This window comes from Streptococcus parasanguinis (genome assembly GCF_015556095.1).
Taxonomy (GTDB): Bacteria; Bacillota; Bacilli; order Lactobacillales; family Streptococcaceae; genus Streptococcus; species Streptococcus parasanguinis_Q.
In genome coordinates this window covers 1-57,671 of the sequence record NZ_JADNLT010000008.1, presented here as the reverse complement: position 1 = coordinate 57,671, position 57,671 = coordinate 1, and the positions used below count along the sequence as shown (strand labels likewise).

The window sequence follows — 57,671 nt, the reverse complement described above, 5'->3', positions numbered from 1 at the left end:
TAATCCGTCCTTTATCCAAAAATAAGACCTTATCTGCTACTTGCGCTACAAAAGACATATCATGGCTGACCAGTACCATGGTTTGTCCTGATTTTGCCGCATTGGCAATGGATTTTTCAACTTCTCCAACCAATTCTGGATCCAAGGCTGAAGTCGGTTCATCCAGCAAAAGAACCTCTGGTTTCATGGCCAAGGCACGTGCCAAAGCCACCCGTTGTTTTTGTCCACCTGAGAGGTGACGAGGATAGTGATTTTCACGATCCGATAAACCTACTTTTGCCAGTTCTTCTCGAGCAATTTTCGTTGCTTCTTGATCGGATAGGCCCTTCACAACAATGAGCCCTTCTTTCACATTTTCAAGGGCTGTTTTTCTACCAAACAAATTAAACTGTTGGAACACCATGGCCAATTTTCTTCTTAAGGTCAAGATTTGATCTTGGGTAATGTGCTCAAAATCAACCTCGAAATCATCAATCTTAATTCTACCACTATCTGGTGCTTCCAAATAGTTTAAACTGCGTAAGAAGGTTGATTTACCAGCTCCCGAAGACCCGATTAGGGCCACGACTTCCCCTTTTTGAATTTCCAAACTTAGATTATTTAAAACCTTTTGACCTGAAAATGTCTTTGATAATTCTGAAATATAAATCATTAGATCCGGACCTCCTGATCTGGTAAATCAATTGCTACGGGAGTCTCAATATCCAGTCGACGTTCAATGTGACGGCCTAGTATTTCAATGAGAATGTTCACAATCCAGTAAACAATCGATACCGTGATAAAGCGTTCAAAGTACTTCAAATCGCTCCCCCCAATAATCCGTGCTTGAGCAAAAATTTCAACCACACTGGCACTAAAGGCGAGCGAGGTCCCCTTGGTCAAGCCAATGAGAGAGTTGATTAAAGTAGGAGTTGCAACGACTGCTGCATTGGGAATAATAATCCGGCGATAAACTTGACGGTTGGTCATCCCAAGACTACGTGCTGCCTCAATTTCACCAGGATCCACTGATAAAATGGCTGCTCGGATGGTCTCACTCGCATAAGCCGCCTCATTAAAGGCAAGAGCCACAATTGCAAATAACTCAGCTGGAATGGCATTAATATTAAAAGCTGTTCCATAAGACTGATTTATCGCTTTTAAAATAAGAGGAATCCCATAATAGGTCAACATCAACTGAACCAACAAAGGAGTCCCCCGTAAAAAACTGACAAAAACAGCTTGAATCGGGTAAAGAATTCGTACACGATTAATTTTGACCAGAGCAAAAATCATGGCAAAAATAATCCCAAAAAATGCGCCTCCTAGGGCTAGTAAAATCGTCACAGGCAATTTTCCTATGACAGACGGAAATGCATCCAATACGGCTCTCAAACTAAACAGCTTGCTATCTGGAACGTGTTTTAAAAAGTCAGCATACCAGTTGGCAGCTAAAAGATTAGTTGTAAACATTTTTGTTACTTCCTTTCTCGAACATAAACATTCTATCACATTCACTATCGGAATTCCAAAAATTGCTACAGAAATAGAAAAATGATAGACTACTCAAATTTAGTCTATCATAATTTTAGACAAGTTCCTAATAGTTTTTCTTTATGGAGTTCATAAAGAAAATCTATGTTTTCTTCTGAACATGTGAAAGAAGGGGTTAGAAAGTTTGGCGTTTGGCCTTTCGTTCCGCCCGACCACGCGCACGGTTTTCAGCTCGCTTAGCTTTTCTCCGCTTTTCATCAACTGCCCATTTGATTTTTTTCTTGTAGCCTGGTTTGATTTTTTTCTTTTTCTTCTTCACCAGACCAATCATTTCGATGTCGAGTTTCTCTTGCTTTTTCTCACGATTGGCCCGTCTATCCCGATCATAAGTATCTTCAATAACCCCATTTTTCAACACTTTCGGAACGAAACGAATGCCCATTTTTTCTAGTTCACGGATATCTGAATCATCACTCGGTTGATAAAGAGTAATAGCGACACCCGGTAGACCATTGCGTCCTGTCCGGCCTACACGGTGAACAAAGAAGGAAAGATCTTGTGGAATAGCATCGTTGATGACATGACTCACCCCTTCGATATCAATTCCACGAGCCGCCAAATCGGTGGCCACAATATACTCAAAATCAAGATTTTTAACCTGATTCATGATCCGTTTCCGTTCACGTGGTGGGATATCTCCGTGAATCTTCGCCACTTTCAATCCCTGAGCCACCAGATAGGCATGAAGGTCATCTGCTCTCGTTTTGGTATTGACGAAAATCATGGCCAAATAAGGTTGCAAGGTCTTGGTCAATTGGTAAATTTGCTCATTTTTATCCCGACCCTTGGTCGAAACCAGCCAATTATCGATGGTATCTGAAATCACCGTCTTGGTTTTAATCTGCTCCATGACTGGGTTTGAGAGATATTTTTTCAAGAAAGGCTGTAATTTCTGCGGAATGGTGGCTGAAAAAACTAAAAATTGCAGTTGTTGCGGAAGCCTTGAAGCAATCTTATCCACGGTTGACAAGAATCCCATGTCCAGCGTCATATCTGCCTCATCTACCACAAAGGTATGGGCCTTATGAATAGCCAAATCTCCAGATGCAACCAGATCATAGATCCGACCTGGAGTTCCAATCACGATATGTGGTTGCTTGACCTGGAGTTTTTCAATCTGACGGCTTTTATCCGTTCCTCCAACATAATTCACAATCCGAATCTCTTTGTCAGAATGACTAGCGATTTGACGAGCAGCTTGGTAAATTTGCGTCGCCAACTCCCGACTAGGAGCCGTGATGACAGCTTCAACTTGTTGGCTGTCTTCATTTAATGTTTGAAAAATCGGCAAGAGGAAAGTATGAGTTTTCCCAGAACCTGTCTTTGACTCTCCCACCAAATCATTTCCAGCTAGGACAATCGGAATTAGTTTTTCCTGTACTTCGGTTGCTTCTCTAAAATTGATTTCTTTCAGTGCCTCTTGAATATAGGGCTTAAAATTAAACTCTGTAAATTTCATTTTCTCAGTTCCTTTCATGATCTCTATTATTATATCAGAAAAGCTGTCTTCTTGCCTCTCTTATGAGTCATTTTTCCTAACCAGCGAAGTCTCTCTGAGTCAGTAAAAAAACGATGGGCAAGCCCACCGTCGTTTTATAGGTAGAGAAGGACTAGAGTCACGACACTTGTTACCAAGGCAATGGTCCACATAAAGGCATCCACTTTCCATTCTGACCAGTTTCGGCCATTGCCAGAAAGGCCACCCAGTTCTAAATGATGGTGGAAAGGAGTCATTCGGAAAATCCGACGTCCTTCTCCATAACGTTTCTTGGTCCATTTGAAATAGGTCACTTGTAGCATCACTGAACCTGTTTCAATGACATAGACCAGACCAATCAAGAGTAGCGTCCACTCAACATGCAAAGCCATTGACAAGGCTGCAAGCATCCCTCCAAGAGCTAGACTACCGACATCGCCCATAAAGATTTTAGCCGGCTTGTGGTTGAAGACAAAGAATCCTAGCAAGGACCCAATCATACTCAAGGTGACAAAGAGAATGTCCCATTTTCCTTGCATATAGGCAATAAAGGAATAGGCACTCAGGCTAATAGCAACGGAGATGCTGGCTAATCCATCAATCCCATCTGTCAAATTGACCGCGTTTGAAAAACCAACCAACCAAAACAAAGCAAAGAGAATGTAGAAATGGCCCAAGTAAAGATCGTAACCAAAGACATTTAAAAGGCTTCCTGCACCGTGGCGTTCAGAAAAAATATAGAAGATGATTCCACCAACAAGTTGAAGGGCCAATTTTTGTTTTGGATTGAGACCTTCATTAATCTTACGAAAAACTTTTAAAAAGTCATCCAAAAATCCAACAATTCCATATAGAATCAAGATAAATAGAATCAGTTGAACAGGGCGCGTGAAATTTCCAGTCAATACGGTAACGACAAAACTAACTAGAACGGCTGTAATGAGAAATACAACTCCACCCATTGTCGGAGTGCCAGCTTTCGCTTTGTGTTGTTTCACATCTTCGTGCATTTGTTGCCCGGAAATATGAGCACGATGGTAAAATCGAATAAAGGCTGGAATAGCAGCCACTGTTAATAGAAACGATACAAGGATCGTAGCAATATACATCTTAGTCTCCTAATGTTAACGTAATCTTTTTAGTTTTATTGAGTGAGGTGTTCATTTTGACACTTTGTTTGGTTACTTTCTTTCCACTACCTTTATAGGTAATCTCAATTCCAGTCCATTCTCCAAAGATGTCCGCATTTTTCTTTGTCCAACCATACATATCCGGAACCGCATCAAAGTCTTCTGTCAATAACAATACTTGCTGATTGGCTTTGACTTTAGAGCCTACATCCACAGACATCTTGCGGATATTTTTCCCGGTTCCTAGGACAATTGGCTGCACCAAATTGCGACGCAATTCCTCTGAATAAGCACCTGGGCTCAGATTTTGTTTCAGATTCAACTCCTTAGAGAGAGTTTCTACTGAAGGGATTTTGTAGGTCGTTTCTTTGGTCACATCATCCAAAGTTGGTGCCTCTGATGTTAGATGCAATTCGTCTTTTAAAGCAACTGCATCTTCCAAAATAGGATTGACCAGCTCTTCCCAGCTGGTGAATGAGAATTTCACTTCTGGTTGTTGGACCGTCACATACATGATGAATTCAGGATCTTCTGCAGGTGTCATGGCTACAACCGAGTAGATATAATCATTTTCTCCTTGCAAGTATCCTTGATCTGTCGCCATTTGGGCAGTCCCTGATTTCACCGCAACGTTTTGACCGGGTACCTGAATGATGGGTCCATCACTGTACAAGGTTCCATACTCTGGATCTGTTCCGACGGTGATCATATAGTTCCGTGTCTGTTGTGCAGCTGATCCTGAAACTGGTTTTCCAACAACTTCTTTTTTTGATTTGCGGGCTGTGTCTGATTTTTTATCGTAAATAGCACTAATAAACTTCGGCTCCAACATTTGTCCATCATTAGCAATGGCACTAAAGGCCCGTAACATTTGAGTTTGACTGACGGAAATCCCTTGACCAAAAGAAGACATGGCTTGACTGACATAGTTATCCCCTGGAAGACCCCCGTAAGCTTCATTTCCCATTCCAAAACGAGTTGGTAGACCGAATTTAAAGCGGGTTAAGTAGTCCATCCAGACAGCATTTCCCATCTTTTGCTCCAAGCGGGTCATCCCCACGTTACTTGAGTAAGCAAAGCCTTGTGCGATATTCATATAGCGACCTTCAGACAGTCCCATATTGACATCCCAGTCACGGATCGTCGCATCTTTTACTTGTAGTTCGTTACTGTAGTATACTTCATTATAGGCTGGGAAGGTTCCATGATCAATCGCCGAAGCTAATAACATGACCTTCATGGTTGAACCTGGTTCATATTGATCTTGATACAGGATGGTATTCCAGGTTTTCAAGTTTTTCAGATCCAGCCCTTGTTTGGTATCCGCATTATAGGAAGGACGTTGCGTTGTCGCAAGGATTTCTCCTGTTTTTGCACTCACAAGAGTCGCACTAACATACTTTCCTTTTACTTTTTCTTGGAAAACATCCATTCGCGTCTCAAGGTAGGTTTGTAATTCTGCTGAAATGGTCGTATAGACATCTTTTCCATCTTCTGTTTTGACAGAAACCTTATCTGAACCAGGAACGATATTGCCGTTTCGGTCTTTATCATAGGTGATAACCCCATTTTGTCCAGCGAGAATACGATCGAGGGATTTCTCCATCCCTGATTGTCCCTTCAGGGTTTTATTCCCCTCTTTATCTTCTTGAAGAGAGGCCTGACCTATAAATTGAGAAGCAAAAACTCCATTTTTATAGCTTCGATTTGGACTGGTTGTAAAGGCAACCCCTTCAATCTTCGCCGCTTCCATGGCCTCACGGATGGCTGTCATATTACTATAAGTTATGCCGTTTCCGTTCGAGCCAAAAGAAACCTGTTTCAATTTCTTTTGCGACAACTGTTGAATGACGTAATCCTCATCCATCCCTAAGTACTGCTTAAAGATTTCTGCTACTTTTTTAAATTGGCTCTCTTCTACATAGAGGATTTTCCCAGTTGCTGATTTGTACTTTTTATCAATAATAGCATAAACGTTATAGGTCGTCGCATCTTCAGCAATTACTGCTCCATTTCGGTCGTAGATCGTTCCACGTTTTGCAGGAACAATGACCGTCTGCTCATGGACTTTTTTGGCTTGATCCGATAAGGTCACACCAAATTTTTTGTCAGTCCCAATGATCATTGCAAAATTAATCAGAAAGAGAAAAAAGAGGAAAATCGCCAGTACACTGAGATTTTTCCCAACTTGTTTTCGATTCTGATCCGGCAAGCGACGTTTCTTTATCGAATACCCGATCAAAAATTTTTTGAATTTATTCATCACTACTTGCACTCACTGTTTTTCGATTTTCTTTTTGCAGCTTCATTCCTTGGGAGCTAGCCAACTGTGATAAGCGGTCATAACGTGTTAATTCATTGACCTCTTGACGAACATCTGCTAATTCCGTCTTCTTGGCTTCTAGTTCCGTATTCAAATCAGTCAATTCACTTTGAACTTGTAAAATCCGTGTCTGCATAAAGACGATACTAATGGCTAAAATAACAGCTGTTAGGACAATCGACCCATAAAAAGCCTTTTCTACTCTAGAGAAACGGCGAAAGCGGTCTTGTAGTACCTGTGTTCTTGTTCTCTCATTTCTTGCTGCCATATCAATTCCTCTTACTTGTGTATTTTTCGAGCAACCCGTAATTTTGCTGAATGAGATCGATTATTTTCCTCAAGCTCTTCTTCACTTGGCAAAATAGGTTTCCGGTTGACTAACTCCATCTTTGGTTTCAAATCATCTGGAATAAAGGGAAGCCCCTTTGGAACCTCAACCGTCGAAGCTTCTTTAAACAATTGTTTGGTCAATCGATCCTCTAACGAATGAAAGGTAATCACAGAAATACGACCATCGAGGGCCAACAAATCCATGGCTTGCTGAATCGATTCATCCGCCGCTCCCAGTTCATCATTGACTTCGATACGAATGGCTTGGAAGATCTGTTTAGCAGGATGACCCTTTTTCTTGAGCTCCTTAGCTGGTTTAGCAGATTTAATAATCTCTGCTAATTCAGTCGTCGTTTCAATCGGTTTAATTGCTCGTGCTTGCTCAATTTTCCGCGCAATTTGCTTGGAAAATTTGTCCTCTCCATATTTGAAAAAAATACGGACTAGATCATGGTAATCGTAGCTATTTACGACCTCATAGGCTGTCAAGGAAGCTTCTTGATTCATCCGCATGTCTAACGGCGCATCTTTCTTGTAAGAAAATCCGCGTTCCCGTTCGTCTAACTGAGGACTAGAGACACCTAGATCATAACAGATTCCATCAATTTCAGTCACACCCAATTCGTTTAGACGTTCCTTCAAATGACGAAAGTTATCCTTAATGAAGGTCACCATGCCTTTCTCGATGAATGGAGCTAAACGAATCTTAGCATTCTCAATCGCATGCTGATCTTGGTCAAAGGCATAAAGATGGCCCGATTCATTTAATTTTGTTAACAAATATTCGCTGTGGCCTGCTCCACCCAATGTGGCGTCTACATAGATCCCATCTGGCTTAACATCCAGCATATCGATCGTTTCATGAAGCAAAACCGTTACATGATGAAATTCTTTACTCATATCTTTACTATTTTACCACAAATGGGACCAAGATGCACTCCTGAAAGAAAATTCACTAACTAACCCTATCGGACCTTTTCAGATTCTATAAAATACCTAGAAAGGCTTGATTTTATTTGTTTCCTCTAGGATTTATGATACAATACTCTTATGAAAATAAGAAAACAGATTCTCATCCCACTTTTATTGGTCGATGCTATCGCTCTCTACTTTTTTCTAACCACTATTGAGGCTTGGATTTTTTGGCTTGCTGCCCTGATCCTAGTCGGCTCACTTTGGTGGCTCAAAAAAGCCATTCAAGGACAAAAAACAGAGATGGAAGAAAAATAATTTCTTCCATCTCTGTTTTTCTTTTGTTCCCTCCAAGTAATTCCTTAAAAGAAGTAACCGAGCTCTGAAATAGTAAAAACTCACCTAAGAGTGAGTTTTTCTATTTATTTATTATGTTTCCAATTGCTGTATATCCCAAAAAGAATGATCCAGATGGTTGCTCCAACCGCTCCAATGTATGTTGATTCTTGCAAGAAGAGACAAACGAATACAAAGAGGAAGAAAACAATGGTCAATGGATTCAACACTTTATAGGCCGGCATGACAAAACCATCTGGCATAAATTCTTTTGATTTACGGTACTTAAGATGGGATAACATGGTCAAAATATAAATAGCAATGTAGACACCAGAAGAAGATGCCGTAATCAAGGCAAAGGCATCTGATACACCTGGCAAGACATTGATAAAGGCTGAAACAGCAACTACAATCGCAGAAAAAATAATCGCGCGACTTGGAATTCCCATACGAGATAAGCTATTCAACTTCAAACGATTCATCACTTTACTGTTTGGCGTTTCTTTTGCAATCTGGTACAAGTGACGCCCTGTTGAATAGAGGGTGGAATTCAAGGAAGATGCAGCAGCTGTCAGTACAACAAAATTAATCAATCCTGCTGCCCACTTGATTCCTACCATCTGAAAGACCGTTACAAACGGTGATTTATTGACGGGAAGCTGTTGCCAAGGGAAAATAGCCATGATCGCCAACAAAGCCCCTACATAAAAGATTACAATCCGAATCGGAATTTCTTTAATGGCTTTCGGTAAGACCTGACGGGGATTGGCTGTCTCTGATGTGGTAATTCCAACAAACTCAATCGCTTGATAAGCAAAGAAGACCATTTGAAAGGCCATCACAAACTTGACCCAACCATTTGGAAACATTTGAAAACCATTGGTAATATTGCTTAAGCTAGCATGTCCAGCTGGTGTTTCAAAATTCGTCGTCACCATAAAGATCCCTGTAGCGATCAGGGCTAAAATCGTGACGATCTTGATCATTCCAAACCAGAATTCAACCTCTCCAAAAACTTTCACAGCGATCAAGTTTACACAACTTAAAAGCGCTAAAAAGATAATTTGAATCTGCCAGGCTGGCCAATTTGGAAACCAAAGCTGAACATAGTTGGAAACGGCTGTAATTTCTGCCATCCCAAGAAATACCAAGGAAACCCAATAGGACCATCCTGAAAAATAGCCCCAACCCTTTCCTAAGTACTTGGTAATAAAGTTGATAAAGGTATGTTGATCTGGATCCATATAGAGCATCTCGCCAATCGCCCTCATCATGAAGTACATGAAAGCTCCAGTCAGCATATAGACTAAAATAATAGACGGACCTGTCAAAGAAAGGGAACGACCAGCTCCAAGAAAGAGCCCTGTTCCGATGGTTCCTGCAATAGCAATCAACTGAACATGGCGATTTTGCAGACCACGAACCATCCCATTTTCAGTTTCTTGACTAGGATGATGTTTTTTTGACATATGATTACTCCAATTCTTTTTTCTGTACTTTTTCAGAAAAGTATACTTCCAATTTTCACTCAATCTACTATACCACGTTTTAAAAAATTGGTCAATCTAGTCCAGAATGTTCTGAATTTTGAAGATACAAAAGAGTGCTGGAGTTTCTTCCAGCACTCTTTTGATTATGAATTGGGGTCATCGAGACTACGGCCATGCAAACCTTTTTCCCGTTGCACTTGGCGTAGTTTCTCAGGTGTCACATCATTTCCTTCTTCATCCACAATTTTGATTCCTTCGATGTGGTGACGAACGGAACGACGATAACCCTCAATGTATTCTTCACGAAGTTTTGCTTGTTCCACTGCTTCTTCTGGCGTCAAACCTTCTGTTTTTTTCTTTTTAGCAAGCTCATTGATCCGAGCAATTTTTTCAGGTGTCATAATAAGACCTACTTTCTACCTGCCATCAGGTACTTATTTTGTGTTCAATTGGTTAAAGGCTGCAACAGCATTGGCTTTAGACACTAGACCTGCAAGAAGGGCCAAACGGTTGTTTTTTACAGCCTCATCTTCTGCCATAACCATGGTATTGTCAAAGAAGGCATCGATGACTGGACTTAGAGCAAAGAGCTGTGCCAATTTATCACTAGCTGAACCAGTCAGTTCTAATTCTTCAATCGCCTTAGCAAGGGCCTTTTCTTGATCATTTTCAAAGAGACTAGCATCGACTGCTACTGAAGTATCTGCTTTTTCTGCCAAGTTAAAGGCACGTGAGAGTGATTCAACAGCTGCCTTGTAGCCATCAGTCTTAGCAGCTTCTGAGAGAGCATCTGCTGCTTCCAGCATATCCGCAACCACGAAGTTTGAACCAGCAAGTACAGCTTCCTTGATGTCTTTAGATGTGCGTCCCATCATCTTGTCTACACGCGCCTTGATGAAGTTGAGCACTTCTGCTTGATTGTCATAAGAAAGACTATCAAATGAAAGAGCGTAAAGGCTGTCAATCAACTCATCCATAGGAATATTCCATCCAAAGGCATCCAAGATACGAACAATTCCTTGTGTTGCACGACGAAGTGCATACGGGTCGTTGGAACCAGACGGAATCAAACCAACAGAGAAGAAAGAAAGGAGGGTATCTAATTTATCTGCAAGCGCAAGGATAGCACCAACCTTAGTCTCTGGAAGGGCTCCATCTGCTGAATCAGGAAGGTAGTGCTCACGGATAGCTGTCGCTACTGCAGGATCCTCACCAGCAAGGAGGGCGTATTTTTCACCCATGATTCCTTGCAATTCATCGAACTCTCCGACCATACCCATCAAGAGGTCAAATTTGTAGATTTCAGCTGCACGAGCTACGGCTGCCCTTTCTTCAGCAGTCAAACCAGCTTGTTCAGCTAATGATGCTGCAATGACACCGGCACGAGCCATGTGTTCTGAAAGAGAACCAATTTTTTCATGGAAGGTCACGTTCGCCAATTTAGCAACGAGATCTTCAATCTTAAGTTTTTGGTCTTCACGCCAGAAGAATTCACCATCTTCAAGACGTGCCACCAAGACTTTTTCATTTCCTCGGATAACATTTTCCAAGTGCTCAGCGTTCCCATTACGAACTGAGATGAAGTTTGGTTTCAGCTTACCATCAAGGTCACGTACAACAAAGTAACGTTGGTGCGTTTCCATTGAGGTCACCAAAACTTCTTCTGGAACATCCAAATATTTAGTGTCAAAACTTCCCATAAAGGCAGTTGGGTATTCGACCAAGTTCAAGACTTCATTCAAAAGTCCTTCTTCGATTTGGACTTGAACACCTTGTTCTGCTTCGATGGCTTTGATTTGCTCACGAATCATATTTTCACGTTCTTTGCTATCCGCAATCACGTAAACGGTACGAAGGTCTTCTTCATAAGAATCCGCATTAGTAATTTCCACTTCATGTCCAAGGAAACGGTGTCCACGGCTCACACGACCTGAGTGGATATCCAAGAAATCAAGGTCGAGCGCTTCGTCGCCCAAAAGAACTGTCAAGGTGTGAACTGGGCGAATGTATTCAAATGTGTTGTTAGCCCAGTGCATGCTGACAGGGAAGGTCAATGAAGCAAGCACTTCTGGAACGCCAGCCAAGACTTCTTTAGCTGGTTTTCCAGCTTCGTGCTTCGTAACATAAACGTACTCTTCACCTTTGACTTCACGAAATTCGATATCGTCAACCGTCAAGCCTTTTCCACGGACGAATCCTTGAGCCGCTTTTGAGAAGTTTCCATCTGCATCCAAGGCGATTTTCTTAGAAGGTCCTTTAAAATCTTCAGTCAAATCCGATTGTTGGTCAGCTAAACCAATCACACGGACTGCCAAACGACGTGGTGTTGAGAAGGTTTGAATGCTTTCGTATGAAAGACGGTTGTCATCCAAGAAGGCTGCCATTTTCTCACCCAGTTGTTTTTCACTTGGTGTGACAACGTAGGCTGGCAACTCTTCAAGTCCAAGTTCTACTAATAAGTTTTTTGTCATGTTTTTTCTCCGAAAAATATCTTTTTTTCCAGTTTGCCTTATGTGATTGGCACGCAGCAACCGACTTCGTCGTTTCATTGCTAAAATTGGAGCCTAAGGTCTCCAATTTTGCCTGGTATCGTTAGTTTCTCTAACGATACCTTTATCACTGCGGCAACTGGTTCTGTAGGATTGCTCTATCAGCCAATCCCATCTAATACGCTCTCTTTATTCTTCCTCTTCTGCTAGGAGTTTGGCGCGTGTTGCTTCGTCAAGAAGTGGGTAACCAAGTTTCTTGCGTTCTGCGACGAAGGTTTTGGCTACGACACGGGCCAAGTTACGGATGCGGGCAATGTAGCCGGCACGTTCTGTAACGGATACTGCTCCACGCGCGTCAAGCAAGTTGAAGGTGTGTGAACATTTCAAAACGTAGTCATAGGCTGGGTGAACAAGGCCTAATTCCAAAGCACGCCCTGCTTCTTTTTCAAATTTTTCGAAGTTTTCAAGAAGCATATCTTGGTCAGAAACTTCAAAGCTGTATTTTGAGTGTTCATATTCTGGTTGAAGGAAGATTTCTCCGTATTTAACGCCTGGAGCCCACTCAATATCGTAAACAGAATCAACTTCTTGGATGTAAGAAGCCAAACGTTCCAATCCGTAAGTGACCTCAGAAGTTACTGGGCCAGTTGCCAATCCACCAACTTGTTGGAAGTAGGTGAACTGAGTGATTTCCATACCATCAAGCCAAACTTCCCAACCAAGACCAGCTGAACCAGTTGATGGGTTTTCCCAGTTATCTTCAACGAAACGAATATCGTGTTCCAAAGGATTGATCCCCAATTTTTCCAATGATTCAAGGTAGAGCTCTTGGATGTTTGATGGTGATGGTTTCATCACCACTTGGAATTGGTGGTGTTGGTAAAGACGGTTTGGGTTTTCCCCGTAACGTCCATCCGCTGGACGACGTGATGGTTCTACATAAGCCGCATTCCATGGCTCAGGACCAATGGCACGAAGGAAGGTATATGGACTCATGGTTCCCGCACCTTTTTCATTATCATAAGCCTGCATGAGCATACAACCCTGGTCATTCCAGTATTGTTGCAAAGTCAAAATAATTTCTTGGAAGGTTAGTTTTTTTGACATCTTCTTCTCCTTTTTATAAATTCTTGCGACATGAGTCTGCCTCGTCGATTTTACGAAGCAAGACGAGTTAGTACTGCGTCTAGCTCAGGCACCAGGGTGCCTGAGCTTGGGGCAGTCCGACTGTAAGGAGGTATCTGCCACTAACGCAGTGAAAGGTTAGTTTTTTTGACATTGAATACTCCTTATTCATAAAGTTTCTTGTGACTTAGGATACAAAAAGAACCGTGTCTCTGCTCCTAAGTCCTTTGACCTAGGGGCGTCAGAAACGCGGTTCCACCCTAATTTATTACTTCATTTTATTTTACTTTACTCAGCTTTTTACTGAGAGAAAGCGCCACTTGCTTACTTTGCTCTACTTGGCTCTCACTATCCCAAGCTCGCTAGAAAAACGCCGTAAGCCCTTCTTTCTTGACTAGTATTATAGCAGATTTTTAGTGACTTGTAAATTAAAATCCGCATGAAACAATCGTTTCATACGGATTTTAGGCTAACAAACAAGGTTGTTTTTCTTATGGACGTCTCGCAGCTTTTGGTTTTTTACCATGAAGTTTTTTCTTGGCATTCTTCAAGGCTGTCAAAGCATCTTTCACATCTTGTTGGCTTGCTCCTGGATTTGAAAGGATGGTTTGTGCATCCTTGAAGGCTGCTAGGTAAGCTTCTTTTTCTTCATTTCCAGCATAGATGAATTTAGCATTCTTTTCTTGGAACTTCAATTCTTCCTTGATGTATTTTTCAAGGCTTGAAAAATCAGTTGCTTTCCCATTTAATTTTCCTTCCGCACGGCTAAGCTCAGCAAGTGCTTGATTGATTTGTTCTTGTTTCACAGTTGGATCAACTGCAAGCAAGGCCACTGTTTGGAAAGCGCGATCGTAGTCTCGACGTACTTTTTCTTTGGCATTAGCATAACGACCCGTTTTAGTCGTAGCATCATAAGCTTGCATGGCTTCTTTCAAAGCCGCAACGTTTGAATCTTTCCCATCCAAAGCTTGGCTAGCAGCTTCAAGACTAGCTACTGCTTGGTTGACTTGCTCTTGACTGGCCTTATTGATCAAGGCTGCTTGGGCAGCTTGCAAGGCTTGATCATAGGCTTCCTTCTTATCCACACTGGCATTGAAGTATTGCGCTGTCTTTGTAACATCTGCTTGGTTGTTCAAAGCAGCTAAGAGATCCACTTTTGAGATCACTCCAATACGATAATTGTTGTTACGCCCTGCGACAACTGAGATCACTGGTGCTTCCTCAGCTAGTTCATAGCCTGTAGGAAGAGTTGCAACCAAGGTATATTGACCAGTCGCTACAGATTTACCAAAGCCATTTTTACCATATTTTTCAGCAGGCAAGACAAAGTTTTCACCATCTGCCCCTTTTAATACGATCGTAGCTGCTTTTGAAATCGGTTGATCAAAGCTGATGCTAACTGGTGCATATTCTAAAGTATTGGCAAGAAAAGCGATCGTTTGGAAACTATTATCTTCTGTCAAATCAAATTCTTGCGTCAAGCTGCTGACAAATTTCACTTCTGTACGATCATAAGTAAAGATTTCTGCAGTGTAATGACCAAAGTTCAAGAAGTTAATATCTTTTGTCTTGTCAACTGATACATATTGACCATTGCTATCTTTGATTCGGTAAACATACATAGTATCCAAAGCTTTGTTCGTTTTAGCGTCACGAACTGCGATTTGAACCCGACCACTATTTTGATCCCGAACTAAATCAGCTAGTGAAACATAATCTACGTTCCCCGCAAAGTCTTCTACATAGTAGTAGATATTCTTCTTATCGATGTTTTCAGGAAGATCGAAGCTACCATCTGTATTGGCCTTGATCACATGGTAATTTTCAAGCGCACGAGTACCATTCTTATCTTCACTGGTTTGGACCATCGTTCCTTGTTCATCAAATGGTGTGACATAAACTAGTTTTTCTGTCAAAATACCGCCTTCACCAACATCTTTGGCTTTACGTGCAACAAACTGTTGTGCTCCGTCTTTAAAGCGAATATAGCCAGATGTAATCACTGGTTTTTGAGTATCAACCCGAACCTTGAAGGTCGTTGATTGCTCCTCAGCTCCAGGAACCATTGGGGTATAATGGATGACATAATCATATAGACCATCTGCTACTGCATTCCCATTCGCATCAATACCATTCCAAGCAGTATTATCTAATGTGTAGCTGCGTGGATTCTTTTGGTCACCGTTGAAGAAGTTCTTACGATGGTCAGATGGAGTTCCTTCCCACAATGGATTTTTATGTTCCGTATCACTTGCTGCATAAACAGTTGCACGAAGGTTTTCAATGTTTCTAAGGGCAACTGTCTTGTATTCGACGAAATCTTTATTTCCATCTTCATTTGGTGAAATGGCAATGCGAACATTTCCGTTTTCATCTAGTTGAAGGGTGTGAGTTCCTTCTGCATTTTCGTCAATACCAAGGACTGTAATCCGACGACCGTCTCGTTTTCCTTGAGTGAGAAGGAAGTCATTTTGCTGGGTGACGAGTGCAGAAACATTCGCACTAGAAGAGATATTCAAATCTTTTGGAATATGGTAGTAGAATCCATCTTTTCCTTCACGAACCAAATCATAGACTGGCTTTTCAACAGCGGGAAGATTTTGGAATTCTCCCTTGAATCCCATAAATGGCAAGCTGACCACATCTCCATCATCAGCCGGATCAACAAAGCGAACAAATCCTTCAAGGAAATAGCCGTTTGGCATTTCTTTGCTCAATTCTTCTGTGAATTTACTTGTATCGACTTTCACCGTAACCGTTTCAGAGCTATGAGCTTTCACAGTTACTTCAGGCCAAGCTGTTTCAGTCAATTTACGTGGACGGAGGGTAAATTTACCATCCTTCACTTCATCTGTGTCAGTATTCACCAACATTTTCAAGGTACGATCGGTATCTGAAATATTGTGAACCGTAACATCAAAGGTAAAGCTATCTCCAACATTACCAAGAGTGACGCTTGGATAGTTGTTTTCACCGGTCACATACAAGTCTGTTGAAACGGCAGCTGCTGTGTCAACAACCCCTGCTCCCTGTTGACGAGGAGAAGTATAAGCACCCGTTTCTTTATTAACGTGTGGTTTAGCCGTAGACATGATCAAGGCTTTCACTGTTTCAGAAACTTGTTCTGGAGTTAATTCTGGATGGTTCTTCACAAGGTATTCTTTAACCAAGGCTGCAACACCTGCTACGTGAGGTGAGGCCATACTAGTACCACTCATATCCCCATAGGTATTGTCATTTAAAGAAGAGAAGATGTTCCCACCAGGTGCAGTGACATCTGGTTTCAACTGACCATCTGTTGTTACACCCCAGCTTGAGAAATCAGACAATTGGTCTGCTTCTGGAGATGGACGGTTGGCCATGGTATTGTTAAAGACAACTTTGTAAGATCCAGCTTTAAGAGCTTCCCCATAGCGTTTTGAAATAAAGACAGATGGAATTTTCTTAGCATCCCCATCAATTGACATTCCAAGGTTTGATCCTTCCACATTATTGTAGACCAAAGCCCCTACTGCACCATGATGGAGGGCATTAGCAATTTTTTCTGTGAATGGAATTTCTCCACGTTGAATAAGCGCTAATTTACCAGTAAGATCTAGATCTTTGAAATCATCTTCTTTCCCAAGACCAACAGATACATACTCATATTCTTTGCCTTTTTCAAAATCAGCATCTGCAGCAGATTTACTGTAATCAAATTTTCCGTTATCCGCTTCTGCATTGCCTTCCAAACCTTTGACTTCAAAAACTTCTGTTGTAATGATGTTGTTATTGATAGAAGCAACAGAGATAGAGTCCTCTACCGTTGATGGATTTCCAACCAAACCGTAATCTGGATTTTCTGCAGCTGGTCTTGAATAACCATTCCCAAAAGTATTGCTATTTCCTGCAGAAATTAAGACAGATACGCCTTTAGCGCGCGCTCGTTTAATGGCATCTACAATATCTGAATCCGCATTGACCGTAGAACCAGTCGTAGAGCCAAGACTCATGTTGATAGTATCTGCACCAAGAGCTACAGCATCATCAATTGCTTTTACATAAAGAGCAGATCCTGTTGTTTTTTGACGATCTGAAAAGACACGCATAAACATAACTTGCGCTTCTGGTGCTACACCATAGATCTTTTCACCGTTTCCTGCTTCTTTATCAGGATTCCCTGTTGCAATCCCTGTAACGTGCATCCCGTGAGAATCTCTTTCGGCCTCTTTGATATTGTCGGTACCATCAAAGTAGTCATAAGCGTAGACAACCTTGTCGTTGTACCATTTACCATAATCAATTCCTGCCGCTTTCTTAGCAGCTTCGATTTCTCCTTGGTTTTTAAACTTAGCTTTTGAAGGATCGGTAATCCGAAGAACCTCGTGGTTCACATCCAAACCAGAGTCGATGACGGCGACAACCATCCCTTCCCCTTTATAACCTTGCTTCCAGGTTTGGGGAACAGTAATAATTTCGTCACTTTCGATGCTTTGAGGTTTTTCAGCTGCCTCATGGCGATTCGTTGTTTCTGAACTTGTCGCAGTAGCCACTGCTGTTGCTTTTTCTACAGGTTTTTCCGCTACTTCCGGTTTTGTTTCTGGAACAGTAGCTGCCTCTTTCGGAGCTTCTGTTTTTTCAACAAGAGCTGCTTCTGTTGCATTCGTTGTCTTTGCAGCAACTGTTGCTTCTTTTGCAACTTCTACTTTCTCACTAGCAACTGCTGTACTTGCTTCTGTTGCTTGTGAATGCTCTTCTTCAGCAGGTGCCTGTTGAGTAGTGGCTACAAGCTGTGTTCCAGCACTCGTTTGGCTGGCCGCTTGTTCTTCAGCACTCGCTTGTGCAGATCCAAATACCAAAACAGCCCCTAATAAAACTGAGGCTACACCAAATTTGTATTTTCTTAATGAAAAACGTTCTTGTCTATTCATAGAAACTCCCCTTTTATTTTAATAGCAACTATTATAACGCAAAATTATCTGAAAATTCATTCAAAAAACAAATTGTAACACAAATGTAACATTCACGAATGTTACTAACTATTAATTTATTTTCGTTCGGAAAAATGTAAATTAGTATGGGAAGGTATTATAGAACATCTGTTTTTATTAGAGTTTTAAAATTATTTAATCATTGAAAGGATTTTAAAAACCGAGAACGAAACTGTCCTCGGTTTTCATTAATGAATAGATATTCTTTCTTAAAAATCTTTGGTGTCTGGATCTGGTGCACCTGCTTCAACCGGAAGATGGCGAAGGAGTTCCATATCATCTGCCGTCAATTCAAAATCAAAGCAATTTAAATTACTCGCAATCCGCTCAGGTGTAACCGATTTTGGCAGTGGAAGGAAACCTTCTTGCAAACTCCAAGCCAAGGCTAGTTGAGCGACCGTCTTTCCATATTTAGTAGCCATTTCTTTTACTTGTTCATTTTGGAACAATTCTCCTTGGCCAAAAGGTCCCCAAGCCTCTAGTAAAATGCCATGCTTACGACTCGCTGCAATGGCTTCGCTTTGGTAAACCCCAGGTGCTAGACGAATTTGGTTCACAGACGGAATGACCCGAGCTGTTTCAAGGAGGGCCTCCAAATGATGAGGCAGAAAATTGCTAATACCAATAGCTCGAACCTTGCCAGCAGCTAGCATATCTTCCATTGCCCGCCAAACCTCAGCATTTCGTTGTTTCCAAGCATCATTTTCTCGAAGAGGTTTTGGATTTGGCCAATGAATCAAATAAAGATCTACATAGTCCAAGCCTAGTTTCTCAAGAGACTCTTCCAAAGCAGCTTGAGCGTCTTCATAGGTGTGATGAGTATTCCAAAGTTTGGTGGTAATAAACAGGTCTTCGCGCGCAAGACCACTGTCTTTAATGGCCCGACCCACACTCTCTTCATTCTGATAAATCGCAGCTGTATCGATATGGCGGTAACCTGCTTTTAAAGCAGCTAAGACAGCTTGATAGGCTTCTTCTCCATCCGCTGCTTTCCACGTCCCAAATCCCAATACAGGAATCTCCACCCCATTATTTAAACGATAATGATTCATTTTTTCTTTCCTTTCTTCGATTTCGGTTTCTTAGGCCCTCGAAGCTTGAGCTCTGGCTTAAAAATATTTTTCTTGGTTGGCTCTATCTTCTTGCTATAAAAACTATAGAGTAAAAATGACCCACCAACGATCACAATAAAGATATTTTTTCTTACAATCCCATAGAGCAAGAAAAAAATTCCCATCAATAAAAAACGTATATCAATTGCCTTCATAAGCTACCTCACATTTCAATTCCCATTATAGCATGAAAAGACAGCATTCACAAAATTGCACTACCATTGGTAAACAAAAACCTCTCTAGGTATGACCTAGAGAGGAAGTATTCTATCTTCGATTCTTGAATCTAATTCGTCGCCTGGTAACGTTTGACCCCATCGAGATAGGTCGCAACCAGATCCAAATTTTGATCAAGCACGATGAAGTCCGCATCATATCCTTCACGGATTTGACCACAAACATCATCAATATGAACTGATTTTGCCGGATTGAGGCTGGCCATCATCACTGCTTCGTGAGGGTTAGCAATCCCCCACTCTACAACATTTTTTAATCCATCTTTCAATTTCAAGATTGAGCCAGCTAGATTACCAGTTGATTTCAAGCGAGCAGTCCCTTCAGCGACCACAACTGGGAATTCCCCAAGCATATAATCCCCGTCTTCTAATCCCCCAGCTGTCATACAGTCAGTAATCAAGGCAACATTTTCTTTTCCTTTTTGTTTCATCAGGATATCACAAGCTAGTGGATCAACGTGATGACCATCACAGATCAACTCTGCTGTAGTATGAGGCAACTCATACATAGCTCCAACCATACCGAGTTCACGGTGCGTCAAACCACGCATACCATTATAGGCATGCACCCAGACACTCGCACCTGCATCAACTGCTTTTTTAGCTTCTTCAAAAGTTGCATTGGAGTGTCCTAGAGCGACTGTCACCCCTTCTCCTGTAATGGTCCGAACAAATTCTTCTACCCCTTCACGCTCGGGAGCAAGGGCAATCTTATTCAACAGACCATTGGCAGCTTTTTGCCAAGCCCGGAATTCTACCATACTTGGATCCTTCATATAAGCTGGGTTTTGTGCTCCCTTGTATTTTTCTGTAAAATAAGGTCCTTCAAAATAAATACCACGAATCTTAGCACCTGTTGCTTCTTTATATCGTGCACCAATATTTTCAGTTACCGCCAAAAGTTGTTCGTAAGAGGAAGTCAAAGTCGTAGGCAAAAAGCTTGTGACCCCAGTACTCAAGAGACCTTCACTCATGGTATGGAGAGTGCCTTCGATATTATTATCCATAACATCTACTCCACCAAAACCGTGAATATGGGTATCCACCAAGCCCGGAGCAATACTGTAACCTGAATAATCCAGCACATCTGCTCCTTCTGGTAAGCTTTCCACATGTTTTCCAAACTTGCCATTGACGAGCTCCAAATAACCTCCACGGCGAACTCCATGTGGGTAATAAAATTGATCTGCTTTAATATATGTAGACATATAATCGTCCTTTCCATTGTAGGAACTGTGTTCCATTTATATTCATACATATTATAACGCTTTCACTTCCATTTGTAAATGGTCTAGACCTATTTTTAGATAGAATCATACAAAAACAGAGCAAGCTTCCTACTTACTCTGTTTGACATTCATTAAATTTGCTCGATTTGTACTTTTTCAGCTAGATTCATGGCATGGTCTGCAACACGTGTATAGTGAGAAATGATATCAATAAAGTTCACTCCGGCTTGTGGCGTACATTCACCTTGGTTCAAACGACGAATATGAGTTTTCCGAAGTCTTTTCTCCAATTTTTCAATTGCCTCGTGACGTGCTACTAGTTGATTTGCAAGACTCACATCATTGTGCTCGATAGATTTCAAAGCATCCTCTACAAATTGATGGGTTTGGTTGTAAATATCTTCCAATTCGGCCAAGGCTGATTCTGAAAAAACGACTTTCTTACGAATTAAATAATCGGTTAGATTAATTAAGGCTTCCGCGTGATCTCCAATCCGCTCCAAATCACGAGAAGAATCTAAGATATTGGTGAGAACTTCACTTTCTCTCGGACTCAAGGCTTCACTTGACAAACGAATCAAGTAGCGAGTCAAATCATCATCAATGGTATTGATGGCTTCTTCTGTCTTATGACCCTTTTCAGCTGTTTTCTCATTTTGATGAAGAATATAATCATAAGAGAGGCTAAAGGCTTTATCTGCATACCCGCCTAAATGAAGCAACTCTTTTTTCGCATTCCCAAGAGCAATCGAAGGCGCTTGAGTGATCAAGTTTTCATCCAAGTAGAGCGGTTCATATTTGACAACCTCATCCTCACCAGGAATCAGCTTGGTCACAAAGTATGCCAAAGCTCCAATGAATGGGAACTGGATGATGGTATTGGTTATATTAAAGGTTCCGTGAGCAAAGGCTATGGTCATTTCTGGGGATAAATGAAGAGTCGTTTCAAACCATTGAATCAAAGAGGTAAACGGAACAAGGAAGACAAGACAGATAATGGTTCCGATAACATTAAAGGCTACATGGGCACCTGCCACACGTTTGGCCGCAATATTAGCTCCCAAGGAAGCAATGATAGCTGTAATGGTCGTTCCGATATTATCACCAAAGAGAACTGGGAGGGCTCCTTTCAGGTCAATCAAATGACTAGCATAGAGATTTTGCAAGATACCAATGGTTGCAGAAGAGGCCTGAATCAAAAGTGTTAAGCCTGATCCAACAAAGACACCCAAGATAGGACTTTTACTTAACTGCACCATATAGTCACGAAAGACTTGCAAATCTTTAAGAGGTTCCATAGCCCCACTCATCAAGTTGAGGGCAAAGAAGATACCACCGACACCAAAAACGATTCGTCCAACATTATTAACCAAACGATTTTTGGTAAAGAAGAGACAAACCGCTCCGATAAAGAGCATGGGAAGAGCGTAGTCTCCTAATTTAAAACCAATGATAAAGGAGGTAATAGTCGTTCCAATATTGGCCCCCATAACAATACCAATAGCTTGACGGAGGGTTAGAAGTCCTGCACTCACCAGACCGACCGTAATCACTGTAACCCCTGAACTCGACTGAATCAAGGCAGTCATCCCAATCCCTACTAGAACCCCTAGAAAGGGATTACTCGTATATTTATCAATATAGTAGCGAAGTCGATCTCCTGCAGCCTGTTGCAAGCCTTCTCCCATGGTTTTAATACTATAGAGAAAGAGCCCCAGGCCTCCCAAAAAGTTAAATACAATTTCCTGCCAGTTAATCGACATGTTCATTCCTCCAAATTTGAGATCAGAAATAAAACTCCTCTCCTATTGTAAAGGATAATTTCCAATCACACAAGAGATTTCTGTAAATTTCTATTATTTTTTGAAACCGTTTTTTCCTTCTGTTTTATTTTCCTCGTTTTAAGAGCCAAAAAAAGAGGGTGGAAAATTTCCAACCCGAGACTGTAGACAAACTATTCTTTTTTATAAATCTAATAAATTCTATAAAAAGAAATGTTACTCGTTAGAGTGATTCAATCATCTACTGAAACTTTTCGTCGTGAGAAAAGTACCTGAAACTTAATAGTTTCAGGTACTCGGAATTATTGAGACCTTAGGCTCAATAATTAGTCATGGAACTTCGAAGAAGTTCGCTGACGTCCGTACTCACCTAAGGAAAGTTTCTAAGAAGACTTTGTCTTTCAATCTGGGCGTGGAAAATTTCCAACCTCTCTAGTCTTTGTTCAAATTGCGTAACATCTCATCGATCTTGTTACCGTATTCGATAGACTCGTCTTTGACAAAAGTAAGATCCGGAATCTTGTACAGTTTCAAATTCCGACCTAATTCACGCTTGATGGTTCCTGTTGCTTTTTCAAGGCCTGTCTGAGCCTTTTGATTGTCTGAAGCCAAATCACTCATAATTGAATAATACACTTTGGCCATAGACAAATCACCTAGCATTTGAACATCCGTAATAGTAACGCCTTGAACACGCGGGTCACGGACTTTCTTTTGTAAAATCTCATTGACTTCACGCTTGATTTCCATCCCTACTCGATCTGTCCGAAAATGACTTGCCATAGGAACTCCTTTCTGCTTTGTGTTTAAAAACTAGGAAATCAGAGAAAATTCCTCTTTTTTCCTAGTCAGCCTCTTATTTTTTAATTTCTTCCATGATGTAGGCTTCAATGGTATCGTCTGTCTTGATATCATTGTAGCCTTCAATCATCAATCCACCTTCACGACCATTTGTCACTTCTTTGACATCATCTTTGAAGTGTTTCAAGCTTGCAAGAGCACCGTCATATATCACGACACCGTCACGAATGACACGTACTTTGGAATCACGTGTAACCTTACCACTGAGGACCATAAATCCACCGATGGTACCCACTTTAGAGACCTTAAAGGTTTCACGAATAACTGCTTCCCCGATGACTTTCTCTTCGAACTCAGGATCCAACATACCCTTCATGGCATCTTCCATTTCTTCAATCACTTTGTAGATAATTGAGTGAAGACGGATTTCCACCTCGTCAGCTTCAGCTTGTTGACGTGCTTGTGGAGTAGGACGGACGTTAAATCCGATGATGAAGGCATTTGAAGCTTCTGCAAGGGTCACGTCTGATTCGTTGATCGCACCAACTGCTGAGTGAACGATGGTCACTTTCACACCTTCTACTTCAATCTTTTGAAGGGAAGCAGAAAGAGCTTCAACCGAACCTTGTACATCGGCTTTAATGATGACATTAACAGATTTCACTTCCCCAGCCTTCAAGGTATCAAAGAGATTTTCAAGGCTGACGCGGTTGGTTGCTTGACGTTGTTTCATCAGAGCACGTTTGGCACGTTCTTCACCCGCTGCACGCGCTGATTTTTCATCTTCATAAACCGCGAAGTGGTCACCCGCCATTGGCGCTTCGTTCAAACCAGTGATAGAAACCGGAGTAGATGGTCCTGCCACCTTCACACGACGTCCAAGGTCATTGGTCATGGCACGGACACGTCCAAAGGTATTTCCGACAACGATTGGGTCTTGAACATTCAAGGTACCTTGTTGAACAAGGAGAGTTGCCACCGCACCTTTTCCTTTATCCAAGCGCGCTTCGATAACAGTACCGATGGCACGAACAGTTGGATCTGCCTTGAGTTCTTGGATTTCAGCCACAAGAAGGACCGTTTCCAAGAGTTCGTCGATATTTTGGTTGAACTTGGCTGAGATTTCTACAAACTCAGAATCGCCACCCCAAGCAGTTGACATAACCCCATGCTCTGCCAATTCACCGATGACACGCTCTGGATTAGCTCCTGGTTTATCGATCTTGTTGATGGCCACAATGATTGGAACATTGGCAGCTTTTGAGTGGTTGATGGCTTCGATGGTCTGTGGCATCACCCCGTCATCTGCTGCTACAACCAAGATGGTAATATCGGTAACAGATGCACCACGAGCCCGCATAGAAGTAAAGGCCGCGTGTCCAGGTGTATCCAAGAAGGTAATCTTCTTACCATTTTCCACGATTTGGTAGGCACCGATGTGCTGAGTGATTCCTCCCGCTTCACCAGTTGCTACACGTGAATTACGAAGGGTATCCAAAAGGGTAGTCTTCCCGTGGTCAACGTGTCCCATGATGGTGACAACTGGTGGACGCTCTACCAACTCATCTGGATTCAAATAACCATCTTCAACGAAGAAGCGTTCGATATCGGCATTGTCTACTTCAACCTTTTTCTTGGCTTCAATTCCATAATCCACCATCAAGAGTTCAATCGTATCTCCATCCAGCGATTGGTTTTGAGTCGCCATGACTCCCATCATAAAGAGTTTCTTGACGATTTCAGCCGGTTCACGCTTGATGCGTTTTGCGATTTCTGCAACCGTCATTCCATCCGTATACTCAAATTCACTTGGTAATTCATGGAATTTACGCTCTGTTACTGGTTTTGGAGCATCATTACGGTTGTTCTTTCCTTTTTTATTTTTCTTATTGTTATTCCAGTTACTATTTCTCTGATTTCTCACTTGATTTTGACTATTTCGATTCCTTTGTTGTTTTCTTGGACCATCTTCTTCACGATCAAAATCATCGCGTTTCTTATCTGGTCGCGCTTGTTTCTTCCGACGTGTATCGACTTGAGCTGGAGCAGCAGCAACAGCTGGTTTTGTATGGTTCTCAACAGCTGGCTCCTGTACAGGTGCTTTCACTTCTGGTGCTTCTACCCGTTTCCGGCGCTGTTGACGTTCTTGTTCTGCTTTTGCAGCTTGTTGTTTGTAGCGATCTTCACTTCCACGTGCGTACTCAGCATTTTGTTCAGCTTTCAGTGCTGCTGCACGCGCTTTGAAATCAACTTTTGGTGCTACTTGGGGTTGTGCACTACGTCTTTGATCTGGTCGGTTATTGCGACGCTCAGAACCTTGATTTCGTTGTTCATTTCGCTCTTGTGGTCGTTGATTTCGGTTGTCACCATAACGCTGATTGTCCTTGCGATCGCGTTTTGGACGATTGCCTTGTTGTTTTCTACGTTCAGCCTGCTCTTTTGCACGCGCTTCTCGTTCCGCTTTAAAGTTACGACTCTTTGGTTTAGCAGCTGGCGTTACTGATTTTGTCTCAGTTGCTCCTTCTTTTTTGACGGGCGCTGCTTCTTTTTTCGCTGCGACAGCCGTTGTCTTGGCAGCCACTTCTGCTACTTTCTTTTCGACTGTTTCTTTTTTCGCTGCAAAGCTCTTGATCAACTTTTCAGCAACATCAGTATCGACACTAGATGCATGACTCTTGACGTCAAAACCTAATTCTTTCGCACGAGTGACGACTTCTTTACTTTCCTTGCCCAATTCTTTGGCAATTTCGTATAATCTTTTCTTAGACAATTGCTGTCCTCCTCTTCTATTCCATAAGAGACCTCATTTTCTTTGAAAATCCAGCATCTACAACAGCGACGACCTTACGAGAACGTCCAATTGCAGTGCTTAATTCTAGTGTTGAAAACACGGTAGATACTTGAACCTCATAATAGTGACCCTTATCTGTCACCTTTTTTGTCAGGTTACTAGCTGCATCATTTGCTAGAAAAACTAATTTTGCTTTTTCTTCCTGGATGGCTTTGATCACGAGTTCTTCTCCAGAAATGAGTTTTCCTGCTCTTTGCGCCAAACCCAACAAATTACTTATCTTTTGCTTATTCAAGGCCTAACTCTCTTCTCTTCACCTTATGATCTACATAAGCGATCAATTCATCATAGAAAGCTTCTTCCACTTCCATATTAAAGCTACGATTAAAAACTTTCTTTTTCTTAGCAAGTGCCGCTTCTTCATTGTCTAGCTTGATGTAAGCACCTCGACCATTGGCTTTGCCAGTTGGATCGATAAAGACTTGTCCTTCTTTATTTTTGACAATGCGGAGCAAATCGCGCTTATCAATAATTTCATTTGAAACGACAGATTTTCTTAAAGGGATTTTTCTTGTTTTTACCATTTTCCCTCCCTCTCTTAATCGACTTGCTCTTCGCCACTTTCTACTTGGTCTTCAAAAGTTTCTTGAGCTGCTTCCATTTCTTCGAACTCACTAGCAGATTTGATATCAATGCGGTAACCAGTCAAATGAGCCGCCAAACGAACGTTTTGACCACGACGACCGATGGCAAGAGATAGTTTATTATCTGGAACCACAACGAGAGCATGTTTGCTATCTTCATCATCAAAAATAACTTGGTCCACTTCTGCAGGAGCGATCGCATTGTAGATAAATTCAGCTGGATCTGGAACCCACTCGATGACATCGATATTTTCTTCTGTCGGAACCATACGGTCTAATTTTTGATCGTATCGAGCTGGGTGGAACTTGCTGGTAATCTTTTTAATATTCGATCCACCACGACCAACGATCGTCCCAATCGCATCTACGTTTGGATTATGGCTACGAACCGCAACTTTTGTACGATCTCCAGCTTCACGCGCTACACTCATAATCTCAACAGTTCCATCGTAGACTTCAGGAATTTCTTGTTCCATCAAACGTTTGATCATTTCAGGGTGGCTTCGGCTAACAAAGACATTGACACCACGTGGATTATCTTCTACCTTGTAGACAAATACTTCAATTCGATCATGAGATTGGAATACTTCTCCTGGAATTTGGTCTTGCTTAGACAATTGAGCTTCGATCGAACCAAGATTGACATAGATAAATCGATTGTCAAAGCGCTCCACCGTTCCACTCATGATTTCATTTTCATGTTCTTTATAAGTGTTATAGGTGATGGTGCGCGTTTGCTTACGCATTTTTTCCATGATCGTTTGTTTAGCAGATTGAGCTGCTACACGACCAAATTCAGCTGGTGCTTCTTCAAACTTGATCTTGTCCCCCAACTCATAAGCAGAGCTAATGGCCAAGGCATCCTTCAAGCTGATTTCTAAACGGCTATCAAAGACTTCATCCACCACTTCACGAACCGTATAAACACGGAAATCTCCAGTTTTTTCATTGAATTCAATCGCTGCACTTTCTGATTGTCCATAACGACGGCGATAAGCCGAACGCAATGATTCTGTGACGGCTTCGATGATATCTTCTTTTTTGATCCCTTTGTCTTCTTCCAAAATGCGGAAGGCTTCTAGCATTTCTTTACTCATGTTTTTCTTGCCTCTACTATAAAGGCATCCTTTCTTTCATTCTGTTACAATTTTACAGCCAACCTTGCTTTGGACACAAGGTTATAAGGAATTTCTACAGTTTTCTTTCGTGTTTTATCCATATACTCAATGGTCAAAACATCCTCTTCAAAACCTACCAAGTTCCCCTCAAAGACCTTTTGCTTTTCAACAGCCTTATACAAGCTGATATTGACATACTTGCCAACAGCTCCCTCGAGTGCTTCCTTGGTTTTCAAAGGTCTCTCCAAGCCAGGACTGGTAACTTCTAAAAAGTACTGTTCTGGAAATGGATCTGGTTTGATTTGATCCAATAGCGGGCTAATGATTTCTGTCAAATCCGCTGTATCATTCAGTGTGATCCCTTCTGGTTTGTCTACGAAAATGCTTAAGACGTAGTCACCACCCATTTTGCCATATTCAACATCGACCAATTCAAATGGTTCCTGGATGGCAGGCTGAATCACTTCTGTTACTAAATCAACAATCGTTGCGATGGTTGCCACCTCCTCATAGATAAGAGGCGAAGATATTTCCCCGCCTCTCCTTTTCTATTCATTTAAAGTATTATAACACGATTCCCCAATGATTGCAAGGAATATGCTAAAACTGTGCTTCTACACGGTAAATGACCTGGCCTTTACTTGAGAACTTTTTCTCATATTCCGTCATGACATTCCCCTCAAAATCACTATCATGAAGATCTAGCCAGACTCCCTTCAAAGTCATACCATACTGTGAAAAGCTCACCAAACTGTATTCAAACAGACCTCGATTATCTGTTTTAAAGTGAATCTCCCCATGTTCTGGAAGAATTTGCTTGAAGGTATCCAAGAAGGTCTTGTAAGTCAAGCGACGCTTCTCATGACGTTTCTTAGGCCAAGGATCTGAAAAATTCAGATAGAGTTGATCAATTTCCCCATCTTCAAAATAGTTGGTCAAGCTATCTCCGTCTACCCAAAGCAATTTAATGTTAGGAACATCAGCTTCTAAGACCTTATCTAAAGCATAACTCAAGACCGATTTTTGAATATCAATTCCGATGTAGTTGATCTCTGGATTGGCCTTGGCCATCCCAGTAATAAAGGCCCCTTTCCCGCTGCCCACTTCGATATGAATAGGATGGTCATTCCCAAAAATTTCATGCCACTTTCCCTTGGCATCTTCTGGATTTAGGACCACATATTGCGGATTCGCTTCTAATAATTCAGTCGCTCCCTTGCGATTTCTAACTCTCATATTTCCTTTCCATATTTCAACCGGAAATTGCGCAGAGCATAGATCTCGCGATTGACATTTTCTAAATCATTATTTTCATAGTATTTAGCAATTTGGCACAAGAAAGAGTATTGACCAAACCAATAGAGTTTATCAAATACTTTTTGATTGTACTTGTAGCCATAATAGCCTAACCAATCGCGCCAATTAGAATCTGGGATATAGTGACTCAAGATATGCGCCACATCCAACATCCGGTCTGTCAAACGAACAGAGTCCCAATCGACTAGATAAATCAAGCCGCTCTCTGTCTCAATCCAGTTACTATGACGAACATCTCCGTGGACGATCGTCGCATAATCCTCCCGAAAGGCAGGCACTGTCTTACGTAAATTCTTTACGACTGATTGGATATAGTGGTTCTGACGTAGGGCAATTGGCAACCGGTTACTCCAAGAATTGAGCAATTCTAATGGAGATTCCACAGGATAGCCAAGTTTTTTTAATTGAGTCATCAAAGGTCTAGAACGGTGCAATCTCGTTAAAATATTGACGACTTGTTTTTTCGACATCCCATTTGGCGTGAGAATTTCCCCATTCAACCATTCTTGGGCACTCATCACATTTCCATCTGGCAAGCGTCGACTCCATAACAATTGAGGAGCAATCTGTTCTTTTGCTAGACCCGCAAGGATTGGGGTCGTATTCATTTTTACAAAAACGCGCCCACCATCTGGGTAGGTCCCCATGTAGGCCTTCCCACTCTTCCCAGGAATTGGGGTGAGGCTTAGCTCTTTTTCATTCGAGTCCATCTTTTCCTCCGTAAAAAGTTTCCAATCTATTTTACTAATTTTAACGACTTTCGTCAACCAAGCGCGCCATCTTAAATGGAAGATAGAGTAGGATTAAAGCAACTGTATAAGCCAGTAGGCCTAACAACAGGACTTTATCTGAAATAAAGACCAGGCCAATTCCTCCTTCTATCACCGTTATCATCCCCATGACCAGCTGAATCGTTTTGTTCAACCCTGCCTTTTTACTGCCCTTTTTCATCGGGAAAAGGAGGGTCAAGGGTTGGTAATCAAAAGCACTGTAAAGCCCCAGTAATTGAAAAATAACCAAGTAATTGAGCAAGGCTACAAGGGCAATCACTACGAGAGGCTGGGGAATAAAGATGATAGCGAGAATGGAAAGAGCCAAGAGTCGTAGAGTCATAGAGAAAAGATCTCCATTCCGTAGGAAGGAGCGCATATATAAGTGCAGCCACGTATTGCCATGTGTTTTGGGAAGAAGCCCTAAGAAACCATCCAAGTACGCTCTTCTTTTGACACTGTTAGTAATACCTTTCACCGTTGTAAACAAGGCAAAGAAGCGAAGAATCAATTGTTTCCTTGCATTCTCACGAGCAATAGCCAAGGGCCAATTTAAATTTTCATCCTGGTAGAAACGCGCTTCCTTCCAGCTAAAAACAGCCCCTTTAGCCACCCCTAAGACAAGGATATAAGCTACAATAGCAAGTTTATCCAGCCCTGTTGCCAGAAGAAGAGGCACAAATAATAGAAGGACAAAACTTTGAATCAAAAACCAAAACACAAAAGACTTCTTGGCCTGCCCTTTGACATAACGTTTCACTTCCTCTTCCTTTACCAAAAGGAATAAAGCATCGGGCTTCTCTAAGTAGGTCGCAATGGAGCCAATCGGAACCAAGAGGAGCAAGCCAATCATGAGACTCCAGCGGATCAGGCTTGTATCTTTGGGTAGATCTTGCAAGAATTGGCTGTATTGAACCGCCAAAAATCCTATGAAAATCAACATAAAGAGAACGAAATGATCATTGAGAACATAGCGGCTATATTTTACACATTGAGTTCGAAACGTTTCTTGCCGTTTTTTCATCAACTCTTTCATGCTGTTTCCTCTTCTGTCAAGGTCATGTAGATATCATTTAGACTTGCTTTCTCATCCCCAAAAGTTGAACGCAGCTCGTCCAAGGTCCCTTTTGCTCGGACCTGACCCTTATGGAGGATCACAAAACCATCACACATCTTTTCAGCCGAATCCAGAACGTGGGTACTCATCAAAATCGATTTTCCTTTTGCTTTCTCATCTGCCAATAACTGAATCAAATCTGCAATCGCAACAGGATCCAATCCCAAAAAGGGTTCATCGACAATATAAAGACTTGGATCCACTGCATAGGCGCAAATAATCATGACCTTTTGCTTCATCCCTTTTGAAAACTGGGTCGGGAACCAATCTAATTTTTCAGCCAAACGAAATCGTTCCAACAAAGGCTGGACGCGCACCATGACCTGATCCATGTCTAAATCATAGGCCATAGCTACGGTTTCGATATGCTCTCTCAAGGTTAATTCTTCATATAGGCTAGGGGTTTCTGGAATATAGCCGATTTTTTTACGATAGTCTGTTGGAGCTTCTGGAAGACTCAAGCCGTCAATCCGTACTTCCCCAGCATAAGGATGCAGGAGACCAATAATTTCATTAATCGTGGTTGACTTCCCAGCTCCATTAAGTCCAATCAAACCAATCAGTTGGCCATCCGGAACTGAAAAACTCACCTCTTTCAGGACAGGGATGTTGACATAGCCCCCTGTCAACTTGTTGATTTCTAACATATTTTCTCCGATTTCTGGTATAATGTTCTTATATTATAACAAAATTTAGTCTAAATGAGGTGTATTTATGGTTGATGATTGTATTTTTTGTAAGATTATAGCTGGCGACATTCCTTCCTCCAAAGTCTATGAGGACGAGGAAGTCCTCGCATTTTTGGACATCTCTCAGGTTACACCAGGTCATACGTTAGTGGTTCCAAAAAAACACGCTCGCAACCTCTTAGAGATGGACGAAACCGCCACAGCTCAACTATTTGCACGTGTTTCTAAAGTTGCTAAAAAAGTAGAAGCTGCTACCCAAGCTAAGGGAATGAATATCATCAGCAACATGGAAGAAGTTTCTGGACAAACCGTATTTCACACACATGTCCACATTATCCCTCGCTATTCCGATCAAGATGAGCTTGCCATTTCATTTACTGAACACGAGCCTAATTTTGAACAACTAGCAGTTCTCGCAGAAACCATCAAAAACAGTTAAAAAGGAGGCCATATGAAACTCAAAAATCTCTTTTGGTTTGCAACAGGAGCTAGCATTAGCTACCACCTAGTAAAAAACCGCAAAGAAATTAAAACAGAGGTGACTGAATCCAGCCAATTGGTCAAGGGAATTCAAGATAACCTAGCAAAAATCCAACGCAATCTGGATATTATCCAAGACCAAAAGACCAATCTTCAAGAATTGGTAACGGATTTCCAATACAAGACCAAACTATTTAGTCAACAAGCAACAGCTTCTCTAAAAGAAATTCAAGACATCTGGCAACCAAGTAAAAACGATTGAGAAAACTCAATCGTTTTTTTCTTATTCTGAAGGCACCGTAGGTGTCACACTGCTCGACTCTGTAGCTGCAGGAGCAACTGGTGTCACTGGTGCAACAGAACTTTGAGGCGTCACCACTCCCGTATCCTGGGTCGATGGTACAACTGGTAGTTGGTTAAACTCTTGGTAAACAGGTGCTTCCCCAGATGCTGGAACTGGATTTTCAGTTTGAGAAGAAGAAGACTTCAAATCTTCATCTCCATCTAATAGGTAAGCATTGGTTTTCAATGTTTTGATTTCTTTTAGTCCCAAAGCTTTGCGGATGATATTTTGAATTTTCAAGAGATGTTTTGAAGTGACAATCTGATAACTTCCGCCATCTGCTAAGGTGGCATCTTCTCCTTTCAACTGGTACTGATGAATCGTTGAAAGGGCGTCTTTATACCCTAGCAATTGAAGAAGACTATTACTGTCAAGCGCTATGTTGGTTTGCATATTGTCACTAACAGACTCAATGATTCCTTTGTAGTGACTCAAACTATTGAGGCTTAAAACTTTCTCAACAATCTTTTTGATCACTTCACGTTGGCGTTTTTGACGTCCATAGTCTCCTTCTGGGTCTTGGTAGCGCATGCGTGAATAAACGAGAGCTTGGTCCCCATTAATCTCCTGACGTCCTGGTGCGATCTTAGCCGTATATTCTGGCTCATTTTCCTCGATCGAGATATCGAAGTCAAATGGATTGTTAACCGTGATACCACCAACCTTATCCACTAATTGAACCAATCCCTTCATATTGATCATGACATAGCGGTCAATATGGATATTCAAAAGATCTTGAATGGTCTTAATGGCTAACTTGGCACCACCTTGAGCATAAGCCGAATTCAATTTTGCTTGGACCGTTTCGCCATCTGAAGTAATATTGGTTAGGATATCTCTTTCCAAGCTCGTCATGGTTGTTTCTTTTGTTTGAGGATTGACAGTCACCAAAATCATGGTATCACTATTGCCGGCCCAAGGATCTTCCCGAGAACCGCTACCTGTATCAACCCCCATCAAAAGGATAGTCATCGGCTTGTTTTCTGCAATGACATTGGTCTCATTTCCAAAGCCTTTATAGGTCTTACTGAGAGTCCCAGTCGTTTGGTTTAGGATGGTAAGGCCATAGGCCCCAATCCCAATCACTGTTACCGTCAATAAGCTCAAAAACATCAAAATAATTTTTTTAACCATTTAGAATCTCTCTCTAATCTATCAGTTTCCCCATAAGGTAAACATCTAAGAATTCTCCTTCAGCTGAACAAGCTCCACGAGCTTGACAACCTTCGATCTCAAAACCTAACTTTTTATACAGGTGAACTGCTCGTTCATTGCGCACTTGGACATTCAAGACTAGTTTCCTAAGAACACCCGTCGAGTGCGCCCACTCAATTCCTTCTTCCAACAAGATCTGTCCAAGTCCTTGATTCCAATAAGTTTTTCGAACCACAATAAAGACATCACCAATATGCCGAACAGACCGTTGAGAAGCTGCAGTGATATTTAACAAAGCTGCCAGTTCCTGATCTAGAAATAGCAAGAGGCAAATCCGATTTTCCGCCATTTCTTGCACCATTAGAAATTGCTCCATGTCTGCTGGAGACATGCCAATTCCAGCTTCATCTAGCGTCATGTAATCTGACTCTTTCCCAACTTGATTTAAGAAATCAACGACAAGAGCCGCGTCTGCACTTTCAGCTTGCCGAATTTCTACTGTCACTTCCTTTTCCTTAGTCATCGGTTTTTTCCACCTGCTCAAAGGATGCCAGTAAAGCTTCTGCACGCGCTCCATGAGCTTCAAAAGCTAACTCTCGACCATCTTCTAATTTTCGGATAAAAATTTTTAGATAAGCATCCGAGAGACTCGGCTCAATCAGCTCTCCCCATTCAATAATGGTAGCACCATCTCCAAATAGGAAATCATCTAAATCAATAGAATCTGGATCATTCCCAATCCGGTAAACATCCAAATGGTATAAAGGCAAGCGGCCTTCGTATTCACGAACAATGGTATAGGTCGGGCTTTTAATCATCTGATCAATCCCTAACCCCTTTGCAATTCCTTTGGTAAAGGTCGTTTTTCCTGCTCCTAGATCACCTGATAAGATAATCACGTCTTGCTTTTCTAAGAGTTTTCCTAGCTGTTTTCCTAGAGCGATCAGCTCCGTTTCATTATGACTAATCATTTCTCTATTATACCAAACTTTTTAAAAATCTGCTCTTTCTTTTAGAAATTGTTCGACTCCGGTTTGTTTTTGAGAAAAAGGAATCAAAGAAAACAGGAAATTCTCCCATTCATTCCCTCAATCCATCTAAAAAGGAATGGGAGACAACTCCCATTCCTTTTTGGCACTTTTCTGATACTTAATTCAAGGCCATGCTAACGTAGTTTAAAATAAAGAGAACATCTAGGATCCAAATCATGCTGTGCACTTCTTTGGCTTGTCCTTTAACCACTTTCACCAAGCTATAGGTGATAAATCCAGCAGCGATCCCTTGTGTAATCGAGTAGCTGAAGCCCATAAAGATAGAGGTGAAGAAAGCAGGAACTGCTTCTGACATATCTTCCCAATGGATATTTTTCAAGCCACTCAACATCATGATCCCAACAACAATCAAAATTGGGGCTGTAGCAGCGGTCGGTACAATCGCCAACAAAGGACTAAAGAGACTTGAAATAGCAAAACAGATCGCTACAACCAAGGCTGTCAAACCAGTGCGTCCACCAGCTCCAATACCAGCTGCAGATTCAACATACGTCGTTACGTTTGAAGTTCCTGCAATAGCTCCGACTGAAGTCGCTACAAGGTCTGAATAGAGGGCCTTATCTAATTTCGCTGATTGATGGTTTTCCCCATTTGTCGCAACAATCCCAACTTTTTCACCCGTACCGATTAAAGTTCCGATTGTATCAAAAATATCAGTCAAGGAGAAGGCTAAGATGGCCATTAAGGTCTCAGGCAAACGAGACATATTGGAAATCAAAGAACCCAATCCTTTCGATCCTAAAGCTTGACCAAAGATCTTGCCTAAATCATTAAAGGCAGCTCCTAGATGATTACTTGCAAAGTCGATTTTAGTGATATCAACCACATGGATGAGAATTCCAAGCACAGTCGTTGCTAAGATAGAAAGGATAATCCCTCCCTTAATCCCTTTGACAACAAAGAAAATAGTAATCGCAAGACCAACAAGAGCCAAGAGGACAGCCGGATTGTTAAAATCAACCAATCCAGGAACAGCAGATGCATTGGCTGAGATCGTTGCATTCGCCTTATCTGCTCCTTCTCCAACCACTGTATAGGTATGAGGGTCAATCGTGAATTTCAAAAATCCCGCATTCTTAATTCCAACATAGGCCAAGAAAATCCCGATCCCAGCTGAAATAGCAGAGCGAAGAGCGGTCGGAATCGATTCGATGATCATCTTCCGAACATTTGTCAATGTGATAATCAATGAGATCACACCACAAATGAAGACCATTCCCAAAGCTTCCTGCCATGAGTAGCCCATACCAAATACAACGGTAAAGGTAAAGAAGGCATTCAAGCCCATCCCAGGTGCTTGTGCATAAGGTAAATTGGCATAAAAAGCCATCATCAAGGTTCCGACAACGGATCCAATAATCGTTGCAAGGAAGACTCCTTGAGCTGGCATACCTGTTTGTGACAACATTTGAGGGTTTACGAAGAGGATATAACTCATCGCAAAAAAGGTTGTCAAACCAGCAAGAACCTCTGTTCGAACAGTGGTTCCATGTTCTGAAAGTTTAAAAAACTTATCCATTTCAGAATAAACTCCTTTTTCATCATTCTCGCTCCCAATCAATTTGCGAACGTTATTTCTATTTTACCAAAAGATCTTTCGCCTTTCAAGAAATCCTACTTCTCTTCTCGATTTTTGAGCGCTTTTCCGATTTTTCTGATATAATGGTCTCATTCTTCTCGAAAGGAACTGAAATATGCATAAAAAGATGATCGCTCTAGATCTAGACGGCACTCTCTTAAATTCCGAAAGCAAATTGAGCGACTTTACCATTGATACGATAAAAAAAATTAGTGCTCTTGGCCATAAAGTCATTATTACAACAGGCCGCCCCTACCGTATGGCACATACCTATTACAAACAACTAGAGCTAGATACTCCGATGATCAATTTTAACGGCTCCCTTACGCATCTACCTGAGAAAAAATGGGGGGATGAACAATGTTTGACTTTAGATAAAAAATACCTGCTAGATATGGTCGCTAACCGGGATACCATCCAAGCGGACTTTATAGCAGGCGAATACCGCAATAAATTCTTTATTACCGATCCAAATGAGCACGTTGCAGACCCTAAATTATTCGGTATTGAATCTTTCCAACCAGAAAATCAATTCAATCCCGAGCGGGTAACGAGCGACCCAAACTGTATCCTCTTTCAAACGAAAGCGGAAGACAAATATGCTCTGGCAGATGAAATGAATCGGCATTATGACTACAATCTGTCTATCAATACTTGGGGTGGTCCCTTAAATATTTTGGAATGCAATCCAAAAAATGTGACCAAAGCATCCGCTCTAACCTACCTTCTGGATAAACTCAATATGGATCAGAAGGATTTGATTGCCTTTGGAGATGAGCACAATGATACTGAGATGCTAGCTCTTGCTGGTTATGGATACGCCATGAAAAATGCCAGCTCCATCCTTCTCCCCTATGCAGACTCCATCACTGATTTCACGAATAATGAAGATGGTGTCGCGCGCCAACTCATTCAATTATTCTTATAAAACTAACAGACATGAGTTATCCCCTCATGTCTTTTTCTGCGCCAAATCCTTAATCGGTTAATCAATACCGCCCCTTTTTTCCATTTTTTTCATTGCCTCGTCATCTGGTTTGTGATATTATTAACATAGTTATTAAAGAAGCGCTTTCAAAAATTTTAAACCGCTTCTCGTTCACTTAAGGAGGAACAAAATGAAAGCTGTTGTTGTAAATCCAGAAGGTACTGGTGTTGAAATCGTTGCAAACAAAGACATGCGTCCACTTGAAACAGGGGAAGCTCTTGTTCAAATCGAATACTGTGGTGTCTGCCACACTGACTTGCACGTTGCTCACGGAGACTTTGGTAAAGTTCCAGGACGTGTTCTTGGACACGAAGGAATCGGTATTGTTAAAGAAGTTGCTCCAGATGTCAAGAGCCTAAAAGTTGGGGATCGTGTCAGTGTCGCATGGTTCTTCGAAGGATGTGGAACTTGTGAATACTGTACAACTGGTCGTGAAACTCTTTGCCGTACTGTAAAAAATGCTGGTTACTCTGTTGATGGAGGGATGGCTGAACAATGTATCGTTACTGCAGATTACGCAGTGAAAGTACCTGAAGGATTAGATCCAGCCCAAGCATCTTCTATTACGTGTGCAGGTGTTACCACTTATAAAGCCATCAAAGAAGCCAAAGCTGAACCAGGACAATGGATTGTTATCTATGGAGCTGGTGGACTAGGAAACTTGGCTGTTCAATATGCTAAGAAAGTCTTCAACGCACATGTCATCGCTGTCGATATCAACAATGATAAACTAGAATTGGCGAAAGAAGTTGGTGCAGACTTTGTCATCAACGGTCGCGAAGTTGAAGATGTCCCAGGATTGATTAAAGAAAAAACAAATGGTGGAGCTCACTCTGCTGTCGTAACAGCTGTTTCTAAAGTAGCTTTCAACCAAGCAGTAGATTCTGTTCGTGCAGGCGGCCGCGTGGTTGCAGTTGGTCTTCCTTCTGAAATGATGGACCTCAGCATTGTGAAAACTGTATTAGATGGTATCCAAGTCATTGGTTCTCTTGTAGGAACTCGTAAAGACTTGGAAGAAGCCTTCCAATTTGGTGCAGAAGGCTTGGTAGTCCCTGTCGTTCAAAAACGTCCAGTAGAAGATGCTGTCAAAGTCTTTGACGAAATGGAAGCCGGAACCATTCAAGGACGTATGGTACTTGACTTTACAAACTAAACAACTGAACCTACAGGACTAGCCCAACTGGGCTAGTCTTTTTGAGTGCTCTCAATCACTCTCATATACAATTTGTTATATATTTATTTTTGTTTTCGAGAATATCGTTTGATTCTCGGAAACTTTTCATTGAGAACAAAATCCTATAAAACATATCTATTATTGATTTTTTAAGCATCAACAAGTAATAAACAAAATTCATTCAAGAGCATTCTTTTTCTATCTAACGATGATTTAATATAATAAATTAATGCTTTTACATCGAGATTTTGACAGAAAAATTGACTTAAGTGTGAAAACGATTTATAATAAAGTAGCTTAAAGTTTTCTTAAACTGAAAGTCAAACAAATTTTATAAGGAGGAATGTCAATAATGAGTATTGGTATCATTATTGCTAGCCACGGTGAATTTGCAGCTGGAATCCACCAATCCGGCTCGATGATCTTTGGGGATCAAGAGAAAGTTCAAGTGGTTACGTTCATGCCAAGTGAAGGCCCGGATGATCTCTATGCTAAATTTAATGCAGCTGTTGCCGCATTTGATGCAGAAGATGAAGTCTTGGTTTTGGCTGACCTTTGGAGTGGTTCTCCATTTAACCAAGCAAGTCGCGTCATGGGAGAAAATCCAGATCGTAAATTTGCGATCATCACAGGATTGAACCTTCCGATGTTGATTCAAGCTTATACAGAACGTTTGATGGATGCAAATGCCGGCGTTGATCAAGTCGCTGCAAACATCATCAAGGAAGCAAAAGACGGTGTCAAAGCCCTTCCAGAAGAATTGAATCCTGTTGAAGAAGCTAGTACAGCCGCTGCTGCTCCTGTAGCCCAAGCTGCTATTCCAGAAGGAACAGTTATCGGAGATGGAAAACTCAAGATTAACCTTGCCCGCTTAGATACACGTCTTCTTCATGGACAAGTCGCAACTGCTTGGACACCTGATTCAAAAGCCGATCGGATCATTGTTGCTTCAGATTCTGTTGCCAAAGATGAACTCCGTAAGGAATTGATCAAACAAGCGGCACCAAATGGTGTGAAAGCAAACGTTGTCCCAATTCAAAAATTGATCGACGTTGCAAAAGATCCACGTTTTGGAAATACCCATGCTTTGATCTTATTTGAAACACCTCAAGATGCTCTTCGCGCCATTGAAGGTGGTGTTCCGATTAAAACCTTGAACGTTGGTTCAATGGCCCACTCAACTGGTAAAACCATGGTGAACAATGTGTTGTCAATGGATAAAGATGACGTGGCTACATTTGAAAAAATGCGTGATCTTGGAGTTGAATTTGACGTCCGTAAAGTACCAAATGACTCTAAGAAAGATTTGTTTGACTTAATTAACAAAGCTAACGTTCAATAATCGATTACTTACGAAAGGATTTTACACATGTCTATTATTTCTATGGTATTAGTGGTCGTTGTTGCCTTCTTAGCAGGTCTTGAAGGTATCCTTGACCAATTCCAATTCCACCAACCCCTTGTTGCTTGTACCTTAATCGGTTTGGTAACAGGTAATTTGACTGCTGGCATTATGCTTGGTGGTTCACTTCAATTTATTGCACTTGGCTGGGCAAACATTGGTGCCGCAGTTGCACCCGATGCTGCCCTTGCATCTGTCGCTGCTGCCATCATCATGGTACTTGGGGGAGACTTCAGTACAAAAGGAATCGTTGTCGCTCAAAGTGTCGCTATTCCACTTGCAGTTGCTGGTCTTTTCTTGACCATGATCGTCCGTACCCTTTCCGTTGGTTTGGTTCACACTGCCGACGCTGCTGCTAGAAAAGGGGATATCAAAGGTGTAGAACGCGCTCACTTTGTGGCCCTTCTTCTTCAAGGTCTTCGTATCGCCATTCCTGCAGCCCTCTTGTTGATGATTCCTGCTGAAACTGTCAAAACTGCTCTTGAACAAATGCCAAAATGGCTCTCTGATGGAATGCAAATCGGTGGTGGTATGGTTGTAGCCGTTGGTTATGCCATGGTTATCAACATGATGGCGAGTCGTGAAGTATGGCCATTCTTTGCCATCGGTTTTGCCCTTGCTGCCGTTAGCCAATTGACCTTGATTGCTCTTGGAGCAATTGGTGTTGCCCTTGCCTTGATCTACCTCACTCTTTCTAAGAAAGGTGGCAATGGAGGTGGCGGAGCCGCTACTTCTAACGATCCAATTGGCGACATTCTCGAAGACTATTAAGAAAGGTGTGACACTATCATGACTGAAAAATTACAATTATCTAAATCAGATCGTCAAAAAGTTTGGTGGCGTTCAACCTTCTTGCAAGGTTCTTGGAACTATGAACGGATGCAAAACTTGGGTTGGGCTTACTCATTGATCCCAGCTATCAAAAAACTCTACACGAAGAAAGAAGACCAAGCGGCTGCTCTTGAACGTCACATGGAATTCTTCAACACTCACCCATACGTTGCCGCTCCTATCATCGGGGTAACACTTGCTCTTGAAGAAGAAAGAGCAAACGGTGCTGCGATTGACGATGCTGCTATCCAAGGGGTTAAAATTGGTATGATGGGTCCTTTGGCGGGTATCGGAGATCCAGTATTCTGGTTTACAGTACGTCCAATTCTTGGGGCTCTTGGTGCATCACTTGCTGCGTCTGGTAACATCCTTGGCCCACTCATCTTCTTTATCGCATGGAATGCGATTCGTATGGCCTTCTTGTGGTATACGCAAGAACTTGGCTATAAAGCAGGTTCTGAAATTACCAAAGATATGTCTGGTGGGATCTTGCAAGACATCACCAAAGGAGCTTCTATCCTCGGGATGTTCATCCTTGCTGTCTTGGTAGAACGTTGGGTATCTATTAAATTCATCTTTAATGTTTCTTCTGTCAAATTAGACGACAAAGCTTATATCCACTGGGATAAACTTCCTGAAGGATACAAGGGTATCCAAGAAGCCTTCGCTCAAGTTGGTTCAGGCCTATCTCAAACACCTGAAAAAGTTACAACTTTCCAACAAAACTTGGATTCATTGATTCCTGGTTTGATGGGATTGCTTCTTACTTTTGCTTGTATGTGGTTGTTGAAGAAAAAAGTATCTCCAATCACTATCATCATCGCTCTCTTTGTAATCGGTGTATTAGCACACGTTGCTGGCTTGATGTAAGCAAAGATCAACTAAAAAGAAGGTTTCGGCCTTCTTTTTATTATGATATAATGGAGTGAACAGCAATACAGGAGGATCTCATGGCTCAATCATTGAATAAAACCGTTGAATTCCATACTACAGGGGTTTCTTACCTTGGAGTGGGGGGAAAGGTTGGAAAAATCCTAGTTGGGAATGCCGCTTTTGAATTTTATGCGGATGCTAATGTTGAAGACTACATCCAAATTCCCTGGCAAGAAATCGAGCGAATCGGAGCCAATGTATCCGGACGTAAAATTAGCCGCCATTTTGAAATCTATACCAGAGAATCAAAATTTCTCTTTGCTTCAAAAGACTCTGGAAAAATTTTAAAGATTGCTCGGGAACATCTAGGAAATGATAAAATTGTCAAACTTCCTACGTTGATCCAAATCATCACGGCTAAAATTAAAAATCTATTTGCAAAATAGGATCTTTTCTTGTATAATAGACGCAAACGGATAAGTAAGTTAAGAGGTTCTTTCAGAAAGTCTGCGGATGCTGCGAGCAGATAGAAATCTTAATTGAAATTCTACCGTTTCTTTAAAATACAATATCGAATCAAGTGCACACCTGTGAAGTTGGATGGAACCGTGGCTCTGCCACTCCAACACTCTGACAGGTGTGTTTTTTGTTAAAGGAGAAGCTATGTTAGATATTAAACGAATTCGTACAGACTTTGATGCGGTTGCTAAAAAATTGGCAACACGTGGAGTAGATGCGGCTATTTTGAATGAAATGAAAGAAATCGATGCCAAACGTCGAGACATCTTAGTCAAAGTAGAAAATCTCAAAGCAGAGCGCAACACCGTATCTGCTGAAATCGCACAAGCAAAGCGCAACAAGGAAAATGCAGATGATAAGATTGCTGCCATGCAAACCCTCTCTGCAGAAGTCAAAGCATTGGATACAGAATTGGCTGAAATCGATGCCAAATTAACTGAATTCACTACTACCCTTCCAAATATCCCTGCTGATAGTGTCCCTGTTGGAGCAGATGAGGATGACAATGTTGAGGTTCGTCGTTGGGGAACACCGCGCGAATTTGGCTTTGAACCAAAAGCTCACTGGGATTTAGGTGAAGACCTTGATATCCTTGACTGGGAACGCGGGGCTAAAGTCACTGGTGCTCGTTTCCTCTTCTACAAAGGACTTGGGGCTCGCTTAGAACGCGCTATCTACAACTTCATGTTGGACGAACATGGCAAGGAAGGCTACACTGAAGTCATCCCTCCTTACATGGTCAACCATGATTCTATGTTTGGTACTGGTCAGTATCCAAAATTCAAGGAAGATACTTTTGAACTTAGCGATACCAATTATGTCCTCATTCCAACTGCTGAAGTTCCTTTGACGAACTACTACCGCGATGAAATTCTTGATGGAAAAGACCTTCCAATCTACTTCACCGCTATGAGTCCATCATTCCGTTCAGAAGCTGGTTCAGCTGGTCGTGATACTCGTGGATTGATCCGTTTGCACCAATTCCATAAGGTTGAAATGGTGAAATTTGCTAAACCAGAAGAATCATATGATGAATTGGAAAAAATGGTTGTCAATGCTGAAAATATCCTTCAAAAACTGAACCTTCCATACCGTGTGGTAGCTCTCTCAACGGGAGACATGGGCTTCTCAGCTGCCAAGACTTATGACTTGGAAGTATGGATTCCAGCGCAAAACACCTACCGTGAAATCTCAAGCTGTTCTAATACAGAAGATTTCCAAGCTCGCCGTGCGCAAATCCGCTACCGTGATGAAGCAGATGGCAAGGTAAAACTCCTTCACACTTTGAACGGTTCAGGGTTAGCTGTCGGACGTACCGTCGCTGCTATTCTTGAAAACTACCAAAACGAAGACGGTTCTGTGACCATTCCAGAAGTCCTTCGCCCATACATGGGTGGCGCAGAAGTCATCGCACCAAAATAAAGTTTAAAAAAACTGAGTCTTGCAAATTGCAAGCTCAGTTTTTTAATATTTACGAAAACGTTGGTAGCGTTGCTCCAGAAGCTCTTCGAGAGGTAAAGCTTGTAAAACCTTTAACTCTTCCTGTAATTCCTTCTTCACTTGAGCCAGTAGTTCTCCATTTGAAAATCCATGCTCGGGAATCACCTTATCGACAATTTCCATATTTAACAATTCGTGAGAAGTAATCTTCATCAACTCTGCTGCTTCCATAGCACGACTTCCATCTTTCCAAAGAATAGAGGCAAAACCTTCTGGACTCAAGACTGCATAGATGGAGTTCTCAAGCATCCAGACCTTATCTGCCACAGCAAGAGCCAAGGCACCACCAGAGCCACCTTCTCCGATGATAATCGCGATAATTGGAACTTTTAGATCACTCATTTCCATGAGGTTACGGGCAATGGCTTCACCTTGTCCTCGTTCTTCAGCACCAACACCAGGATAAGCACCCGCTGTATTGATAAAGGTCACAACTGGACGACCAAATTTCTCCGCTTGCTTCATGAGGCGCAAAGCTTTTCGATAGCCTTCTGGATGGGGTTGCCCAAAATTACGTTTTAGATTATCTTGAAGATTTTTTCCTTTTTGGATTCCAACGACTGTAACCGTTTGATCGCCTAAGCGTCCAATCCCACCAATCACCGCACCATCATCACGGAAGTTTCGATCTCCATGTAATTCGATAAAATCATCAAAAATTCCTTGAGCAAAATCAAGCGCAGTCAATCTTCCTTGGTCACGTGCTTCTTTAATAATCTGTGTTATTTTACTCATGTTTACCTCCATGAAGGGCTAATAATTGTCCAACTGTCGCTCGGATTTGACTTCTCTCCACGATCAAGTCAACAAATCCATGTTCTTGTAGAAATTCTGCTTTTTGGAAATCATCTGGCAATTTTTCACGCACAGTTGATTCAATCACGCGCCGACCGGCAAACCCAACCAAGGCTTGACTCTCTGCCATGATAATATCACCTTCCATAGCAAATGAAGCCGTTACCCCACCGGTTGTCGGATCTGTCAATACCGTCAAATAGAATAATTTTTCTTTAGAATGACGTTGAACAGCCGCAGAAATTTTTGCCATTTGCATCAAACTCACGATTCCTTCTTGCATCCGAGCACCACCGGAAGCGGTAAAAAGAACAACTGGCAATTTTTCTTTTGTCGCAAATTCAAATAAACGAGTAATTTTTTCGCCTACTACAGAACCCATTGAAGCCATGATAAAGTTGGAATCCATGATCCCAAGCGCAACTTTTTGCCCTTTAATCAAGGCAGCTCCAGTCAGGACAGCTTCATCCAGTCCTGTCATTTCCCGCACTGCTGCTAATTTCTTCTTATAATTTGGGAAATTCAAAGGATCTGTCGTTTCGATTCCTGTAAACATTTCTTCAAAGCTAGCTGGATCCACTGTCAACGCCAAGCGTTCTTTAGCAGAAATACGGAAGGTATAGCCACAATTCGGGCATACTCGTTCACTACCTAAATCCTTTTGGTAAATGGTATGTTTACAACCTGGGCATTGTGAAAATAGTTCATCAGGAACTTCAGGTTTTGGCTGAGGCTCCTTCCAGGCTGACCTATTCGGATTGATCCGAATATATTTATCTTTTTTAGAAAATAATGCCATTACTTACTCCTTATAATATGCTACAGTATCTGAAGCATTACTATAAAAGCCTGAAACTGTGAAGATGATGTTCATACTTCCCTCACAAGTCCAGGCTTTTTCATCATTCCTTATTATAATTTGGAAGGAATTGTTCCATCAAAAATGCAGTGTCATAATCACCAGCGATCACATGTGAATCTGAAATCAAATCCAACTGGAAACTGCTATTGGTGGTGACACCATCGATTTCCAACTCATAAAGAGCACGCTGCATTTTCATCAGTGCATCAAAGCGATTTTCCCCATGGACAATGATCTTGGCAATCATACTATCATAGTATGGTGGAATCGTATACCCAGGATACACAGCAGAATCCACACGCAAGCCAACCCCACCACTTGGAAGATAGAGATTAGTGATCTTACCAGGGCTAGGTGCAAAGTTGAAGGAAGGATTTTCCGCATTGATCCGGCATTCAATCGCATGGCCTTTAATGACAATATCCTCTTGAGTAACGGATAATTCTTGGCCAGCTGCGATTTTAATCTGTTCCTTAACGATATCAACTCCTGTTACAAATTCCGTGACAGGATGCTCTACTTGGACACGGGTATTCATTTCCATAAAGTAGAACTCACCCTTGCCTTCATCATACAAGAATTCAATCGTTCCAGCATTCTCGTACCCAACTGATTCAGCTGCACGAACAGCTGCAGAACCAATCCGATCACGAAGCGTTTTTCCAATAGCAATCGAAGGGGATTCTTCTAGAACTTTTTGGTTATTTCGTTGAAGAGAACAATCGCGTTCACCTAAGTGAATAACATGTCCATGCTGATCCGCTAAAATCTGTACTTCAATGTGGCGTGCCGGATAAATCACCCGTTCCATATACATGGCACCATTTCCAAAAGCAGCTTGAGCTTCTGAGGAAGCAGATTCAAAAGCAGCAACCAAATCTTCTGGTTTTTCAACCTTCCGAATTCCTTTACCACCGCCTCCTGCAGATGCTTTCAACATCACAGGGTAACCAATACGCTCTGCAATCTCGAGGGCTTCTTCAGCAGTATACACTTCACCATCTGATCCAGGAATAACAGGTATTCCTGCTTTGATCATCTGTTTACGAGCATTAATCTTATCCCCCATCAAATCCATGACTTTAGCAGAAGGACCAATAAATTTAATGCCCACTTCCTCACACATGGTCGCAAATTTTGAGTTTTCACTTAAAAATCCAAAACCAGGGTGGATAGCTTCTGCTCCTGTTAGAACAGCTGCAGACAAGACAGCACTCATATTCAAATAAGATTCTGTTGATTTAGCAGGGCCAATACAGACTGCCTCATCCGCTAGTAAGGTATGCAAGGCTTCTTTATCAGCAGTAGAATACACCGCAACCGTCTCGATGCCAAGTTCACGAGCCGCACGAATAATGCGCACTGCAATCTCACCACGATTGGCGATTAAGATCTTACGAAACATAGATAGGCCTTTCTTAATTTCCAATTGCAAAAGTAAGTGTTCCTGAAGCTGCAAGCTTACCGTCTACCTCTGCTTTCGCTTCAACAACAGCAATGGTTCCACGACGTTTGACAAAAGTAGCTGTCATCACCAGTTGATCTCCTGGAACGACTTGTTTTTTAAACTTCACCTTGTCCATCCCTGCATAAAAGACTAATTTTCCTTTATTTTCAGGTTTTGACAACTCTAGTACACCTGCTGTTTGTGCCAAAGCTTCCATGATGAGAACACCTGGCATAACAGGATATTGTGGAAAATGTCCATTAAAAAATGGTTCATTAATTGTCACGTTTTTAATGGCAACAATCGTATCTTCGCTTGTTTCCAATACGCGATCCACCAAAAGCATTGGGTAACGATGCGGCAAAGCCTCACGAATAGCATTAATATCAATTGTCATTTGATTCGAACCAATCCTTTTCCAAATTCAACCATTTCTTCATTCGTTACCAAAATTTCAGTGACTACCCCATCTTTAGGTGCTGGGACTTCATTCATCACTTTCATGGCTTCGATAATCAAGAGTGTTTGACCCTTAGTAACTTTGTCTCCTACAGATACAAAGGCTGATTTATCCGGTGCTGGCGACAAGTAAGCCACCCCAACCAATGGACTTTCAACCACATCACCTTCTGCAGCCTGAGCTGGAGCAGCAACTGGTTCAGCCGCTACAGCTGGAGTTGCTGGGGCTTCAACAACAGGGGCTACTACAGGAGTTTGAGGAGTTGCTACCACTTCAACTGCAGGAGCAACCGCTGTAGCCGCAACTGAACTCGTTTGGTTTTTACTCAAATTCAATTCTTCGCCATTATTTTTATATGAGAATTCACGCAAAGTTGAAGCATCAAATTGAGCCAACAAATCTTTGATTTCAGAAATATTCATGAATTAACCCTCCCAACGTTTAAAGGCCAGAACAGCATTGTGTCCTCCAAAACCAAAGGTATTTGAGATAGCGTACTGAATATCTGCTTCTTGACCTTCACCATAAACAACGTTTGCTTCGATATAGTCAGACAATTCTTTAGTACCAGCAGTTTTTGGTACAAAGCTGTGACGAATCGCTTCGATAGTAGCAATCGCTTCAACTGCACCAGCAGCACCTAACAAGTGTCCTGTAAATGATTTAGTAGATGATACAGGAACTTCTTTACCAAGTACAGAAACAATAGCTCCGCTTTCACCTTTCTCATTGGCAGGTGTAGAGGTACCATGCGCATTGACATAATCGACATCTTCAGGTTTGATACCAGCTTCATTGATCGCTAATTTAATCGCTTTAGCCGCACCTGAACCATCTGGTGTTGGTGTTGTCATGTGGTAGGCATCACAGTTTGAACCGTAACCAACAATTTCAGCTAAAATATTAGCACCACGTTTTTGGGCATGTTCCAAACTTTCGATGACAAGAACCCCTGCACCTTCCCCCATCACAAAACCATTGCGGTCTTTGTCAAATGGAATAGATGAACGTTCTGGGTCTTCCGTTGTTGAAAGGGCCGTAAGGGCATTGAAACCACCGATACCAATCTTAGTAATCGAAGCTTCAGCACCACCTGCCAAAACAACATCATGCATACCAAATTTAATTTCACGGAAAGCTTCACCAATTGCATCATTGGCAGAAGCACAAGCTGTTGTCACGGATTTACATACCCCTTGAGCCCCAATCTTAAGTGCGATATTTCCAGCACCCATGTTTGAAAGAGCTTTTGGAATAAACATTGGTTGGATTCTCTTCATCCCACGTTCATGCATCCGGATAATTTGATCTTCCAATTCTTGCAAACCACCGATACCAGATGAGACAATCACACCTACACGATCGCGGTCTTCTTCTTCCATATTCAAGCCTGAATTTTCAATAGCTTCCATCGCAGCATAGATTGCATACAATGAGTAAGTATCCATACGATTTTGATCTTTTTTCACAAAATATTTATCGAATGGGAAATCTTGAATTTCACCAGCATTAAAGACTGGAATTTCAGAAGCATCAAATTTCGTAATGGGCTTGATTCCAATTTTTCCTTCATGAAGGCTATTCCAGAACTCCTCTGGTGTATTTCCGATTGGTGAGGTTACACCGTAACCTGTAACAACAACACGATTTGTAGACATATATATTCTCCTTTTGTCGGATGGATATTTAAGTAAGTGATTTTCGATCAGTGAGCATTCATTATTGCATAGTCATGCCGCCATCAATGGCAATTGTTTGACCAGTTAAATATTCTTGACCTGCCAAGAAAGCCGCAACTTCTGCCACTTCTTCAGCTTGACCAATTCGTTTCATTGGCACTTGAGCTAGCATGGCATCTTTCATTTTCTCTGGAATAGCATCAGTCATATCTGATTCAATGAAACCAGGTGCAATGGCATTCACACGAACGCCACGAGCCGCAACTTCACGCGCTACTGATTTAGTGAAACCAATCAAACCAGCTTTTGAAGCCGCATAGTTAGCTTGACCGATATTCCCCATTAGACCAACAACAGAGGACATGTTGATAATGGCCCCTTGACGAGCTTTAGACATCGGTTTTAAGACAGCTTGAGTCATATTAAAGGCACCTGTCAAGTTGATTTTCAAGACCCGTTCAAAATCTTCTTCAGTCATTTTCAACATCAACTTGTCGTTTGTGATCCCAGCGTTATTGACCAAAACATCAACACTTCCAAGCTTTTCAATTGCTTTAGCCACCATACGTTGCGCATCTTCGCCATTAGAAATATCCCCAGAAATACCAACAACAGTCACACCATAGTCAGCAAACTGTGCAAGCAAGTCCTCAGAAATTTCAGAACGTCCATTTAGGACAACATTGGCACCGAGACTCGCAAATTTATGAGCCACAGCCAATCCAATTCCGCGTGTTGAACCAGTTACAAAAACATTTTTATTTTTAAGTTCCATCTTTACCTCGTTTTAAGCATTCAGAAGTGCATCTAGACTAGCCTGATCTTCGACGTTATGAGTTGGAAGGGTTTTATCAATTTTCTTCAAGAAACCTGACAAGACTTTTCCTGGACCAATCTCAATCACTTCATCTACACCAAATTCTTGGATAGTGGCAATCGAATCATAAAAACGTACAGGTTCCATCACCTGACGGGCCAAAAGTGCTTTCACATCTTCTGACTTCATGATCGTAGCTTCTGTATTCCCAACTAAAGGAAGATCAAAATCATTAAATGATACTTTTTCTAGTTCAGCCGCCAATTTTTGACTAGCAGATTCCAGTAAGGCTGTGTGGAATGGACCTGACACATTCAAAGGGATCAAGCGTTTGGCACCTGCTTCCTGCAATAGTTCCACAGCATAGTCCACAGCCGCAACCTCACCACCAATCACAATTTGTGCTGGCGTATTGTAGTTAGCTGGTGTTACTACACCCTTTTCGGATGCTTGTTGACAAATCTCCTCGATCAAACTTGGATCTGTATTCATAACAGCAACCATTTTCCCACTTCCAGCGGGAGCTGCCGTTTCCATGAATTCACCTCGTTTCGCAACCAAAGCTACTGCATCTTCAAACGAAAGAGCTCCAGCCGCAACCAGGGCAGAATATTCCCCCAAAGAGAGACCGGCAACAATATCAGGAGTGATACCATTTTCTACTAAGAGACGATAAATGGCTACTGACGTTGTCAAAATAGCTGGTTGAGTATAGCGTGTCTGATTCAGTTTTTCTTCGTTAGAATCAATCAATTCACGCAAATCATAGCCTAGAATACGACTAGCCGTATCAAATGTCTCTTTGACAACGGGATAAGTCGCATACAAATCGCTCGCCATGCCCAATTTCTGAGCCCCTTGACCAGCAAATAAGAACGCACGTTTTGTCACTATCCTAATCCTTTCGACGTTTTTAGACGTTTACATCTGCCCAACGAGCAGCTTCTTCTTTAATCACCTTGGCAGCACCTGTGTAAAGGTCTTCCAAGATTTCTGCACATGTTTCTTCTTTACGAACAAGACCTGCAATTTGTCCAGCCATAACTGAACCATATTCCACATCTCCATCAACAACAGCGTTACGAAGGGCACCTGCACCAAGCTCTTCAATTTCCTCTTGAGTCTTCTTACCAGCCAAGAAATCTTTTTCAGCTTGGTTATACTCTGTAGCCAATTTATTCTTAATCGCACGAACAGGGTGTCCAACAACTGAGGCTGAAATAACAGTATCAATATCTTTAGCCTTCAAAATCTTATCTTTGAAATTTTGGTGTGCATTAGATTCCTTAGCAACAGCGAAACGCGTACCAACCTGAACAGCTTCTGCTCCAAGCATAAGAACAGCAGCCATACCACGTCCATCAGCAACACCACCAGCACCAATAACTGGGATAGATACCGCATCCGCAACCTGGCGAACAAGAGCCATAGTTGTCAATTTACCGATGTGACCACCAGCTTCCATACCTTCTGCGACAACAGCATCCGCTCCAAGTTTTTCCATACGTTTAGCAAGTGCTACCGATGGAATAACTGGGATTACTGTAATTCCAGCTTCGTGGAAACGCTCCATATATTTACCTGGATTTCCGGCACCTGTTGTAACAACTTTAACACCCTCTTCGATAACGAGGTCGACGATGTCATCTGCAAATGGTGACAAAAGCATGATATTAACACCGAATGGTTTGTCAGTGATTTGTTTTACTCTATCAATATTAGCTTTTACCACTTCTTTAGGGGCATTACCACCACCAATAATTCCGAGTCCACCAGCATTTGAAACGGCTCCAGCCAAATCACCATCAGCGACCCATGCCATCCCACCTTGGAAGATTGGATATTTAATATTCAATAGTTCAGTAATTCGTGTTTGCATTATACCTACCTCTTTTTTCGCTTAAGTAATAGTTTGAGTTTAAAAGATTGTTTCTTTGAGCCTCAAACTATTACCTAAACAAGAGAGAATATCTTTCGATACTCTCATCTATCATTATTTTGTTTTTTCTTCTACGTAAGCGACAAGATCACCAACTGTAGATAATCCTTCTTCAGTTTCGATTTGAATATCAAAAGCATCTTCGATTTCAGAGATCACTTGGAACAAATCCAATGAATCAGCTTCTAAATCTTCGAATGTAGATTCAAGAGTTACTTCTGATGGTTCTTTACCAAGTTCTTCAACGATAATTTCTTGTACTTTTTCAAATACTGCCATGACAGGCCTCCTTAAAAATAATATATAAATTTTTAAAATGTGTTTCCACATGTTTAACTAGATTGTAACAAGAAGTGTGCCCCATGTCAAACCTCCACCGAATCCTGTCAGAAGAATTTTTTGACTTCCATCCATCTTGATTCGATGATTCTCGACACACTCCGATAATAGAATGGGGATACTAGCAGCACTAGTGTTCCCATATTCCATCATATTTGCTGGGATTTTCTCTCTAGAGACACCCAGTTTTTTTGACATCTTATCTAACATTCGGTCATTCGCCTGGTGTAACAGAAAATAGTCAATCTCTTCTGCTTCCATAGAGGCGTCTGCTATAATTTTTTGAATACTTTTCGTGACATCACGAATGGCAAAATCAAAAACTGCCCGTCCATCCATTGTCAGATATCTTCGATCGGAAACTTCATCTGAATAAGGGGAAGACAGCCCCAAATAGCAAGACTCAAGACTAGCACCTCGGCTACCATCTGTAAAAAGATTCTCAGCCAAAAACGATTTTTGATCGCTTGCTTCAAGCAAGACACCACCAGCTCCATCTCCAAAAAGGACTGAAGTGGAACGGTCTGACCAGTCTAATACTTTTGAAAGCGTCTCACTACCGATCACAATTCCTCGCCGGTACATACCTGAAGAAATGTATTTTTCAGCAGTGGCTAATGCAAATACAAATCCGCTACATGCTGCAGTCAGATCAAAGGCAAAAGCTCGAGAAGCTCCAATATTAGCTTGTACCCGGGCTGCAGTTGATGGCATTAAGCTGTCTGGAGTAATCGTAGCAACAACGATGAAATCAATTTCCTCAGCATCTAAGTTTGCTTTTGCTAATAATCTTTGTGCAACAATTGTTGCTAGATCACTTGTCGTCTCATCTTTTGAAATGTGACGCCGAAGGATACCTGTCCGACTACTGATCCATTCATCACTTGTATCCATGATCTCAGCCAAATCATCATTTGATACGACTTGGTCAGGTGCATAATGAGCAACTTGACTAATTTTAGCAAAGACCATTATTTAATTTCCTCCAAGAAACGATACAGATTTTGCAATCCTTTTTGCATCACTTTCTTCTCTTCGGGACTCATATCTCCAATAATCTGGTTGACCATCCGTTTATGGAATTGCTGATGAAGACGATAAAGTAGACGACCGTTCTTCGTTAAACTCAAGTGTACAACCCGGCGATCAACTTCCGATCTTCTTCTTTCGATATACCCTTTGCGCTCAAGATTATTCAAACTTGTCGTGACAGTCCCCAAAGTCACCATCAACTCCCGTGAAATATCACTCGGGGTTGCATTCGGTGTCGAACCAATCACATCGATCGTATGCATTTCTTTAATAGAAACATCTTTGAATCGACTTGCTCTTAGACTCGACTCCTCAATAACCAAAACATTATTAAAGATGGATGTTAAATAGTCGTTAACTAATTGGTAATTCAAAACTCCACCTCCTAATTTTACTTTGATAGTCAAATTTTATCAAAAATGAAAATAATTTGCAAGCATTTTTTCACAAAATATAGAAAAATTACAAATTTATTTTCCTTTAAATTGTGGCCGACGTTTCTCAGAGTAGGCAATAACCCCTTCCTTGAAATCTTCTGTAAATGCTAGTTTCTTTTGCAAATCCAATTCAAGACCCGCATATTGGTCCCATTCTTTCAAGAATGCTTCCCAAACCATTTCTTTCATGGCAGCATAAGAATTTGAAGATCCTCTTCTTAATTTTTTAAGCAATTGCTCAACTGTTTTATCGAGTCTTTCAGATTCACAAACACGATAAGCTAGGCCATAATCAAATGCCTTTTCAGCAGTCAAGGCTTCACCCGTCATTACTAAATGAGTAGCCCGAGACATGCCAATGGCTTTTCCTAACAAGAATAAGCCACCCGCATCCGGTGCTAAACCAACCCCAACAAAGGCTTGGATAAATTTAGTCCGATCACTAATAATACAAAAATCAACAGCTACTGAAATGTTAGCAGCTGCTCCAGCAACCGCTCCATCTGCCACCATAATAACCGGTTTTGGCAATTGCTTGATTTTCTTTGAAATCGTATTAACTAATTCGGCAATTAAAACAAGAGACTCGATGTCATCCGCATCGACTGCGCGTTTCATTTCGCTCAAATCTCCACCAACTGAAAAGATTTTCCCTTCTGCTGATAGAATAATGAATTTTACTTCCTCATTTTTTTCTGCATCTTCCAGGGCAGCTAAAATTTCCTGACACATTGGAATGTTAAAACCATTGGATACTTCAGGACGATTTAAAGAGATTGTCGCGAGGTCGTTTTCGACAGAATACAAAATTGTTTCAAACATCACTGACTCCTTTTATTTAAATATAAAATATTTTGATATTAAAACTTTTGAATTATAACATATCATACCACAAAAAAGTAAAATAGTAAAATATATCTATAAGATGTAACAAAATTGTAAAATTTGAATAATTACAATTTCTCTCTTCTACAGAATCAATTATTTTATGCCCTATCTGTAAATACATTGTATCAATAACTGAACTTTGGTATAATGTATTAATGAAACTATTAAGGAGAAAATATGAAAGTAACTAAATTCGGTGGAAGTTCTCTAGCATCAGCTTCTCAATTAAAAAAAGTACTTAATATCATTAAAGATGATCCAGAAAGAAGATTTGTAGTTGTATCAGCTCCAGGCAAACGCAACGCTGAAGATACAAAAGTAACAGATGCACTGATCCGCTATTATAAAGAATTTACTTCAGATAAGGATGTCACACAAACACAACAGTGGATTATTGAACGTTATCGTGCCATTACAGAAGAATTGGGTCTCAAAGATTCCATTATTCAAGAAATTGCTGAAGATATCTATGATTTAACAAATTTACCTAAAAAAGGGAATCCATTCACATACGATGCATTCCTAGCAGCAGGCGAAAATAACAATGCTAAACTCATTGCTGCTTATTTCAATCAAAATGGATTAGAAGCAAGATACATCCATCCAAAAGAGGCAGGAATTACAGTCACTGCAGAACCTTCCAACGCTCGTATATTACCATCTAGTTACGATAAAATTGAAGAACTAAAAGACTCAAGTGAAGTGATTGTCATTCCAGGTTTCTTTGGTGTTACTCAAGATGGTGACATTTGTACATTTTCTCGTGGTGGATCTGACATTACAGGATCGATCATTGCAGCAGGTGTAAAAGCAGACTTATACGAAAACTTTACAGACGTAAATGGTATCTTTGCAGCACATCCAGGTATTATTAAACACCCACATTCTATTCCTGAATTAACCTACAAAGAAATGCGTGAATTGGCCTACGCTGGTTTTTCAGTATTGCATGATGAAGCACTCGTTCCAGCATACAGAGGTAAAATTCCATTAGTCATTAAAAATACTAATAATCCAGACCACCCTGGAACCCGCATTGTTTTGGAACATTCAAATGATCATGTGACTGTTGTAGGGATTGCAGGTGATTCAGGATTCGTTAGTATTAACACTACAAAATACCTTATGAACCGCGAAGTCGGTTTTGGTCGAAAAGTCCTTCAAATTTTAGAAGATCTCAATATCAGTTGGGAACATATGCCAACAGGAATCGATGACTTGTCCATCATTTTGCGTTCACGTGAACTGACTCCAATCAAAGAACAAGAAATTTTAAAACAATTAACGCAAAAGCTCGAAGTTGACACAGCCGAAATTGAACATGATCTTTCCATCATTATGATTGTTGGTGAGAAAATGAAGAGTCAGGTAGGGGTTACTGCCACTGCAGCCAAAGCACTATCAGAAAATGAAGTGAATATTCAAATGATCTCTCAAGGTTCTAGTGAAGTTTCCATTATGTTCGTTGTAAGTAAAGATCAAGAAGAAAAAGCAATTAAAGCCTTATATCAAGCATTTTTCCCAAATAACTAAATAGAGAAAAGCTCCGTTAACTAAACGGAGCTTTAATTAACATTAAAATGAAAAGTAAAAAAAGAGATCAATTACTTGATCTCTTTTCAGAACGAAGACAAACGTCATTTTTGGCGTTTGTCTTTTTGTATTTTCGAAACTATTTACTTTATCATCCGGTATTTCCATCCAAAAATCTGATTTAGGGCAAAATAAAAAGGGATATTCGCTATCCATTTCACCAATTTTTTGATATTTAAACATGCCAAAGTAAGCCCAACCTTATCCTCCATTTTGGACTTCCCTTTTTCTCTAGTGTATCTCAAGTTATGATATTCCTTTGCAGTCCCAAAGAGTCGCTCAATTGTTTCTTTGCGCTTCTTATAAAGCTCCTTCATCCCTCTTTGGTGGCGAATCTCTTCACAAAATTCAAGATCATCTTTCCATACATGTCTCGTGATTACTTTTTGGTGGTTTTGACTCTGGGTACAAACGGATAATAGGGGACAAGAAGCACATACTTTGTGATTACTCTTATACTCACGATAACCTTCTCGAGTCGTCGTGCGATAGCTTAACACTTGATTCTCTGGACAGAGGTAACAGTCATAGAAAGTATCATAAACAAAATCATTGGGTCTTAAGTTCCCCTTTACTACCTTTGGACGAGTATAAGGGAAGACAGGGATGATATTTCGCTCTAATAAATAATGGGCAATAGCTGGGGTCTTATAGCCTGAATCCGCAATAATATAGTGTGGGGAGAAGGGTTCTAACTTTGAAAAAAGAGCAGGAAAGGCCTGACTATCATGCACATTTCCTGCCTCAACCGTATAAGCCACAGCCCAACCATGCTTATCACAAGCTACTTGGGCAGAATAGGCAAATACTTCCTTGTGTTCACCCTTGTGGAACCAACCACTCTCAGGATCTGTCGTTGAGATTTTCTTTTCTTTAGCCTCGCTTTCTTTTACGGGCTTTAAGGACTTTTTTTCGTGTTTCCTCCTATCTAAATCAATCTCAACTTCCAATTGTTCACTCATAAATTTAGCTTGTTGGTCAACTATTTCCTTACGATATTTGTGACTGTTAGCTGCCGCTTTGATGTGGGTACCATCCACAAATAGTTCAGAAGGATCAATTAAGCCAGCACATAAAGCTTGATTGAGCACTTGCGAAAATATCTCAGAAATCAGTTCTCTATCTTGAAAACGACGGCTGTAATTCTTTCCATAGGTGGTAAAATGAGGGATCTTGTCATCTAAGGTTAGTCCAAGAAACCAACGATAGGCAACGTTTACTTCAATGTCTTTAATGGTTTGGCGCATGGAGCGAATACCATAGAAACATTTAATCAAAGGAATTTTGACTAGCATGACAGGATCGAGACTGGGACGACCATTATCTGGACTATAGGTGTCTTCTACCAAGTCATAGATAAAATCAAAATCAACCTCTGAATCCACTTGTCGAAGAAAGTGATCTTCTGGGACCAATTCGTCTATCGTATAGAAGCCATATTGTCGGCGATTATAATCTGGTTTTTCTTTGTGAAACATAGGGAACACCTCACAATTCTTCTTATCTCTATTATACGACTTTACACAAAGAAAAGCCCTTAGAATATTAAGTTCTAAGGACTTTGTCTTCAATCTGAAAAGAGATCAATTACTTGATCTCTTTTTTTCTATACTCCGCCAGTAGGACTCGAACCTACGACATCATGATTAACAGTCATGCGCTACTACCAACTGAGCTATGGCGGAATCAAGCTAAGCGACTACCTTATCTCACAGGGGGCAACCCCCAACTACTTCCGGCGTTCTAGGGCTTAACTGCTGTGTTCGG

Annotated in this window: 54 protein-coding genes, 1 tRNA gene and 2 pseudogenes (1 of these 57 running past the window's edge); 11 read left to right on the top strand and 46 right to left on the bottom strand. The window is 41.3% G+C overall.

The window, feature by feature from the left end:
* The 7 genes from I2E70_RS08490 to rsmH all read right to left on the bottom strand — a co-directional run.
* On the bottom strand, positions 1–652 hold the 5' portion of the coding sequence (locus I2E70_RS08490; RefSeq protein WP_003003991.1) for an amino acid ABC transporter ATP-binding protein. 92 nt of this gene lie to the left of the window's left edge; the window shows 652 of its 744 coding nt (coding positions 1–652); the start codon lies at positions 650–652; the stop codon falls past the left edge of the window.
* Positions 652–1,452 carry an amino acid ABC transporter permease gene (locus I2E70_RS08485; RefSeq protein WP_070506166.1) on the bottom strand — a complete coding sequence of 267 codons (801 nt, stop codon included), beginning with the start codon at positions 1,450–1,452 and terminating at the stop codon, positions 652–654. Before I2E70_RS08485 ends, I2E70_RS08490 begins: the two co-directional genes overlap by 1 nt.
* A 196-nt stretch (positions 1,453–1,648) precedes the next feature.
* The gene (locus I2E70_RS08480) at positions 1,649–2,992 is read right to left on the bottom strand and encodes a DEAD/DEAH box helicase (protein WP_195424427.1); all 1,344 of its coding nucleotides are present in this window, start codon (positions 2,990–2,992) and stop codon (positions 1,649–1,651) included.
* A gap of 134 nt (positions 2,993–3,126) precedes the next feature.
* On the bottom strand, positions 3,127–4,119 hold the full coding sequence (gene mraY / locus I2E70_RS08475) for a phospho-N-acetylmuramoyl-pentapeptide-transferase (RefSeq protein ID WP_195424425.1): 993 nt from the start codon (positions 4,117–4,119) through the stop codon (positions 3,127–3,129).
* Between the two features lies 1 nt (position 4,120).
* Positions 4,121–6,403, bottom strand: a complete 2,283-nt coding sequence (gene pbp2X, locus I2E70_RS08470) for a penicillin-binding protein PBP2X (protein ID WP_155125291.1) — start codon at positions 6,401–6,403, stop codon at positions 4,121–4,123.
* Positions 6,396–6,731, bottom strand: coding sequence for a cell division protein FtsL (gene ftsL / locus I2E70_RS08465; RefSeq protein WP_021154536.1), 336 nt, complete (start codon positions 6,729–6,731; stop codon positions 6,396–6,398). Before ftsL ends, pbp2X begins: the two co-directional genes overlap by 8 nt.
* 11 nt (positions 6,732–6,742) lie before the next feature.
* Positions 6,743–7,693: a 16S rRNA (cytosine(1402)-N(4))-methyltransferase RsmH gene (rsmH, locus tag I2E70_RS08460; protein ID WP_003010377.1), complete on the bottom strand. Its 951-nt coding sequence runs from the start codon at positions 7,691–7,693 to the stop codon at positions 6,743–6,745.
* A 150-nt stretch (positions 7,694–7,843) separates the two neighbouring features.
* Between rsmH and I2E70_RS08455 the strand changes: the two genes are divergently transcribed.
* Positions 7,844–8,023 (top strand): hypothetical protein, encoded by a 180-nt coding sequence (locus tag I2E70_RS08455; RefSeq protein WP_003014929.1) that lies wholly within the window; start codon positions 7,844–7,846, stop codon positions 8,021–8,023.
* 104 nt (positions 8,024–8,127) lie between these two features.
* Here the strand turns inward: I2E70_RS08455 and I2E70_RS08450 are convergent, their stop codons facing one another.
* The 20 genes and pseudogenes from I2E70_RS08450 to I2E70_RS08365 form a co-directional block, all read right to left on the bottom strand.
* Positions 8,128–9,510 (bottom strand): amino acid permease, encoded by a 1,383-nt coding sequence (locus I2E70_RS08450; RefSeq protein ID WP_195424422.1) that lies wholly within the window; start codon positions 9,508–9,510, stop codon positions 8,128–8,130.
* Positions 9,511–9,674: 164 nt separating this feature from the next.
* Complete coding sequence (locus I2E70_RS08445; protein WP_003012632.1) at positions 9,675–9,932, bottom strand: DUF896 family protein; 258 nt, start codon at positions 9,930–9,932, stop codon at positions 9,675–9,677.
* Positions 9,933–9,965: 33 nt separating this feature from the next.
* Positions 9,966–12,002 (bottom strand): glycine--tRNA ligase subunit beta, encoded by a 2,037-nt coding sequence (glyS, locus tag I2E70_RS08440; protein WP_045760257.1) that lies wholly within the window; start codon positions 12,000–12,002, stop codon positions 9,966–9,968.
* A gap of 207 nt (positions 12,003–12,209) precedes the next feature.
* A complete protein-coding gene (glyQ, locus tag I2E70_RS08435; RefSeq protein ID WP_002886077.1) occupies positions 12,210–13,127 on the bottom strand; it encodes a glycine--tRNA ligase subunit alpha in 918 nt (305 codons plus the stop codon).
* Between the two features lie 509 nt (positions 13,128–13,636).
* On the bottom strand, positions 13,637–18,055 hold the full coding sequence (locus tag I2E70_RS08430) for a S8 family serine peptidase (RefSeq protein ID WP_195424420.1): 4,419 nt from the start codon (positions 18,053–18,055) through the stop codon (positions 13,637–13,639).
* A gap of 269 nt (positions 18,056–18,324) precedes the next feature.
* A complete protein-coding gene (locus I2E70_RS08425; protein ID WP_003010389.1) occupies positions 18,325–19,167 on the bottom strand; it encodes an aldo/keto reductase in 843 nt (280 codons plus the stop codon).
* Positions 19,164–19,382 carry a hypothetical protein gene (locus I2E70_RS10590; protein ID WP_003010391.1) on the bottom strand — a complete coding sequence of 73 codons (219 nt, stop codon included), beginning with the start codon at positions 19,380–19,382 and terminating at the stop codon, positions 19,164–19,166. Before I2E70_RS10590 ends, I2E70_RS08425 begins: the two co-directional genes overlap by 4 nt.
* Before the next feature lie 131 nt (positions 19,383–19,513).
* Entirely contained in the window at positions 19,514–20,671 is a 1,158-nt protein-coding gene (gene nagA, locus I2E70_RS08420; RefSeq protein ID WP_070594461.1) for an N-acetylglucosamine-6-phosphate deacetylase, read from the bottom strand.
* Positions 20,672–20,823: 152 nt separating this feature from the next.
* A complete protein-coding gene (locus I2E70_RS08415) occupies positions 20,824–22,455 on the bottom strand; it encodes a Na/Pi cotransporter family protein (protein ID WP_070594441.1) in 1,632 nt (543 codons plus the stop codon).
* Between the two features lie 450 nt (positions 22,456–22,905).
* Entirely contained in the window at positions 22,906–23,256 is a 351-nt protein-coding gene (gene rbfA, locus I2E70_RS08410) for a 30S ribosome-binding factor RbfA (RefSeq protein ID WP_003003976.1), read from the bottom strand.
* A gap of 73 nt (positions 23,257–23,329) precedes the next feature.
* A pseudogene (infB, locus tag I2E70_RS08405) lies at positions 23,330–25,822 on the bottom strand (translation initiation factor IF-2); the annotation flags it as partial.
* A gap of 98 nt (positions 25,823–25,920) precedes the next feature.
* Positions 25,921–26,044 (bottom strand): annotated as a pseudogene (locus tag I2E70_RS10720) (translation initiation factor IF-2 N-terminal domain-containing protein); the annotation flags it as partial.
* A gap of 16 nt (positions 26,045–26,060) precedes the next feature.
* A complete protein-coding gene (locus I2E70_RS08400) occupies positions 26,061–26,360 on the bottom strand; it encodes a YlxQ-related RNA-binding protein (protein WP_045760253.1) in 300 nt (99 codons plus the stop codon).
* A complete protein-coding gene (gene rnpM, locus I2E70_RS08395; RefSeq protein ID WP_003010401.1) occupies positions 26,353–26,649 on the bottom strand; it encodes an RNase P modulator RnpM in 297 nt (98 codons plus the stop codon). Before rnpM ends, I2E70_RS08400 begins: the two co-directional genes overlap by 8 nt.
* 14 nt (positions 26,650–26,663) lie before the next feature.
* The gene (gene nusA / locus I2E70_RS08390; protein ID WP_003010402.1) at positions 26,664–27,806 is read right to left on the bottom strand and encodes a transcription termination factor NusA; all 1,143 of its coding nucleotides are present in this window, start codon (positions 27,804–27,806) and stop codon (positions 26,664–26,666) included.
* Positions 27,807–27,850: 44 nt separating this feature from the next.
* Positions 27,851–28,330, bottom strand: coding sequence for a ribosome maturation factor RimP (gene rimP / locus I2E70_RS08385; RefSeq protein WP_023920253.1), 480 nt, complete (start codon positions 28,328–28,330; stop codon positions 27,851–27,853).
* Positions 28,331–28,427: 97 nt separating this feature from the next.
* Positions 28,428–29,063, bottom strand: coding sequence for a tRNA (guanosine(46)-N7)-methyltransferase TrmB (gene trmB / locus I2E70_RS08380; protein WP_003010406.1), 636 nt, complete (start codon positions 29,061–29,063; stop codon positions 28,428–28,430).
* The gene (ccrZ, locus tag I2E70_RS08375; RefSeq protein WP_003003852.1) at positions 29,060–29,854 is read right to left on the bottom strand and encodes a cell cycle regulator CcrZ; all 795 of its coding nucleotides are present in this window, start codon (positions 29,852–29,854) and stop codon (positions 29,060–29,062) included. Before ccrZ ends, trmB begins: the two co-directional genes overlap by 4 nt.
* Positions 29,855–29,894: 40 nt before the next feature.
* Positions 29,895–30,950, bottom strand: a complete 1,056-nt coding sequence (locus I2E70_RS08370) for an ABC transporter permease (RefSeq protein ID WP_195327271.1) — start codon at positions 30,948–30,950, stop codon at positions 29,895–29,897.
* On the bottom strand, positions 30,947–31,678 hold the full coding sequence (locus I2E70_RS08365) for an ABC transporter ATP-binding protein (RefSeq protein ID WP_045760251.1): 732 nt from the start codon (positions 31,676–31,678) through the stop codon (positions 30,947–30,949). The genes I2E70_RS08370 and I2E70_RS08365 overlap by 4 nt, the downstream gene beginning before the upstream one ends.
* A gap of 67 nt (positions 31,679–31,745) precedes the next feature.
* Here I2E70_RS08365 and I2E70_RS08360 point away from each other — a divergent pair, with 67 nt between their 5' ends.
* Both I2E70_RS08360 and I2E70_RS08355 read left to right on the top strand, forming a co-directional pair.
* Positions 31,746–32,159, top strand: a complete 414-nt coding sequence (locus I2E70_RS08360) for an HIT family protein (RefSeq protein WP_003012582.1) — start codon at positions 31,746–31,748, stop codon at positions 32,157–32,159.
* Positions 32,160–32,171: 12 nt separating this feature from the next.
* Entirely contained in the window at positions 32,172–32,462 is a 291-nt protein-coding gene (locus I2E70_RS08355; RefSeq protein WP_003012641.1) for a hypothetical protein, read from the top strand.
* Positions 32,463–32,483: 21 nt separating this feature from the next.
* On the opposite strand, the gene brpA is transcribed toward I2E70_RS08355, so the two are convergent.
* The 4 genes from brpA to I2E70_RS08335 form a co-directional block, all read right to left on the bottom strand.
* Positions 32,484–33,677: a biofilm formation/cell division transcriptional regulator BrpA gene (brpA, locus tag I2E70_RS08350; protein ID WP_070594438.1), complete on the bottom strand. Its 1,194-nt coding sequence runs from the start codon at positions 33,675–33,677 to the stop codon at positions 32,484–32,486.
* A gap of 13 nt (positions 33,678–33,690) precedes the next feature.
* A complete protein-coding gene (locus I2E70_RS08345) occupies positions 33,691–34,221 on the bottom strand; it encodes a GNAT family N-acetyltransferase (RefSeq protein ID WP_070594437.1) in 531 nt (176 codons plus the stop codon).
* Positions 34,214–34,669, bottom strand: a complete 456-nt coding sequence (gene tsaE / locus I2E70_RS08340; RefSeq protein ID WP_031575203.1) for a tRNA (adenosine(37)-N6)-threonylcarbamoyltransferase complex ATPase subunit type 1 TsaE — start codon at positions 34,667–34,669, stop codon at positions 34,214–34,216. The genes I2E70_RS08345 and tsaE overlap by 8 nt, the downstream gene beginning before the upstream one ends.
* 178 nt (positions 34,670–34,847) lie before the next feature.
* The gene (locus I2E70_RS08335; protein ID WP_070594436.1) at positions 34,848–36,269 is read right to left on the bottom strand and encodes an NCS2 family permease; all 1,422 of its coding nucleotides are present in this window, start codon (positions 36,267–36,269) and stop codon (positions 34,848–34,850) included.
* 175 nt (positions 36,270–36,444) lie between these two features.
* On the opposite strand from I2E70_RS08335, the gene I2E70_RS08330 reads away from it, so the two are divergent.
* From I2E70_RS08330 to serS, 7 genes are all read left to right on the top strand, one after another.
* On the top strand, positions 36,445–37,257 hold the full coding sequence (locus I2E70_RS08330; RefSeq protein WP_070586275.1) for a Cof-type HAD-IIB family hydrolase: 813 nt from the start codon (positions 36,445–36,447) through the stop codon (positions 37,255–37,257).
* A 190-nt stretch (positions 37,258–37,447) separates the two neighbouring features.
* A complete protein-coding gene (adhP, locus tag I2E70_RS08325; protein ID WP_003003874.1) occupies positions 37,448–38,470 on the top strand; it encodes an alcohol dehydrogenase AdhP in 1,023 nt (340 codons plus the stop codon).
* 373 nt (positions 38,471–38,843) lie between these two features.
* On the top strand, positions 38,844–39,833 hold the full coding sequence (locus tag I2E70_RS08320; protein WP_003010431.1) for a PTS sugar transporter subunit IIB: 990 nt from the start codon (positions 38,844–38,846) through the stop codon (positions 39,831–39,833).
* Positions 39,834–39,860: 27 nt separating this feature from the next.
* A complete protein-coding gene (locus I2E70_RS08315) occupies positions 39,861–40,664 on the top strand; it encodes a PTS mannose/fructose/sorbose transporter subunit IIC (RefSeq protein ID WP_003018496.1) in 804 nt (267 codons plus the stop codon).
* An 18-nt stretch (positions 40,665–40,682) separates the two neighbouring features.
* Positions 40,683–41,594, top strand: coding sequence for a PTS system mannose/fructose/sorbose family transporter subunit IID (locus I2E70_RS08310; protein ID WP_003010435.1), 912 nt, complete (start codon positions 40,683–40,685; stop codon positions 41,592–41,594).
* Positions 41,595–41,674: 80 nt separating this feature from the next.
* The gene (locus I2E70_RS08305; RefSeq protein WP_023920226.1) at positions 41,675–42,043 is read left to right on the top strand and encodes a DUF956 family protein; all 369 of its coding nucleotides are present in this window, start codon (positions 41,675–41,677) and stop codon (positions 42,041–42,043) included.
* A gap of 217 nt (positions 42,044–42,260) precedes the next feature.
* Complete coding sequence (serS, locus tag I2E70_RS08300) at positions 42,261–43,538, top strand: serine--tRNA ligase (RefSeq protein WP_003018473.1); 1,278 nt, start codon at positions 42,261–42,263, stop codon at positions 43,536–43,538.
* 42 nt (positions 43,539–43,580) lie between these two features.
* Here serS and I2E70_RS08295 read toward each other — a convergent pair whose 3' ends face one another.
* From I2E70_RS08295 to I2E70_RS08235, 13 genes are all read right to left on the bottom strand, one after another.
* On the bottom strand, positions 43,581–44,351 hold the full coding sequence (locus I2E70_RS08295) for an acetyl-CoA carboxylase carboxyl transferase subunit alpha (RefSeq protein WP_021154504.1): 771 nt from the start codon (positions 44,349–44,351) through the stop codon (positions 43,581–43,583).
* On the bottom strand, positions 44,344–45,210 hold the full coding sequence (accD, locus tag I2E70_RS08290) for an acetyl-CoA carboxylase, carboxyltransferase subunit beta (protein WP_045760242.1): 867 nt from the start codon (positions 45,208–45,210) through the stop codon (positions 44,344–44,346). Before accD ends, I2E70_RS08295 begins: the two co-directional genes overlap by 8 nt.
* A gap of 103 nt (positions 45,211–45,313) precedes the next feature.
* Positions 45,314–46,678: an acetyl-CoA carboxylase biotin carboxylase subunit gene (locus tag I2E70_RS08285; protein WP_195424414.1), complete on the bottom strand. Its 1,365-nt coding sequence runs from the start codon at positions 46,676–46,678 to the stop codon at positions 45,314–45,316.
* A gap of 13 nt (positions 46,679–46,691) precedes the next feature.
* Complete coding sequence (gene fabZ / locus I2E70_RS08280) at positions 46,692–47,117, bottom strand: 3-hydroxyacyl-ACP dehydratase FabZ (RefSeq protein ID WP_003004019.1); 426 nt, start codon at positions 47,115–47,117, stop codon at positions 46,692–46,694.
* A complete protein-coding gene (accB, locus tag I2E70_RS08275) occupies positions 47,114–47,602 on the bottom strand; it encodes an acetyl-CoA carboxylase biotin carboxyl carrier protein (protein ID WP_155173163.1) in 489 nt (162 codons plus the stop codon). The genes fabZ and accB overlap by 4 nt, the downstream gene beginning before the upstream one ends.
* A gap of 3 nt (positions 47,603–47,605) precedes the next feature.
* Positions 47,606–48,838: a beta-ketoacyl-ACP synthase II gene (gene fabF / locus I2E70_RS08270; RefSeq protein ID WP_003010454.1), complete on the bottom strand. Its 1,233-nt coding sequence runs from the start codon at positions 48,836–48,838 to the stop codon at positions 47,606–47,608.
* Between the two features lie 61 nt (positions 48,839–48,899).
* Positions 48,900–49,634: a 3-oxoacyl-[acyl-carrier-protein] reductase gene (fabG, locus tag I2E70_RS08265; protein ID WP_061591169.1), complete on the bottom strand. Its 735-nt coding sequence runs from the start codon at positions 49,632–49,634 to the stop codon at positions 48,900–48,902.
* 12 nt (positions 49,635–49,646) lie between these two features.
* Positions 49,647–50,567, bottom strand: coding sequence for an ACP S-malonyltransferase (gene fabD / locus I2E70_RS08260; RefSeq protein WP_061591168.1), 921 nt, complete (start codon positions 50,565–50,567; stop codon positions 49,647–49,649).
* Between the two features lie 22 nt (positions 50,568–50,589).
* Positions 50,590–51,555 (bottom strand): enoyl-[acyl-carrier-protein] reductase FabK, encoded by a 966-nt coding sequence (gene fabK / locus I2E70_RS08255; RefSeq protein ID WP_037608323.1) that lies wholly within the window; start codon positions 51,553–51,555, stop codon positions 50,590–50,592.
* 114 nt (positions 51,556–51,669) lie between these two features.
* Positions 51,670–51,894: an acyl carrier protein gene (locus I2E70_RS08250; RefSeq protein WP_003003892.1), complete on the bottom strand. Its 225-nt coding sequence runs from the start codon at positions 51,892–51,894 to the stop codon at positions 51,670–51,672.
* 57 nt (positions 51,895–51,951) lie between these two features.
* Positions 51,952–52,926, bottom strand: coding sequence for a beta-ketoacyl-ACP synthase III (locus tag I2E70_RS08245; RefSeq protein ID WP_049490993.1), 975 nt, complete (start codon positions 52,924–52,926; stop codon positions 51,952–51,954).
* The gene (locus I2E70_RS08240; protein ID WP_003003993.1) at positions 52,926–53,360 is read right to left on the bottom strand and encodes a MarR family winged helix-turn-helix transcriptional regulator; all 435 of its coding nucleotides are present in this window, start codon (positions 53,358–53,360) and stop codon (positions 52,926–52,928) included. The genes I2E70_RS08245 and I2E70_RS08240 overlap by 1 nt, the downstream gene beginning before the upstream one ends.
* A gap of 96 nt (positions 53,361–53,456) precedes the next feature.
* The gene (locus I2E70_RS08235) at positions 53,457–54,248 is read right to left on the bottom strand and encodes an enoyl-CoA hydratase (RefSeq protein ID WP_061591167.1); all 792 of its coding nucleotides are present in this window, start codon (positions 54,246–54,248) and stop codon (positions 53,457–53,459) included.
* A gap of 240 nt (positions 54,249–54,488) precedes the next feature.
* Between I2E70_RS08235 and I2E70_RS08230 the strand changes: the two genes are divergently transcribed.
* Positions 54,489–55,844 (top strand): aspartate kinase, encoded by a 1,356-nt coding sequence (locus I2E70_RS08230; RefSeq protein ID WP_021154497.1) that lies wholly within the window; start codon positions 54,489–54,491, stop codon positions 55,842–55,844.
* Positions 55,845–55,987: 143 nt separating this feature from the next.
* Here the strand turns inward: I2E70_RS08230 and I2E70_RS08225 are convergent, their stop codons facing one another.
* Complete coding sequence (locus I2E70_RS08225; protein WP_195424411.1) at positions 55,988–57,382, bottom strand: IS1182 family transposase; 1,395 nt, start codon at positions 57,380–57,382, stop codon at positions 55,988–55,990.
* 133 nt (positions 57,383–57,515) lie between these two features.
* Positions 57,516–57,589: transfer RNA gene (locus I2E70_RS08220), tRNA-Asn, on the bottom strand.
* Between the last annotated feature and the right edge of the window lie 82 nt (positions 57,590–57,671).

Excerpts from the sequence above, each read along its gene's own strand:
- I2E70_RS08485 (WP_070506166.1), bottom strand. The coding sequence starts at position 1,452 with ATGTTTACAACTAATCTTTTAGCTGCCAACTGGTATGCTGACTTTTTA.
- I2E70_RS08480 (WP_195424427.1), bottom strand. The coding sequence starts at position 2,992 with ATGAAATTTACAGAGTTTAATTTTAAGCCCTATATTCAAGAGGCACTG.
- mraY (WP_195424425.1), bottom strand. The coding sequence starts at position 4,119 with ATGTATATTGCTACGATCCTTGTATCGTTTCTATTAACAGTGGCTGCT.
- pbp2X (WP_155125291.1), bottom strand. The coding sequence starts at position 6,403 with ATGAATAAATTCAAAAAATTTTTGATCGGGTATTCGATAAAGAAACGT.
- ftsL (WP_021154536.1), bottom strand. The coding sequence starts at position 6,731 with ATGGCAGCAAGAAATGAGAGAACAAGAACACAGGTACTACAAGACCGC.
- rsmH (WP_003010377.1), bottom strand. The coding sequence starts at position 7,693 with ATGAGTAAAGAATTTCATCATGTAACGGTTTTGCTTCATGAAACGATC.
- I2E70_RS08455 (WP_003014929.1), top strand. The coding sequence starts at position 7,844 with ATGAAAATAAGAAAACAGATTCTCATCCCACTTTTATTGGTCGATGCT.
- I2E70_RS08450 (WP_195424422.1), bottom strand. The coding sequence starts at position 9,510 with ATGTCAAAAAAACATCATCCTAGTCAAGAAACTGAAAATGGGATGGTT.
- I2E70_RS08445 (WP_003012632.1), bottom strand. The coding sequence starts at position 9,932 with ATGACACCTGAAAAAATTGCTCGGATCAATGAGCTTGCTAAAAAGAAA.
- glyS (WP_045760257.1), bottom strand. The coding sequence starts at position 12,002 with ATGACAAAAAACTTATTAGTAGAACTTGGACTTGAAGAGTTGCCAGCC.
- glyQ (WP_002886077.1), bottom strand. The coding sequence starts at position 13,127 with ATGTCAAAAAAACTAACCTTCCAAGAAATTATTTTGACTTTGCAACAA.
- I2E70_RS08430 (WP_195424420.1), bottom strand. The coding sequence starts at position 18,055 with ATGAATAGACAAGAACGTTTTTCATTAAGAAAATACAAATTTGGTGTA.
- I2E70_RS08425 (WP_003010389.1), bottom strand. The coding sequence starts at position 19,167 with ATGAATCATTATCGTTTAAATAATGGGGTGGAGATTCCTGTATTGGGA.
- I2E70_RS10590 (WP_003010391.1), bottom strand. The coding sequence starts at position 19,382 with ATGAAGGCAATTGATATACGTTTTTTATTGATGGGAATTTTTTTCTTG.
- nagA (WP_070594461.1), bottom strand. The coding sequence starts at position 20,671 with ATGTCTACATATATTAAAGCAGATCAATTTTATTACCCACATGGAGTT.
- I2E70_RS08415 (WP_070594441.1), bottom strand. The coding sequence starts at position 22,455 with ATGTCGATTAACTGGCAGGAAATTGTATTTAACTTTTTGGGAGGCCTG.
- rbfA (WP_003003976.1), bottom strand. The coding sequence starts at position 23,256 with ATGGCAAGTCATTTTCGGACAGATCGAGTAGGGATGGAAATCAAGCGT.
- rnpM (WP_003010401.1), bottom strand. The coding sequence starts at position 26,649 with ATGGTAAAAACAAGAAAAATCCCTTTAAGAAAATCTGTCGTTTCAAAT.
- nusA (WP_003010402.1), bottom strand. The coding sequence starts at position 27,806 with ATGAGTAAAGAAATGCTAGAAGCCTTCCGCATTTTGGAAGAAGACAAA.
- trmB (WP_003010406.1), bottom strand. The coding sequence starts at position 29,063 with ATGAGAGTTAGAAATCGCAAGGGAGCGACTGAATTATTAGAAGCGAAT.
- ccrZ (WP_003003852.1), bottom strand. The coding sequence starts at position 29,854 with ATGGACTCGAATGAAAAAGAGCTAAGCCTCACCCCAATTCCTGGGAAG.
- I2E70_RS08370 (WP_195327271.1), bottom strand. The coding sequence starts at position 30,950 with ATGAAAGAGTTGATGAAAAAACGGCAAGAAACGTTTCGAACTCAATGT.
- I2E70_RS08365 (WP_045760251.1), bottom strand. The coding sequence starts at position 31,678 with ATGTTAGAAATCAACAAGTTGACAGGGGGCTATGTCAACATCCCTGTC.
- I2E70_RS08360 (WP_003012582.1), top strand. The coding sequence starts at position 31,746 with ATGGTTGATGATTGTATTTTTTGTAAGATTATAGCTGGCGACATTCCT.
- I2E70_RS08355 (WP_003012641.1), top strand. The coding sequence starts at position 32,172 with ATGAAACTCAAAAATCTCTTTTGGTTTGCAACAGGAGCTAGCATTAGC.
- brpA (WP_070594438.1), bottom strand. The coding sequence starts at position 33,677 with ATGGTTAAAAAAATTATTTTGATGTTTTTGAGCTTATTGACGGTAACA.
- I2E70_RS08345 (WP_070594437.1), bottom strand. The coding sequence starts at position 34,221 with ATGACTAAGGAAAAGGAAGTGACAGTAGAAATTCGGCAAGCTGAAAGT.
- tsaE (WP_031575203.1), bottom strand. The coding sequence starts at position 34,669 with ATGATTAGTCATAATGAAACGGAGCTGATCGCTCTAGGAAAACAGCTA.
- I2E70_RS08335 (WP_070594436.1), bottom strand. The coding sequence starts at position 36,269 with ATGGATAAGTTTTTTAAACTTTCAGAACATGGAACCACTGTTCGAACA.
- I2E70_RS08330 (WP_070586275.1), top strand. The coding sequence starts at position 36,445 with ATGCATAAAAAGATGATCGCTCTAGATCTAGACGGCACTCTCTTAAAT.
- adhP (WP_003003874.1), top strand. The coding sequence starts at position 37,448 with ATGAAAGCTGTTGTTGTAAATCCAGAAGGTACTGGTGTTGAAATCGTT.
- I2E70_RS08320 (WP_003010431.1), top strand. The coding sequence starts at position 38,844 with ATGAGTATTGGTATCATTATTGCTAGCCACGGTGAATTTGCAGCTGGA.
- I2E70_RS08315 (WP_003018496.1), top strand. The coding sequence starts at position 39,861 with ATGTCTATTATTTCTATGGTATTAGTGGTCGTTGTTGCCTTCTTAGCA.
- I2E70_RS08310 (WP_003010435.1), top strand. The coding sequence starts at position 40,683 with ATGACTGAAAAATTACAATTATCTAAATCAGATCGTCAAAAAGTTTGG.
- I2E70_RS08305 (WP_023920226.1), top strand. The coding sequence starts at position 41,675 with ATGGCTCAATCATTGAATAAAACCGTTGAATTCCATACTACAGGGGTT.
- serS (WP_003018473.1), top strand. The coding sequence starts at position 42,261 with ATGTTAGATATTAAACGAATTCGTACAGACTTTGATGCGGTTGCTAAA.
- I2E70_RS08295 (WP_021154504.1), bottom strand. The coding sequence starts at position 44,351 with ATGAGTAAAATAACACAGATTATTAAAGAAGCACGTGACCAAGGAAGA.
- accD (WP_045760242.1), bottom strand. The coding sequence starts at position 45,210 with ATGGCATTATTTTCTAAAAAAGATAAATATATTCGGATCAATCCGAAT.
- I2E70_RS08285 (WP_195424414.1), bottom strand. The coding sequence starts at position 46,678 with ATGTTTCGTAAGATCTTAATCGCCAATCGTGGTGAGATTGCAGTGCGC.
- fabZ (WP_003004019.1), bottom strand. The coding sequence starts at position 47,117 with ATGACAATTGATATTAATGCTATTCGTGAGGCTTTGCCGCATCGTTAC.
- accB (WP_155173163.1), bottom strand. The coding sequence starts at position 47,602 with ATGAATATTTCTGAAATCAAAGATTTGTTGGCTCAATTTGATGCTTCA.
- fabF (WP_003010454.1), bottom strand. The coding sequence starts at position 48,838 with ATGTCTACAAATCGTGTTGTTGTTACAGGTTACGGTGTAACCTCACCA.
- fabG (WP_061591169.1), bottom strand. The coding sequence starts at position 49,634 with ATGGAACTTAAAAATAAAAATGTTTTTGTAACTGGTTCAACACGCGGA.
- fabK (WP_037608323.1), bottom strand. The coding sequence starts at position 51,555 with ATGCAAACACGAATTACTGAACTATTGAATATTAAATATCCAATCTTC.
- I2E70_RS08250 (WP_003003892.1), bottom strand. The coding sequence starts at position 51,894 with ATGGCAGTATTTGAAAAAGTACAAGAAATTATCGTTGAAGAACTTGGT.
- I2E70_RS08245 (WP_049490993.1), bottom strand. The coding sequence starts at position 52,926 with ATGGTCTTTGCTAAAATTAGTCAAGTTGCTCATTATGCACCTGACCAA.
- I2E70_RS08230 (WP_021154497.1), top strand. The coding sequence starts at position 54,489 with ATGAAAGTAACTAAATTCGGTGGAAGTTCTCTAGCATCAGCTTCTCAA.
- I2E70_RS08225 (WP_195424411.1), bottom strand. The coding sequence starts at position 57,382 with ATGTTTCACAAAGAAAAACCAGATTATAATCGCCGACAATATGGCTTC.